Origin of the sequence: Thioalkalivibrio sp. AKL17 (assembly GCF_000377885.1) — a bacterium.
GTDB classification, from domain to species: domain Bacteria; phylum Pseudomonadota; class Gammaproteobacteria; order Ectothiorhodospirales; family Ectothiorhodospiraceae; genus Thioalkalivibrio; species Thioalkalivibrio halophilus.
Map to the genome: position 1 here is coordinate 168,560 of NZ_KB898767.1, position 56,293 is coordinate 224,852.

A 56,293-nucleotide genomic window follows, 5' to 3' on the forward strand; every position below is an offset into this window, starting at 1 on the left:
GCCCGGCCGGCAGCCCGAGGACAGAACAAGCCCGCCCCTCTGCGAAGGGGCGGGCTTGTTTGCGTGCGCATGTCGTGCGCGTGTCGCTACAGCAGGACCATGTTATCGCGGTGCACGAGCTCCGGCTCGAACTGATAACCCAGCTCCGCCTCGATCTGATCGGCGCGCAGACCGCGGATGCGCTCCACCTCGGCCGCCGAGTAGTTGACCAGTCCACGCGCAACACCGGAGCCATCCGGGGCCACGCAGGTCACCACCTCGCCGCGGCGGAATTCCCCCTCGACCCGCGCCACGCCCACCGCCAGCAGGCTGCGACCGGATTCGCGCAGCACCCGCGCGGCACCCTCGTCGAGATGCAGCACACCGCGCGAATGCAGCTGGTCGGCGATCCAGCGCTTGCGCGCGGCCAGCGGCTCGCGGTCCGGCTGCAGCCAGGTCCCCACGTCTTCGCCGGCCAGGACCCGCGCCATCACGCGCTCCTCGCGCCCCGAGGCGATCACGGTATGAGTACCGGAACGCGCGGCACGCTCCGCGGCGTACAGCTTGGTGGCCATGCCGCCGCGTCCCAGCCGCCCGAACTCCGGAGCCACGAACTGCTGCAGCGTCACGTCGGAGGCGCGGCCTTCGGCGATCCGCCGGGCCTGCGGGTCACGCCGCGGATCGGCGTCGAACAGGCCCTCCTGATCGGTCAGGATCAGCAACAGATCGGCCACCACCAGGTTGGCGACCAGCGCCGCCAGGGTGTCGTTGTCGCCCAGCCGGATCTCCTCGTAGGCCACGGTGTCGTTCTCGTTGACCACCGGGATGGTGCCGAGGGTCAGCAAGGCCTGCATGGTCGAACGCGCATTCAGGTAGCGCTCGCGGTCGGCCAGGTCGTCATGCGTCAGCAGGACCTGGGCGGCGTGCAGCCCGTGCGCCGCGAATTCCTGCTCGTAGGCCTGCACCAGCCCCATCTGACCGACCGCGGCCGAGGCCTGCAGCTGATGCAGCTGGTGCGGCCGCTCGGTCATGCCCAGGCGATACATGCCTTCGGCCACCGCCCCGCTGGACACCAGGATCACCTCCAGCCCCTGCTCCCGCAGTTCGGCCATCTGCCGGGCCCAGGCCTGCAGGGCCGGGCGGTCGAGGCCGGTGCCATCGGCGGTAATCAGCGCGCTGCCGATCTTCACCACCACGCGCCGCGCCTGCGGCAGGGCGCGGCTCATGCTTCGCCCTCCGGCTCGCCCTCCGCCGGGTCGAGACGCCGGCGCTCGACTTCGCGCATCACGGCCTGCAGCAGACCGTCCACGCCGTCGCCGGTGGCGGCGGAGATGCGGTACTGCGGCACGTCGCCGCCGGGCGCCGCCTGCATGCGCTCGCCCAGCGCGTCCAGCGCCTCCGCGTCCAGCAGCTCGCACTTGTTGAGCACCAGCCAGCGCGGGCGCGCCGCCAGTTCTTCGCTGTGCCGCTGCAGCTCGGTGAGCGCGGTCTGCATGTCGGTGACCGGGTCCGCTTCGGGGTCCGGCGGGGCCACGTCCACCAGGTGCAGCAGCAGCTCGGTGCGCCCCAGGTGCTTGAGGAAGCGGGTGCCCAGCCCGGCACCCTCGGCCGCGCCCTCGATCAGCCCGGGTATATCGGCCATCACGAAGCTCTGCTCGGGCCCCACGCTGACCACGCCCAGTTGCGGATAAAGCGTGGTGAACGGGTAGTCGGCCACCCGCGGACGCGCGGCCGACGCGCGCGACAGCAGGGTCGATTTGCCGGCATTCGGCAGCCCCAGCAGCCCCACGTCGGCCAGCACCCGCAGTTCCAGCTGCAGGCGACGCTGCTCGCCCGGCGTGCCCGGCTTGCTCTGGCGCGGGGCCTGGTTGGTGGAGCTCTTGTAGCGGGTGTTGCCGAGCCCGTGATAGCCGCCCTGGGCGACCAGCAGACGCTGGCCGTCCGCGGTGATGTCGCCCAGCAGCTCGTCGGTTTCCGCGTCACGCACCACGGTGCCCACCGGCACCGCGATCTCGAGGTCTTCGCCGGACGCGCCGGTGCGGTTCTGACCCATGCCGTTTTTCCCGCGCGGGGCGTCGAAACGCTTCTGGTAGCGGAAGTCGGCCAGGGTGTTCAGGCGCTCGGTCCCGACCAGCCACACCGAACCTCCGTCCCCGCCGTCGCCGCCATCCGGCCCGCCGAAGGGGATGTACTTCTCGCGGCGGAAGCTCACGCAGCCATTACCGCCATCGCCGGCCCTGACCACGATGTTCGCCTCGTCGATGAACTGCATCCTTCGCCTCCGGAGGGGATAGAAACAAAAAAAGCCCCGCAGAACGGGGCTTTACGGCGATCCGCGTAGCGGTCAGCCGGATTACTGCTGCGGCTGGACCGTCACGAAACGGCGGTTGAAACGACCGCCCTTCTTGAACACGACCTCGCCATCCACCTTGGCGAACAGCGTGTGGTCCTTGCCGCAACCCACGTTCTCGCCGGGATGATACTGCGTACCGCGCTGACGCACGAGGATGTTGCCGGCGCTCACGATCTGGCCGCCAAACCGCTTGACGCCAAGGCGTTTACTCTCGGAATCGCGCCCGTTCTTGGAACTGCCGCCTGCCTTCTTGTGTGCCATGTTCTCGTTCTCCCGAGTACTGTCGTGCCGCAGCTCAGCCGGCGATGCCGGTGATGCGCACGGTGGTGTAGTGCTGCCGGTGGCCCGCCTGCTTCATGCTGTGCTTGCGGCGCCGGAATTTGATGATGCGGACCTTGTCGCCGCGGCCGTGGTCCTCGACTTTGGCGGTGACCTTGCCGCCATCGACCACCGGGGCCCCGACGCGGACATCGTCACCCGCACCCACCATCAGCACCTGGTCGAAATCGACCTCGGAACCGACTTCGGCGTCGAGCTTTTCGATGCGGATCACGTCACCTTCGGCGACGCGGTACTGTTTACCACCTGTTGCGATGATCGCGTACATTTCCCTGGGACTCCGTTGCGATGACCTGTATGGACCAGGTGCTGATGACTGGTCTCGCGAAAGGGCGGCAATGCTAGCAGCACCCCCGCCGGGGGTCAACGTTTCGGCCACCCGTATTGCTTGACACCCCGCCACCCCCTTTCTAGCATGCCGGGCTCTTCATTTGCTGGAGGCGGCGCGCGCGTGCGGGCCTGCCGAAACCGACCCCACCCTCACCGGCCTGCCGAACCGCATGTCCATAGACGCCATCCGAGAGCTCGCTGCCGACGACATGCAGGCAGTCGACGCCTGCATCCGCGACCGGCTCAGCTCCCCCGTGGTGCTGATCAACCAGCTCGGACACTACATCATCCACAGTGGCGGCAAGCGACTGCGGCCGTTGCTGGCGACCCTGTCGGCCCGGGCCTGCGGTTACGAGGGCGACAAGCACGTCACCCTGGCGGCGCTGGTGGAGTTCATCCACACCGCGACCCTGCTGCACGACGACGTGGTGGATGCCTCGGAAATGCGCCGCGGCAACGAGACCGCGAACCACATCTTCGGCAACGAGGCCGCCGTGCTGGTGGGTGACTTCCTCTACACCCGCGCCTTCGAGATGATGGTCGAGATCGACTCGATGCGGGTGATGGAGATCCTGTCGCGCGCGACCAACGTCATCGCGGAAGGCGAAGTGATGCAGCTGATGAACTGCCACGACGCGGATGTCGACGAGGCGCGCTACATGGACGTGATCCAGTCGAAGACCGCCAAGCTGTTCGAGGCGGCCTGCCAGATCGGCGGCATCCTCGCGCAGCGCGACGCCGCCGACGAGGCCGCGCTGGCGCGCTACGGCATGCACCTGGGCACCGCGTTCCAGCTGATCGACGATGTGCTCGACTATTCGGCCGACCCCGAGGTGACCGGCAAGCAGCTGGGCGACGACCTCGCCGAGGGCAAGCCGACCCTGCCGCTGATCCACGTGCTGCGCGAGGGCAGCGACGCCGAAAAGGCCGTGGTGCGCCGGGCAATCGAACAGGGCGGGCGCGAGGAAACCGACGCGGTGATCGCGGCGATGCACTCCACCGGCGCGCTGGAGTACGCCCGGGCGCGGGCGGAGGCCGAAACCGACGCGGCGATCGACGCCATCGCCGGGCTGCCGGACACCCCCCACCGCCGCGCCCTGGCGGACATCGCCCGCTTCGCCGTGGGCCGCGATCACTGACACCGCGTTCGCCCGGGGCATGGACAACCCCGAACAAACACGGCACAATATCGAGCTCAGCGTCGGAGTGTAGCTCAGCTTGGTAGAGCACTGCCTTCGGGAGGCAGGGGTCGAAGGTTCGAATCCTTTCACTCCGACCATTTCCCGATTTCTCCGGTCGGGCGGTGCATCCGGCACCGCCCGGTCCTTCCTTCGGCGGATGCCTGCATGAGCGTTTCTTCCCGGCCCGCACGTGGCACGCTGTACATCGTTTCCGCACCTTCGGGTGCCGGCAAGACCAGTCTGGTCGGCGCATTGCTGGACAGCGTCGAGGACGTCGAGGTCTCGGTCTCGCACACCACGCGTCAGCCGCGCCCGGGCGAGGTCGACGGCATCGACTACCATTTCGTTTCGGCGGAGACCTTCCTCGGCATGATCGAGGACGGCAAGCTGCTGGAACACGCCAAGGTGTTCGACAACTTCTACGGCACCGCACTGGCCAGCGTGAACGAACGCCTGGACGCCGGTTTCGACGTGATCCTGGAGATCGACTGGCAGGGTGCCCGGCAGGTCCGCGCCGCGGTGCCGGACTGCCGCTCGGTCTTCATCCTGCCGCCTTCGCGCACCGAACTGGAACGTCGGCTGCGCGGCCGTGGTCAGGATAGTGAGGAGGTGATCGAACGCCGCCTGCGTGATGCCGAGTCGGACTGCACGCATTACCGCGAATACGACTACACCGTGGTCAACGCGGAGTTTGATCAGGCTCTGCGGGATCTCGCCAGCATCTTCCGCTCCAACCGGCTGCGCACGGTGGAGCAGGAGATCCGCTCTGCGGACACCCTGAACAACCTGCTGGCCGGTGCCCGGGCATCGGCCTGACATACGCAACAGACGCAACAGCCGGAGCAAGACCATGGCCCGCATAACCGTCGAGGACTGCCTCGAAAAAGTCGACAACCGCTTCGAGCTGGTGATGATGGCCGCCCGTCGCGCGCGTCACATCGCCCACGGCAAGGAACCCCGAGTGCCCGAGAACAACGACAAGCCAACGGTCATCGCCCTGCGCGAGATCGCAGCGGGCGTGGTTGGGGCCGAGGTGTTCGACGAGCACGACGAGCGTCCGCAGAACCAGATGCTGGATTTCTCCACGATCCGGCACCTGGAACAGCTCGAAGCCGACGAACGGTAGGTGGAGCCCTTGGCCGCTGGGCTTTCAGCGCCCGGGGCCGTCTCCTCGGCTTCCTCGGGCTCCGCGCGTTTCCTGATCAGCGACCTGTGCGCTGAGCTGGAGGCGTACCTGGAGCCCGAGCAGGTCGAGGAGATCTATCGCGCGTATCTGTTCGGCGCCGAGGCCCACGAGGGCCAGACGCGCAAGACCGGCGAGCCGTACATCTACCACCCCCTGGCCGTGGCCCGCACCATGGCCGAGATGCGCATGGACCACCGCGCGATCTGCGCGGCCATCCTCCACGACGTGATGGAGGACACCCCCACCAGCAAGGACCGCATCCACGCCGAGTTCGGCGAGGAAGTCGCAGAGCTGGTCGACGGGGTCTCCAAGCTGACCCACCTGCAGTTCCAGTCCAAGGCCGAGGCGCAGGCGGAGAACTTCCGCAAGATGATGCTGGCGATCACCCGCGACATTCGGGTGATCCTGGTCAAGCTGGCCGACCGCCTGCACAACATGCGCACCCTGGGCGTGATGCGCCCGGACAAGAAGCGCCGCATCGCCAACGAGACCCTGGAGATCTACGCCCCCATCGCGCAGCGCCTGGGGATGAACGCCATGCGCCGCGAGCTGGAACACCTCGGCTTTGTCGCCAGGCATCCCTGGCGGTCCGCGGTCCTGGAACGCGCGATGCAGGACGCCCGCGGCAACCGCCGCGAGCCGATGCGCAACATCGAGCAGGCGATCTGCTCGCGCATGGAGGCCGCGGGCATCGAGGGCCGGATCTCCGGACGCGAGAAATCGCTGTACAGCATCTACCGCAAGATGCGCTCGAAGCGGCACACCTTCGAAGATGTGTTCGACGTGTTCGCGATCCGCATCGTGGTCGACGACATGGACACCTGCTACCGCTCGCTGGGGGTGGTCCACAACCTGTACAAGCCGGTGCCGGGGCGCTTCAAGGACTACATCGCGATCCCCAAGTCCAACGGCTACCAGTCACTGCACACCGTGCTGTTCGGCCCGCAGGGCATCCCGATCGAGGTGCAGATCCGCACCACCGAGATGGATCGTGTCGCGGAAAGCGGCATCGCCGCCCACTGGCAGTACAAGTCGGGGGGCGAGCTGGCGCAGACGGCGCAGAGCCGCGCACGCGAATGGCTCAAGGATGTCCTCGAAATCCAGAACAGCGTGGGCAATTCGATCGAGTTCCTGGAAAACGTGAAGGTCGACCTGTTCCCCGACGAGGTCTACACCTTCACCCCGGGTGGCGACATCCTGGTCCTGCCGCGCAACGCCACGCCCATCGACTTCGCCTATGCCGTGCACTCGGACGTCGGCAACCGCTGCGTGGCCGCCAAGATCGACCGCCAGCTGGCGCCGCTCTCCAGCCGGCTGCAAAGCGGCCAGACGGTGGAGATCGTCACCGCGCAGGGTGCCCGGCCCAACCCCGCCTGGCTGTCGTTCGTGGTCACCGGCAAGGCCCGCACCGGCATCCGCCACTGCCTGAAATCCATGCAGAAGGACGAGGCGCGGGCCCTTGGCCGCCGCCTGCTGGAAAAATCCCTGGCGGCACTGGATTCCAGCCTCGCGCGGATCTCCCCGGCACAGCTGGACCAGCTCCTGGACAACATGAAACTCACCGAGCTGGATGATCTGCTGGCCGAGATCGGTCTGGGGAATCGCATGGCCTCGCTGGTGGCACGCCAGCTGGTGGGCCTGGACGGCGAGGCGGCCGAGATCGAGGGCGAGACCGACGGCCACGAGACCGCATCCCTGGCGATCCGCGGGACCGAGGGCATGGTCCTGAACTATGGCCGCTGCTGCTATCCCATCCCGGGTGATCCAATCATCGGTCAGCTGAGCGCCGGGCGCGGCCTGGTGGTCCATCGCGAGAACTGCCGCAACCTGCACGAGGGCCGCGAACGCCCGGATCGCAGGATCGACCTCGAGTGGTCGCACGAACCGGGCCTGCAGTTCACCGCTGCGGTGCGCACGCGTACTGCCAACCGCCGCGGCGCGCTGGCCGAGATGGCTGCCTGCATCGCCGACCAGGGCTCCAACATCGAGCACATCTCGTTCAACGAGCAGGACGGCCACTCCACCGCCATGACCTTCCAGCTGACAGTGCGCGACCGCCAGCACCTGGCGCAGATCATGCGCGGCCTGCGGCGCCTGCCGGACGTGCTGCGGATCTCGCGCCCGCGCGGCTGACGCGGTATGGTTCCCGGCGCTGAATAACCAGGAGGTTCCATGTCCCGCGAAGTAATCCAGACCGACGCCGCCCCGGCCGCCATCGGCCCCTACTCCCAGGCGGTGCGCACCGGCGACACCCTGTACCTCTCCGGCCAGATCCCGCTGGACCCGGCCACCATGGACCTGGTGGACGGCGGCATCGAGGCGCAGATCCGCCGGGTGTTCGACAACCTGGCGGCGGTGCTGGATGCCGCCGGCGCGCGCCTGGGCGATATCGCCAAGCTCAACATCTACCTCGTCGACCTGACCCATTTCCCGCTGGTCAACGAGCTGATGAGCGAATACTTCAGCGAGCCTTATCCGGCGCGCGCGGCGATCGGCGTGGCCGCCCTGCCCAAGGGGGCACAGGTGGAGATGGACGCCATCGCCTGGTGTCCGCGGGGCTGAGGCCCCGCGCCCCGGAGCACTGCAGATGGACCTGCAGGCCCCGCTGACCGAACTCACCGGCGTGGGTCCGCGCCAGGCCGAACGCCTGGCGCGGCTGGGCCTGCACGTCTGCGGGGATCTGCTGTTCCACCTGCCGCTGCGCTTCGAGGACCGCACCCGCATCACCCCGCTGGACCGCCTGCGCCCGGGCCGCGCCGCCCTGTTCGAGGGCGTGGTCGAGCGCAGCGAGGTCGTGATCCGCCGTCGGCGCATGCTGGTGGTGACCCTGGGGGACGGTCAGGGCGTCATTACCCTGCGCTTCTTTCATTTCGGCAACGCGCAGCAGAAACGCCTGGCGAGCGGTACCCGGGTCCGCGCCTTCGGTGAACCGCGCGGCGTGCCCGGGGCGCTGGAATGCGTGCACCCGGAGACCGAGATCGTCGATCCGGACGCCCCGCCGGCGCTGGAACAGCGCCTGACCCCGGTCTACCCGGTCACCGAGGGTGTGTCCCAGCCGCTGCTGCGCAAGCTGGTGCGCCAGGCCCTGCCCGGCATCCGGCAGCTGCCCGACCTGTTGCCGGAACTGGAGCGTGACGGCCTGCCGCCGCTGCAGCAGGCCGTGCAGGACCTCCACCAGCCGCCACCCGACGCGCAGACCGCGACGCTCGAGCCTGGCATCGACGGACGCTCGGCCGCGCAGACCCGGCTTGCGCTGGAGGAACTGGTCGCGCACCAGCTCGCCCGCCTGCAGCATGCCCGGACCGAACCCGACGAACACGCCCCGGCGCTGGATCCGCCCGGCGATCTGTGGGAACGCCTGCATGCCGGACTGCCGTTCCCGCTGACCGGGGCCCAGCAGCGCGTGATCGGCGAGATCCGCGCGGATCTCGCCCGCCAGCAGCCGATGAACCGCCTGCTGCAGGGCGACGTGGGCTCGGGCAAGACCCTGGTGGCGGTGGCTGCGGCGCTGGCCGCGGTGGAGGCCGGCTACCAGGTCGCGTTCATGGCCCCCACCGAACTGCTGGCACGCCAGCACGCCCGCAACCTGGCGGCCTGGCTGGAGCCCATGGGCATCCCCATCGCCTGGCTGGGCGGGCGCCAGGCACGCGGGGAGCGCGGCCAGCTGCTGAACGAACTGGCCAGCGGCGACCGCCCGGTCGCGGTGGGCACCCACGCCCTGTTCCAGGAAGACGTGCGCTTCCACCGCCTGGGCCTGGCGGTGGTGGACGAGCAGCACCGCTTCGGCGTGCATCAGCGCATGGCGCTGCGCGAGAAGGGCAACGGGGGCACCCCGCACCAGCTGATCATGACTGCCACGCCCATCCCTCGCACCCTGGCGATGACCCTGTATGCCGGGCTGGAGACCTCGATCATCGACGAGCGCCCGCCCGGGCGCACGCCGGTGCGCACCGCGCTGATCAGCCACGAGCGCCGCGACGAGGTGATCGAGCGCATCCGCGTGGCCTGCGGCGACGGCACCCAGGCCTACTGGGTGTGTCCGCTGGTGGAAGACTCGGAGCAGCTGGAGGCCGAATCCGCCGAGGCCACCCGCGAGCGCCTGGCCGAGGCCCTGCCGGGGCTGCGCATCGGGCTGGCCCACGGCCGCATGAAGGGCAGCGAGCGCGATCAGGTGATGGAGGGGTTCCGGCGCGGCGAGATCGACCTGCTGGTGGCGACCACGGTGATCGAGGTCGGCGTGGACGTGCCCAACGCCAGCCTGATGGTCATCGAGAACGCCGAACGCATGGGCCTGTCGCAGCTGCACCAGCTGCGCGGACGGGTTGGGCGCGGCAATGCCGCCAGCGCCTGCGTGCTGCTGTATCGCCCGCCGCTGGGCGAGACCGCACGCGAACGACTGGAGGCGATGCGCCGCACCGACGACGGTTTCGAGATTGCCGAGGTGGACCTGAAGCTGCGCGGCCCGGGGGAACTGCTGGGCACGCGCCAGACCGGCGACCGCAGCTTCCGCGTGGCCGACTGGTCACGCGATCAGGACCTACTGCCACGCGCCACCCGGATCGCCGAGGGCCTGCTGCAGGACCCGCCGCGCGGCGGCGCGCTGATCGATCGCTGGCTGGGGGATGCGACCCGCTACGGCCAGGTCGGCTGACGGCCGCTACCGATCGCCGCGCAGGTGGTCCTTCAGCCGCTGCAGCTCGTCTTCCGACCAGCCTTCGGGATCCGTCACGTGGCGCCAGGCGTAGACATAGTGTTCCGGGGCATACACATGGCCGTAGCCCACCGGGGCATCATCCGCGGCGGCCACGTCGATCGCCAGCTGCAGCATGGTCACCACCGGGTACCATTGCAGCTTGTCGGTCACGTCCGGGCCGCGCGGTTCTTCCATCCATTCCGGCTGGCGGTAGAAGGCCTCGGGCTCGAAGAAGGTGACGGGGTCGCTGGCGTACTGCAGGTACACGATGCGCATGCTCCCCCATTCGGCACCGGGGATCTCCAGGTGCGGATCCTGGTTGGTGAACCGCACGATGGAACTGTCGCGGAAACGCGGCAGCCAGGCCGGTGAATCCGCCTCCCGCTGCGCGGTGATCTCGCGCCAGGCCTCGGAGCGGAACGGCGGGCCGCTCCACAGGGCGCCGGAGAACGGATCGCCGACGATGTCGTAGAGATCCGCCGCGCGTTCGGAGTTCAGTGCCCCCAGACTGAGCCCGTAGAGATACAGCTCGGGGCGTTCGTCGACCGGCAGCTCACGCCAGTGGCCATAGACTTCGCCGAAGACCGCCTGCGCGGTCTCCAGCCCGTAGGACGACTCCGACATCAGCGACAGCCAGCTCGGCAGGTAGGAGTACTGCACCGCCACCGAGGCCACGTCGCCCCGATGCAGGTACTCCACCGCCTGCATCGCATCGCGATCCACCCAGCCGCGCCCGGTAGGGGTCGCCAGCACCAGCACCGAGCGGTCGAAGGCATCGGTACGCTTGAGCTCGTCCAGGGCCAGGCGGGCGCGTTCCTCGATGGTCTCCGCGGCGTTCAGCCCCACGTATACCCGCAACGGGGCCGGCGTGGGCTCGCCGAAGAACTCGCTCATCTGTTCGGTGTCGGGCGTGAAGCCGACGTAGCGCCGGCCGTGCTGCCCCAGCTCCTCCCAGCGGATGAGCGATTCCTCGCTGCCGGAGAGCTGCGAGTCACCGGGATGCTCCACGTCCGCTTCCATGCGCACGTCGAACTGGCGGAAAGTGTTGTCGGCGGTGCGCAGGCCGTATTCCAGCAGCACCCCGTCGATCACCGCCCAGAACAGTGCCAGCGCTACGATCACGCCGGTCACGTTCGCCAGCCGCCGCGGGATGAAGCGGCGCAGGCGCACGGCAACGAATCGGAAACTGAGCAGGAACAGCCGCCCCACCGCCAGCGCCGCCGCGAACACCGCAAGACCGATCACGCCCGTACGGAACGGATGGGCGCTGTCCACCGGGTCCATCTCCATCAGCTCGCGGATCGAGTTCTGCCACTGGGCGGCCTGCATCAGGAACCCGACGGCGATCACCGCACACAGCGCCGCGGCCACGATCACCATGATCCGGTGCACCCGTTCGCCCGCCTCCGGCAGCTCGAGGTAAGCCCACAGCCAGTGCAGGAAGACCCCGAGCAGATAGCCCGCCGACAGGGAGATCCCGGACAGGATGCCCTGCATCTCCCAGGTCCGCGGGATCAGGCTGGGCGACAGCGAGGCGGCGAAGAACAGCGTGCCCAGCAGCAGCCCGGGCACCGACAGCGAGGCGGCCAGGCGCCGCGCCCAGCCCGGCGCCAGCCAGCGGGACAACGGGATGCGGGCGGTCAGACGGGCCACGGAATCAGGGAACGACATGACGCGTCAGCGACGGGCATACACCGGGGGATGTCCCGGCGGCGGTGGGTGGAAGCGCTTGTAGGCCCAGTTGTACTGCTCCGGGCAGCGCCTTACCAGGTCCTCGACGATGCGGTTGACCGCCGCGGCGGCACGCACGAAATCGGGGTCGCGGACCTCGGGGCCGGCCTCGATCTCGTGGTAGCGGAAGCCGCGCCCGCGCGGCAGGCGCTCGGCGAACAGGAACACCACAGGGTCGTCGCGCCCGCGCAGCAGGCGCGGCAGCAGGGTCATGGTCAGGGCCCGGCGGCCGAAAAACGGCGCGTGCACGCCCGACGCCCCCTTCGGGCTCTGGTCGGGCAGCACGCCGATGATCTCGCCGGCATCGCGCGCCTTCTGCAGGATACGCAGCCCGGAGCGGTCGGCCGGCGCCAGCTTCGCCCCGGTGGCGGAACGGGCCTCGCGCACCCACCGGTCGATCTCGGGGGTCGGAAGCGGGCTGTACAGCGAGGCCATCGGCCCGTGCATGGCCGCGTGCAGGCCGGCGAATTCCCAGGAGCCCAGATGCGGCGTGGCCAGGAACAGCGCACGGCCGGGCTCTCGGCTCTGCAGCCGGGCGTAGCACGGCGGCGCCTCCGCCAGCCCCGCCAGGCGCTCGGGCCCGGCCCGCCACAGCCAGGGCGACTCGGTCAGCGAGCGCGCCATGGCCTGCAGCGAACGGCGTGCGGTGCGCCGGTGCCAGGCCGCGTCCTTGTCCGGAAAGCACAGCGCCAGGTTGATGCGCGTGAGCCGTGCGGAGCGCGTGGGCAGCAGCCACACCAGGGTACCCAGAACACCGCCCAGGGCGTGGTTGACCCGCAGCGGCAGGCGCCCCAGCACCCGCAGGATCACCCCGATCAGGCGGTCGCGCAGCTGCCGTCGCTCAGCCATCGGCCGTTTCCCCGGATGCCACCGGATCCACGGCCCGCGAAGCATCGGCGGCATCGGGTGCATCATCCGGCCCCGGGATCCCCCCCTCGGTCATCAGTGGCCGCAGGGTGGTGCGCAGGTTGCGAAACAGTTCGGCAAACTCGCCCTCCTCGCGTGCCAGCAGGGCCTTCATGTGCTCGCGCCGGGTGGGCATGGAGAAGCAGGCCGGGCAGTTGTCGAGGATGACCGGCAGTCCGGCCGCCTCGGCAAAGTCGCGGGTCTGGCGCTCGCGCACGTAGACCAGCGGCCGGATCACGCGCAGGTCGCCGGCATCGATGCGGTAATGGGCCTTCATGGTGCGCAGCTGACCGCCATGGAACGCGCTCATCAGGAAGCTCTCGGCGAGGTCGTCCAGGTGCTGCCCCAGCGCCAGCACGTTGTAACCGTGCTCGCGCGCGGTGCGGTACATCAGGCCGCGTTTCATGCGCGAGCAGAACGAGCAGAAGGAGTCGTTGTCCATGTGCTCGCCGGCCAGCTCGGCGATCGGCTCGGAGACGAAGTGGTACGGGATCCCGTAGCCACCGAGGTAGTCCTGCAGGCGCTCCGGGTCGAAGCCGTCGATCTCCGGGTCGATGGTCACCGCGCCCACCTCGAAATGCACCGGCGCGCGACGCGCCAGCTCGTGCAGCAGCCACAGCAGGGTCAGCGAGTCCTTGCCACCGGACAGGCCGACCAGCACGCGGTCGCCGTCGCGGATCATGTCGAACTCACGGATCGCCTGGCCGGCCAGACGACGGATGGAGCGGGGAACGGACGGTGTTTCCATGCCCGCAACATAGGGACGGGGCGCGGAAGGCGCAAGCCCCGACGCCGGCCGCGAGGGGATGCACCGGGGCGGTGCGATTGCCCGTGAGCGCGCGGGCTCCTGCACCAGCTCGATTCACCCGCGCGCTCCGTTATCGGGCACCCGGCCGTCATGAGCGGGACCGGTCGCCGTGGCATCGGGCTTGCATGCGCACCGGGACGGACACCGCGCGGAACTTCGACATGTACGACCGCAAGACCCTGACCCTCGCCGGCGAGCTCAAGCGTGCCCTGCGCAGCGAGTTCCCGGCGGCGGGTCGCCTCTCGTTCGCCGATCCGGATTTCATGGAGATTCTGCTGGACTATGCCGGCCGCAGCCGCTCGAGCATGGTGCAGGCTGCGGCGATGACCCTGCGGGGGCATCTGAACGCCCCGGCGGCGTCCCCGCGCCCCGCGGCCGATGCGGACGCCGACACCACGCAGGAAGAAGCGTCGGCCGCAGAGCCGGGGGAGACACCGGACGCCCCGGGTGCGACCGATGCCGCCGAACCCGAAAAGAAGAAGGGTCGCCGGGTCTATCGCGGAAGGGTGATCGACGACGACTGACAGCCGCGCCGTTTTTGGCCAGACTTGGGGCTGGTGTTACTCGAGGCCCGCCATGGACGCATTCTACCCCCCGACCGAACCCCATACCACCGGCACCCTGGAGGTCGGCGACGGCCACCGCCTGTATTACGAGGAATGCGGCAACCCGGAGGGCATCCCGGCGGTGTTCCTGCACGGCGGCCCCGGCTCCGGCTGCGAACCGTGGCACCGGCGGTTCTTTGATCCGGCGCGCTATCGCATCGTGCTGTTCGACCAGCGCGGCTGCGGGCGTTCCACCCCGCACGCCAGCCTGGAGGCCAACACCACCTGGCACGCGGTGGCCGACATCGAACGTCTGCGCGAGGAACTGGGGATCGAGCGCTGGGTGGTGTTCGGCGGCTCCTGGGGCTCCACCCTGGGGCTGGCCTATGCGCAGACGCACCCCGGCCGGGTGCTGGGCCTGGTGCTGCGCGGCATCTTCCTGTGCCGGCCGCGCGACATCCAGTGGTTCTACCAGTCGGGGGCCGACCGCCTGTTCCCCGAGGCCTGGGCGGCCTATCGCGATCACATCCCCACGGAGGAACGCGACGACCTGGTGGCGGCCTATCATCGGCGCCTGACCGACCCGGACCCGGCGGTGCGCGAGGCGGCCGCGCAGGCGTGGTCGGCCTGGGAGGGGCATGCCTCCTGCCTGATCCCCAACGACGACGTGATCGACCACTTCGAGGACCCCGAGGTGGCCCTGAGCCTGGCACGCATCGAGTGCCACTACTTCAGCCACGACACCTTCCTGGAGCCGGACCAGCTGCTGCGCGATGCCGGATGCCTGCGCGATATCCCGGGCTTCATCGTCCACGGGCGCTACGACGTGGTGTGCCCGGTGGAGCAGGCAGTGGCGCTCGCCGAGGCCTGGCCCGAGGCGGATCTGCAGATCATCCCGGACGCCGGGCACTCGGCCGCCGAACCGGGGATCGCGCGGGCGCTGGTCGCCGCCACCGATCGCCTGACCCACCTGGCGGGCGGGCTGGAACCGGGCAGCGGCAGGGCGCGGGCATGATCAGCCTGATCCAGCGGGTCAGCCGGGCGCGGGTGGAGGTCGCCGGGGAGATCACCGGCGAGATCGGCACCGGGCTGCTGGCGCTGGTGGGGGTGGAACCGGACGACGACGAATCGGCGGTCGAGCGCATGCTCGACCGCCTGCTGGGCTATCGCGTGTTCCCGGACGAGGAAGGGCGCATGAACCGCTCGCTGGGGGAGACCGGCGGCGGGCTGCTGCTGGTGCCGCAGTTCACCCTGGCGGCGGATACCGGCAAGGGCATGCGCCCCAGCTTTACCACGGCCGCCCCGCCGGAACGCGGCGAGGCCCTGTTCCACCACCTGCTGCAGCGGGCGCAGCGGCGCCACGAACCGGTCGCGACCGGGCGGTTCGGCGCCGACATGCAGGTGAGCCTGACCAACGACGGGCCGGTCACCTTCTGGCTGCAGGCGCGGCCCCGGGGCTGAACCGCGCTCGGACTCAGACGTCCAGCACCAGGCGCGCCGGGTCCTCGATGGCCTCCTTGATCGCCACCAGGAACTGCACCGCGTCGGCGCCGTCGACCAGGCGGTGGTCGTAGGACAGCGCGACGTACATCATCGGCCGGATCACCACCTCGCCGTCCACCGCCACCGGGCGTTCCTTGATCGCGTGCATGCCAAGGATGGCGCTCTGTGGCGGATTGACGATGGGCGTGGAGAACAGCGAGCCGAACACCCCGCCGTTGGTGATGGTGAAGGTGCCGCCGCGCAGCTCGTCGATATCCAGCTTGCCGTTGCCGGCGCGCTCGGCGAAGTCGCGGATGCGGCGTTCGATGTCGGCAATGGAGGCGTTGCCGGTATCGCGCAGCACCGGAACCACCAGCCCGCGCGGGGACGACACCGCGATGCCGATATCGGTGTAGTGGTGGTAGACGATCTCTTCGCCGTCGAGGGCGGCATTGATCACCGGGAAGCGCTGCAGGGCCCGGGTCGCGGCCGCCACGAACAGCCCCATGAAGCCGAGCTTGATGCCGTGGGTCTGCTCGAAGGTATCCTTGTAGCGCCCGCGCAGGGCCATGGCCTGCGACATGTCGATCTCGTTGAAGGTGGTCAGCATCGCGGTGGACTGCTTGGCCTCCAGCAGGCGTTCGGCGATGCGCGCCCGAAGCCGGCTCATGGGCACCCGCTCGGTGCCGCGCTCGCCGGCCGCACGCGGGCCACCGGCGGGCGGTTCCGCGCCAGCGGCAGCCCGCGCGCTGTCGCGTCCGGCGTCGCCGGCCTCCGGGCGACGGGGCGCGTCATCACCCTGGCCTCCGGCTCCGGAACCGGCCGCCGCCTGTTGCGCGCGTTCCACGTCCTCACGCTGGATACGGCCATCGGGCCCGGTGCCGCGCACCTGATCCTCGCGCAGGCCGGCCTCCTGCAGCAGGCGGCGTACCGCCGGGCTCGGCGGGGGCGGCGAGCCGGCATCCGCGGCCGGTTCGGGCTCGGGGCCTTCGTCCGCTTCGTCGGCCTCGGCCGAGGCGGGGTCGGGTTCGGGCTCGACGTGCTCCCCGGCTGCCGGGGCCTCGTCGGCGGGCTGTGCCGGGGCCGGGCCCAGATGGCCGAGGACGTCATCGGCGTGCACGGTGTCGCCTTCGGCCACGGCCAGGTCGACCAGCGTTCCGTCGGCGGGGGCGTTGACCTCCAGCACGACCTTGTCGGTCTCCAGCTCGGCGATCAGTTCGTCGCGGCGTACGGCATCGCCCGGCTTCCTGTGCAGGGCGACCACGGTGGCATCGGCCACGGATTCGGGGAGTTGCGGAACCTGGATCGGGGTCTGCTCGGCGGACATCGGGCTTCCTTGTTCGGCGGTTTTGCGGGTCGGACTCAGGGTGTCGGGTGCGGGAGATCCCGGGTACTCAGCGGCCCGAAGGCGCGCTCCAGCAGCTCCTCGTGCTGGGAACGATGGACCTCGGGATAGCCCACCGCGGGGGCCGCCGCCGGCGGGCGCGCAACCGCGTGCAGGGCATGACCGCGCTCGGCCAGCAGCGGGGCCAGGCGCGGATACACGAAGCCGAGATACCCCTGGTTTTCCGGCTCGTCCTGGATCCAGACGAATTCCTCGGCCTGCGGATAACGCTCCAGTACCTCGCGCATGCGGTCGCAGGGGAACGGGTAGCACTGCTCCAGGCGCACCACGGCGACATCCTCGCGTTCGTCAGTCTGGCGGGTGGAGACCAGATCGTAGTGGATGCGACCGCTGGTCAGCAGGACCCGACGGACCTGCTGCGGATCGGTCACCTCCGGGTCGTCCAGCACGGTCTCGAACCGTCCTTCGGCGAGGTCCTCCAGCGAGGACACGGCCTGGCGGTGCCGCAGCAGGCTCTTGGGGGTCATGACCACCAGCGGCTTGCGGTAGGGGCGCACCATCTGCCGGCGCAGCAGATGGAAGATCTGCGCCGGCGTGGTCGGCACGCAGACCTGCATGTTCTCCTGCGCCGCCAGCTGCAGGAAGCGCTCGGGCCGCGCGGAGGAATGCTCCGGTCCCTGGCCCTCGTAGCCGTGCGGCAGGAACAGGGTCAGGCCACACAGCCGCCCCCATTTCTGCTCGCCGGAGGAGATGAACTGGTCGATCACCACCTGAGCGCCGTTGACGAAGTCGCCGAACTGCGCCTCCCAGATCACCAGCGCCTCGGGGGCCGCGGTGGCATAACCGTATTCGAACGCGAGCACGGCCTCCTCGGACAGCAGCGAGTCGATGACCAGGAAGCGCGGATGGTCCGGGTCCAGGCGGCGCAGCGGGACGTAGGTGTCGCCGGTGTTGCGTTCGTGCAGCACGCTGTGACGATGGAAAAAGGTCCCGCGCCCGGAGTCCTGTCCGGACAGGCGCACGCGATAGCCGTCCTGGATCAGGCTGCCGTAGGCCAGGGTCTCCGCAGCACCCCAGTCCAGCGGCTGTTCGCCGCGCGCCATCTGGCGCCTCGCCTCGAGGATCTTGTGCACCCGCGGATGCGGCTCGAAGCCCTCCGGCGGGGTCGACAGGTGTTCCAGCGCGGTCGCCAGACGCTCGCGGTCGACGCCGGTATCGACCGGCTGATCCCAGGGCTGATGCAGGTACGGGCCCCAGTTGGTGCCGCCCGCGCGGGTCTCGCGGGTGCGATCGCGCAGCAGCGAGTCGGCCACCGCCTCGCCGGCATCCAGCCGGTCGCGGTAGGCGTCGAGGATCTGCTCCTGCTGCTGCGCGTCGGTCAGGCCTTCCTCGATCAGCTGACGGGCATAGCGCTCGCGGGTAGTCGGCAGGTCGCGGATGCGGTGGTACATGCGCGGCTGGGTCGCGGCGGGTTCGTCGGCCTCGTTGTGCCCCTGACGGCGATAGCAGACCAGGTCGATAACCACGTCCTTGCCGAACCGCATGCGGTAATCCAGTGCGATCTGGGTGACGAAGACCACCGCCTCGGGATCGTCGCCGTTCACGTGCAGGATGGGCGCATTCACCATCTTGGCGACATCGGTCGCGTAATGCGTCGAACGCGCATCCTTCAGCGTGCTGGTGGTGAACCCGATCTGGTTGTTCACGACCACGTGCACGGTGCCCTTGGTGGAGAACCCGCGGGTCTGCGACATGTTGAGGGTCTCCATCACCACGCCCTGCCCGGCGAAGGCCGCATCGCCGTGGATCACCACCGGCATCACCCGGTTGCCCTGCCGGTCGCCCAGGCGCACCTGGCGCGCGCGCACCGAACCCTCGACCACCGGCGTCACGATCTCCAGATGCGAGGGGTTGAAGGCCAGCGCCAGATGCACCGCCCCGCCGGGGGTCTCCACGTCGGAGGAGAACCCCATGTGGTACTTGACGTCACCGGTACCCCGATCGTCGCGCGGGCGCCCTTCGAACTCGTCGGCGAGCTCGCCCGGCGATTTGCCCAGCAGGTTCACCAGCACGTTGAGACGGCCACGATGCGCCATGCCCAGCACGAGCTCGGTCAGGCCGCGGGCGCCACCGCGCTGGACCAGGGCATTGAGCAGCGGGATCAGGCTCTCCGCGCCCTCCAGCGAGAAACGCTTCTGGCCCACGTAGCGCTTGTGCAGGTAGCGCTCCAGGCCCTCGGCGGCGGTGAGGCGCTCGAGGATCGCCAGGCGCGTGTCGTCGCCGAAGCCGAAGCGCCCGTGCGCCGATTCCAGGCGCTCCTGCAGCCAGCGCTTCTCGTCGGTGGCCGTGATGTGCATGTATTCCGCGCCGATGCTGGCGCAGTAGGTCTCGCGCAGGACCTGTTCGATGGTGTCCAGCGGTGCCGGACCGTCGAGGAACAGCGAGCCGGGGTCGAAGGTCATGTCCGGGCCCACGCCTTCCAGCCCGTGGTATTCGCGGCTCAGCTCGCGCGGCGCCACCGGGGCCTCGCGCTCCAGCGGGTCCAGACGCGCGCCGAAATGCCCGAGGTAACGATAGGCGTTGATGAACTGCAGCACGCGGATCTGCAGGCGCTCGTGCTCGAGGTCGGGGCGGTCGGTATGCCGGCGGCGCTCCTCGCCCCGCGCCGGCGCACGCGCCTGCGGTGCCGCATCCTCCAGGGCCCGGAAATAGTCGGCCCAGGCCGCCGGGACCGAAGACGGATCCTCGCGGAAACGCTCCAGCAGCGTCTCGGCAAACGCCAGATTGTCCGGGTGGGGGTCCTGTCCGGAAACCGGTTGATCCAGCCGATGGCGGGATGACATGTCGTTCATGGTGGTCCTGTGACGTCGGGCGTGCGCGCGAAGTTCTGCAGACCTCGACTGTACCGCGTTTGCTACCATGCGCGCATGGACGTTTCTCCCCTTCTTGAAGGCCTCAATCCGGCGCAGCGCGAGGCCGTGGCCGCGCCGTCGCAACCCGTTCTGGTGCTGGCCGGTGCCGGCTCCGGCAAGACCCGCGTGCTGGTCCACCGCATCGCGTGGCTGATCGGCGTGGAAGGCATCGCCCCGCACGGACTGCTGGCGGTGACCTTCACCAACAAGGCCGCCAGCGAGATGCGCGGGCGCATCGAGGAACTGCTGGACTATCCGGCCAGCGGGCTGTGGGTGGGGACCTTCCACGGTCTGGCCCACCGCCTGCTGCGTCAGCACTGGCAGGAGGCCGGACTGCCGCAGAGCTTCCAGATCCTGGATTCCGACGACCAGCTGCGCATGGTCAAGCGCGTGCTGCGCGGGCTGGAGCTGGAGGAGTCCCACTGGCCGCCGAAACAGGCGCAGGGCTACATCAACGCGCGCAAGGACGAGGGTTCCCGCCCGGAACACCTGCCGGACACCGGCGATCCGATCGCACGGCAGTGGGTGCGTATCTACACCGCGTATCAGCAGGCCTGCGAACGCGCCGGGGTGGTGGATTTCGCCGAGCTGCTGCTGCGCTCGCTGGAACTGCTGCGCGACAACCCGGGGCTGCTGGAGCATTACCGCACGCGCTTTCGCCACGTGCTGGTGGACGAGTTCCAGGACACCAACGACATCCAGTACGCCTGGCTGCGGCTGATCGCCGGCGGCAGCCCGGTGTTCGCGGTGGGCGACGACGACCAGTCGATCTACGGCTGGCGCGGGGCGAAGATCGAGAACATCCAGCACTTCCAGAAGGACTACCCCGGCACCCAGGTGGTGCGGCTGGAACAGAACTACCGCTCCACCGCCAGCATCCTCAACGCCGCCAACGCGCTGATCCGCCACAACAGCGGCCGTCTGGGCAAGGAGCTGTGGACCGAGGACCTCGAGGGCGCGCCGGTGCGGCTGTACACCGCGCTGAACGAGCAGGAGGAGGCGCGCTTCATCGCCGAGACCATCGCCCGGCACATCGAGGACGGCGGCCAGCACCGCGAATGTGCGGTGCTGTACCGTTCCAACGCGCAGTCGCGCGTGCTGGAAGAGACCTTCATCGCGCGGCGCCTGCCGTACCGGGTGTACGGCGGGCTGCGCTTCTTCGAGCGCCAGGAGATCCGCGACGCGCTGGCCTATCTGCGCCTGGCCGGGAACAGCGACGACGACCCGGCCTTCCTGCGCGCGGTCAACCAGCCGCCGCGCGGGATTGGCGAGAAGACCCTGGACGACCTGCGCGCGGTGGCCGCGGAACAGGACATCTCGTTGCTGCGCGCGGCGCAGCGCGCGGTGCAGGCGAACGCCCTGCCCGGACGCGCACGCAACGCAGTGGCGGGTTTCCTGCAGCTGGTCGAACAGATCCGCGAAGCCCTGACCGGGCGGCCGCTGGGGGAACAGGTGGAACAGGCCATCGCCCTGTCCGGGCTGCGCGAGCACTACGCGAAGGAGAAGGGCGAACGCGGCGAGGCCCGTCTGGAGAACCTCGACGAGCTGGTGGGTGCGGCGCGGGCCTTCGACATGGAGGAGATCCGCGACGAGGAAACCACCGGCGACCGCCTGACCGACTTCCTGTCACACGCCGCGCTGGAGTCGGGCGAGGGGTCGGCGGACCCCGACGAGGACGCGATCCAGATGATGACCCTGCACTCGGCCAAGGGCCTGGAGTTCCCCCTGGTGTTCCTGACCGGGCTGGAGGACGGACTGTTTCCCAACGCCCGCTCGGTGGACGAGCCCGGGCGCCTGGAGGAAGAGCGCCGCCTGGCCTACGTGGGCATGACCCGCGCGGAGCGCCAGCTGTACCTGACCCACGCCGAAACCCGCCGGCTGTACGGCCGCGAGGCCTCCAACCCGGCCTCGCGCTTTCTCAACGAGATCCCGGAAGACATGCTCGAGGTGCTGCGCCCGCAGTCCTCGCCGTTCGGCGCCGGACGCTTTGCCGCCGCGCGCCAGCGGACCAGCGGCATGGACGCACGCGCGGAATCGGCCCGCGAGGAGGGCCTGGCGATCGGCACCCGGGTGCACCACGCGCGCTTCGGCGAGGGGCTGGTCACGGCCTTCGAGGGCTCGGGGTCCTCGGCCCGGGTACAGGTCAACTTCGCCGACGCCGGCGCCAAGTGGCTGGTGGTCGGCTTCGCCAAACTGGACGTGCTGGCCTGACCCGGCTCAGACGCCGTATTCGGCGCGGTAGGCGCGCAGGGCATCCAGGTGTTCCGGCGCGCGGCCGGTCTGCTCCAGCAGGGTGACCAGGTCGGTCAGCCGCGCCACGCGCACCACCTGCATGCCCAGATCACTCTCCACCTCCTGGATGGCCGAGCGGTCGCCCGCACCGCGCTCCTCGCGGTCCAGGGCGATGGCCACCCCCACCGGCGCGGCGCCGGCGGCGCGGATGATGTCCACCGATTCGCGGATGGCGGTGCCGGCGGTGATCACGTCGTCCACGATCAGCACACGACCCTCCAGCGGGGCGCCCACGATGTTGCCGCCCTCGCCGTGGTCCTTGGCCTCCTTGCGGTTGAAGGCCCAGGGGCGGTCCATGTCGTGGTCGCGGTACAGGGCTTCGGCCACGGCCGCCGCCAGCGGGATGCCCTTGTAGGCCGGGCCGAAGATCAGGTCGAAGTCGATCCCGGAATCCACGATCGCCTGCGCATAGAACTCGCCCAGACGGGCCAGGTCGGAGCCGCGGTTGAACAGCCCGGCGTTGAAGAAATAGGGGCTGGTACGGCCCGATTTCAGCGTAAACTCGCCGAACCGCAGGACGTCGCGCTGCAGGGCGTATTCGAGGAAGGCGTGGGCGGTCATGACGGCTCCGTGGTCGATTGCGAGGGGAAACGGCCCCTATTCTGACACAGCGTCCGGGCGGGTCTTTTCGCCGGCCGCGCGCGCGGGTATCGTTGCGCGCCATGCGCATAATGTCCATGAACGCCAACGGCATCCGTGCCGCCGCCCGCAAGGGCTTCTTCGACTGGCTGCCCGCCACCGAAGCCGACGTGGTCTGCATCCAGGAGACCAAGGCCCAGATCCACCAGATCCAGGGCGAGCCCTTCCATCCGCCCGGTTATCACAGCGCCTACGTGGACGCGGTGAAACCCGGCTACAGCGGTGTGGCCATGTACAGCCGGATGCAGCCGGACGAGATCATCACCCGGCTGGGCTTCGAGGAGGCGGACAACGAGGGGCGCTACGTGGAGATGCGCTTCGGCAACCTGTCGGTGGTGTCGCTGTACCTGCCGTCCGGCTCCTCGGGCGACCACCGTCAGGATTCGAAATGGCGCTTTCTCGATTTCTTCCGCCCGTGGCTGGCGGAGCGCATGCAGGACGGACGCGAATGGGTGATCTGCGGCGACTGGAACATCGCGCACAAGGAAATCGACCTGACCAACTACCGTTCCAACCGCAAGAACTCGGGCTTTCTGCCCGAGGAACGGGCGTGGCTGGACCACCTGTTCGACGAGATCGGCATGGTGGATGTGTTCCGCCGGCTGGACGACCGCCCCGGGCAGTACACCTGGTGGTCCAACCGCGGTCAGGCCTGGGCGAAGAACGTGGGCTGGCGCATCGACTACCAGATCGCCACGCCGGGCATCGCCGCCACCGCGCGCGACCCGTTCATCTATACCGAGCAGCGCTTCTCCGATCACGCGCCGTTCTGGATCGATTATGACTACGCGCCCTGACAGCCGCACCGGGCTCCCGGTCCGGCACATGCCCCGTCGATGAGCGCCGCCGACGACGCGCAGGCCGCACCCCGTCGTGACTGGCGCGCGGCACTGGCGGTGTACCGCCACCCGCGCGTCATCGGCATGCTGTTCCTCGGCTTTGCCGCCGGCCTGCCGCTGCTGCTCACCGGTGGCACCTTCACCGCCTGGCTGCGCGACCTCGGGGTGGAGCTGTCGTCCATCGGCTTTCTCAGCTGGGTGGGCATGGCCTACAGCATCAAGGTGCTGTGGGCGCCGATCGTGGATCGCATGCCGCTGCCGCTGCTGACGCGGCTGTTCGGCCGGCGCCGCGCGTGGATGCTGCTGGCGCAGGCCCTGATCATCATCTCGCTCACGGGCATCGCGCTCACCGACCCCACCGAGCAGCTGTGGCTGGTCGCGGTGTGGGCGGTGATCACGGCGTTCGCGGCGGCGACCCAGGACATCGCCATCGATGCCTACCGCATCGAGGCGGTGAGCAAGGAACGCCAGGGGGCGATGGCCGCAGCCTACGTGACCGGCTACCGCGTGGCCCTGCTGACCGCCGGGGCCGGGGCACTGCACATCGCCGCGGTGGGGACCTGGGGCCTGGCCTACGGCACCATGGCCGCACTCATGCTGGTGGGCGTGATCTGCACCCTGATCGTGCGCGAGCCCGAGGTGGCCGAGCGCGACCGCAGGACCGCGCAGATCGAGCAGCGCGTGCTCGACTACATCAACAACACCTCGGACACCGGCTACTGGCGCGCCTTCAAGGCCTGGTTCATCGGCGCCTTCGTCTGCCCGTTCGTGGAGTTCTGGAAGCGCTTCGGCAAGATCGCCCTGCTGCTCATCGCGTTCATCGCGATCTTCCGCATCAGCGACATCTTCATGGGGGTGATGGCCAACCCGTTCTACCTGGACATCGGCTTCAGCAAGGATCAGATCGCCAATATCGCCGCGGCCTTCGGCCTGGCGATGACCCTGGGCGGGGCCGCCGTGGGCGGGCTGCTGGTCGCACGCTTCGGCATCATGCGCATGCTGATCGCCACCGCGCTGCTGGCGCCGATCACCAACCTGACCTTCTCCTGGCTGGCCCTGCTGGGGCCGGAGCTCTACGGGCTGGTGTTCGCCATCATGGCCGACAACATCACCGGCGGCATGGCGATCTCGGTGTTCATCGCCTACCTCTCCAGTCTCACCAACAGCGCCTACACCGCCACCCAGTACGCCCTGTTCAGCTCCTTGATGACCCTGCCGGGGCAGTTCCTCGCCGGTTTCACCGGGGTGATGGCCGAGTTCATGGGCTGGTTCTGGTTCTTCGTCAGTTCGGCCGCGATCGGCATCCCCGCGGTCCTGCTGGCACTGTGGATCGCGCGCGTCGCCAACCCCGACCGCTTACCCCAGCCCGGGCGCGAAGAGGCCCCCGCCGAACGGACCGACTGACCCCGTGGGAGCGGGATCGCACCCGATGCGGGCAGCGGCCTTGCCCCCGCGCACCAAACCCGGTTGTATACGGAGTAACGGGGAGAGAAACGGGGACGGCGAAGGAATGCGCTTCTTTGAATACCAGGACCGGGCACGCCGGCGGCTGGCGCTGCTGCTGGGCCTGTTCGTGCTGGTGGTGGTGCTGATGGTGGCACTGCTCAACATCCTGCTGCTGTATACCCTGGTCGAGCCCTGGCAGGAGCTCCGGCGGCTCATGCCCACCGCCGAAATGCTCGCGGAGCACCGTGGCTTTCTGCTGTGGACCACCGGACTGGCGATCGCGGTCATCGCCGGGGCCAGCCTGTGGCGCCTGTACCAGCTGCGGCGTGCCGGCGGCGGGCGCGGCATCGCCCGCGAGATGGGCGGCGATCCGGTGGATGCCGAGCCCGAGGACCCGAAGAACCGGCGGCTGCGCAACATCGTCGAGGAGATGGCGATCGCCGCCGGGCTGCCGGTGCCGGCGATCTTCGTGCTGGAACGCGAGCTGGGCATCAACGCCTTCGCCGCCGGCTTCACCCCGCATGACGCGGCCATCGCGGTAACGCGCGGGGCGATCGAGAGCCTCAACCGCCAGGAACTGAAAGCGGTGGTCGCCCACGAGTTCGGCCATATCCGTGCCGGCGACATGCGCCTGAACACGCAGCTGGTCGGCATCCTGTTCGGCATCGAGATGATCGCGCTGCTGGGCCTGGGCATGCTGCCCGGACGGCGCGCGCGCAGCGACCCGGGAGAGATGCGGGGGCCGGTGTGGTTCAACTTCGCGCTGGTGACCGCCGGTGGGATCGGCCTGATCGGCGGGCGCCTGATCCGCGCAGCCATCGCGCGCGAACAGGAGTACCGCGCGGATGCCCACGCGGTGCAGTTCACCCGCAATGGGGACGGCATGGCCGGCGCCCTGCGCAAGGTAGCCGCGCGCTACGCCGGGCTCAACGCCAGCCCGACGATGGTCGGACACATGCTGTTCGCCAACGGCGCCATTGACCAGCTGCTCGATACCCATCCGCCGCTGGAGAAACGCCTGGAGCGGCTGGGCCAGCCACTCGACGAGGAGGGTCTGGAACGCCTGGGCCGCGAGGCCACCGACCGGGTGCGCCGTGCGGTGACCGAACGCGAACGCCGGCGCCGCGAGCAGGAGGCTGCCGCCGAGCAGCAGCGGGAAGAGGAGGAGAACGGGCCGCTGGGCGAGGCCTTCGGGGCCGTGCCCGGCTCGCTGGCCGCCGCCCTGCTGGCCGCACTGCCGGGCGAGCTGGCACGTTCCGCTCGCAATCCGCACTGGGTCGCGGATCTGGTGCTCTACCTGATCCTGCATCCGGATCCGGAGATCCGCGAACAGCAGCTCCGCATGATCCTGGAGACCCGCGGCCCGGAGAGCGAAGAACGCGTGCGCCAGCTCCGTGCGATGGTCCCCGAACCCGCGGCCGAACACCGTCTTCCGCTGACCGAGATGGCTTTCCCTGCGCTGGCTCGGCTGAGCCGCGACGAACAACGGACCCTGGCCGGACTCGTGGAACGCCTGATCCATGCCGACGGCCGCCTGTCCGCCACCGAGTACGCCCTCGGCCGCATGCTGATCGAACACCTCGACCGGCGTCACGGGCACGGGGGCGAAAGGACGCACGGGCGCAAGGATCCCGCCGAGAAGAACGCCCGGCATCGCGAAAACGCGGCACGCTACCTGCTGGCGACCCTCGCGCTGCACGGCCACCCCGACGACCTCGAGGCGGCCGAGGCCGCGCTGATCGCCGGCCTGGGCCGCTTCACCGGCAGCCTGCCGTTCAGCGCCCCCATCCCCGAGGAACTGCGTCAGGCCAGCCAGTCCGCGGCCTGGGCACGCATCCTCGACCGCGCGCTGGAGCGCCTGGCGCGCATGCCGCGCCACGACCGCCAGCGGCTGCTGCAGGCCATGGACCACACCGTGCAGCAACGCGGCGACCCCACCGCGGAACAGCGCGAACTCGTGCGGATGATGGCCGCCTCGCTGCACCTGAACGTGCCGCTGCCGGATGCCGGCGAACTGTTCGACGCCGGCCACTGAAGGGGCTTCGGGGCACACTGCGCCACCGGCCCTGCCTCCAACGAAAGAAGGCCCGCATCTCGCGATGCGGGCCTTCCCGTTACAGCCGCTTGCTGAAACTCGCGCGATGCGCGATCAGAAGCTGTAGTGCATGCCGACCATGAAGACCTTGTTGGAGCCGTCTTCGGGGAACGGGATCGGATCCGTGCCTGTATCACGCGCACGCTCGGCCGGAATCGCACCGGTCGGCTCTTCCTCGTAATAGTACTCGGCGAAGAACTTCAGGGCATCGTTGACGTTGAAGTCGTAACCCAGATGCACGACATCTTCGCCGTAGTTGTCGACGTTGGCAAGCATGCCCTTGAAGGTATGCTGACCCCAGTCGTAGGCGGCGTACACGTTGGCGGCGATGTCTCCGTCATCACCGAATACGTCCTCATCCTGATCGCTGTCGATGTATTCGACCTTGGCGGACAGCGACAGGTCACCCATGCTGTGCATCGCGGAGAAGCCCCAGATACGGGTGTTCTGGGCGCCATCGACGTCGTCAACGCCCAGCGAGAGCGTGGTGTCCTGGAACGAGTAGGAACCGGTCAGCTGGTAACGGTCGTCCGGAGAACCGGAGCTGTCGGCATATCCCGAGTTGGCGCTGTAGGCCGCCCCGAAGGAGAAGCCGTTGAAGTCGGGGGAGTAGTACATCACGCTGTCGCTTTCGCGGAACGTGGTATAGGTCGCGAAGCCCGACTGGAAGGAGCTGAACATGTCGACCGGGAACGCGATCGCGTTGTAGTAGGGCATCCAGTCGCGGCCGTAGGCAAACGTGCCGGCCACATCGGACTCGAGGCCGATCTTGCCGATGCGAATGTCTTCATCGGCCGTATTGAACGGATCCTGCACCTTGCCATTGGCCAGATCCAGCGGCATCTCCAGCTGGGCGAAGGCGTTCAGGCCTTCGTTGAGCGGCAGGCTGCCGGTGAAGCCCACGCGCGAGTAGGCATCGCGGAAACCGTCGTAGCTATCTTCTTCAGCCGGGTCGGCAGCTTCATACTGAAGCCGCAGGGAGCCGTAGAAATCCCAGTCGATCGGACCGGCGCCTTCTTCCTGGGCCATGGCCATGCCGGGAGCGGCCAGGGTCGCGGCCACGGCCGCGGCAAGCATCTTCCTGTTCATCATCTTCCTGTCCTCGCGCTCAATTGAAACTTTTCGGGATGTCCGGAACCGGCTCCGCCGTCCGGTCGGTGTGCGGCTCTTGCAACAGCTGCGCGCGGAACATCGCGGACGATCCATTCCACTGCACACCAGTGTGGTTATATAAACGAAGTCTAATTCGTTGTAAAGGGCCCACATGCACGTACGTGGTGCGTCTGTTGTGCACAACAGACAGGAAGACCGGCTGCGGGTACCGAAGTACCGCCGAACGCACGGCGGCATGGTGCGGTCGCACCGGGTAGAGGCCACCGGGCCGTGTTTTGGTGGCACGGTTTGCGCCGGAGGTATTTTTGCGCAAAAATAATGTTCGTTGACCATCACCGCCGAGAACCGCATGTCATCCGCCAGCGCCGCCACCCAAACGTCCGCAGCCCCGTCCGGGGGCGAGGACCCCGCACGCTCGGTCATCCGCCAGCTGCGGGTGATCATCCGGGCGCTGCAGGGGCATTCGCGCGCGGTGGAGCGGGCCTGCGGGATCAGCGCCTCGCAGCTGTGGGCGCTGTGGGAGCTCCAGCGCACGCCGGGCCTGAACGTGAGCGACCTGTCGCGGCGGCTGTCGGTGCATGCCTCCACCACCTCCAACCTGCTGGACAAGCTGGAGCAGCAGGGCCTGGTCGAACGTCGCCGCCCGGAGCGCGACCAGCGCATCGTGCGTCTGTACGTGACCGAGACCGGACAGGAACTGCTGGAACGCGCCCCGGCCGCCCCCCAGGGCGAACTGAACCGGGCGCTGGAATCCATGCCGCCGGACGAACTGGCCGATCTGGACCAGAACCTGGCGATGCTGGTGGAAACCATGCAGTCCACCGAGCAGCGCGCCGGCCTCAAGCCGTTCGAGGGTGGAGCCTGAGCGGGATGCTCCGCCTCGCCGCCAGCTTCGGCCGCCTTCCGGTGCTGGCGCTGGCGCTCGTCCTGCTGGCCGCCCCGGCCCTGGCCGAACCCCGCTTCGACGATCCCCCCGAGCACTCCGCCGATGGCGGGTTCACCCTGCACTGGGAGGCGCCCGGGGCGGTGGTGCTGGAACGCGCCAGCGGCCCCGATTTCGACGATGCCGGCGTGATCTACGAAGGCGGCGACACCAGCCGCGTGATCAGCGGCCTGCCGGACGGTGAATACCGTTTCCGGCTGCGCGCGGCCGACGCCGACGAGGATGCCTGGAGCGACCGCATCACGGTCGTGGTCGAGCATCACGGCCTGGCGCGCGCCTTTGGTTTCTTCGCTGTCGGCGGCGCGGTGTTCCTGGTGCTGATCGTCGTGCTGCTGCGGGGCCGCCCGCGCGGCTGACCCCCATGCCCCGGGCCGTTGGCCCGGCCAACCGGAGACCTTCATGCCCGATTTCGCCATCAACATGCAGCGCCTGCAGCAGGACATTAACGACCTCGCGCAGATCGGCCGCGACGCCGACCGCGGCCTGCACCGCCGCGCGTTCTCCGACGGCGATCGGGCCGGTCGCGAGTGGTTCCGCCACCGCCTGGAGGCCGCAGGGCTGGACGTGTGGCAGGACGGGGCCGCCAACCTGCACGGCCGTCTGCAGTACGACGGCCGGCGCCCGGTGGTGGCGATGGGCTCGCACCTCGACACGGTGCCCGGCGGCGGTCCGCTGGACGGCGCGCTGGGCGTGCTGATCGGGCTGGAGGTGCTGCGCACCACGCAGGAGCAGGGCATCGAGCTGCAGTACCCGCTGGAGGTGATCGACTTCACCGACGAGGAGGGCCGCTTCGGCGGGATGTTCGGCTCCCAGGCGATGGCCGGCAAGCTGACCCCGGAGAGCATCAGCCATGCGCGCGACCTGGAGGGCGTGAGCCTGGTGGACGCGATGGCGGCCTGGGGCCTGAACGCCGACGACGCGCTGGCCGCGCGGCGCGATCCGAACACCCTGCACGCCTTCATCGAGACCCACATCGAACAGGGGCCGGTGCTGGACCGGCGCGGCCTGAGCGTGGGGGTGGTGGAGGCCATCACCGGGCTGTTCAAGTGGGAGGTGCGCCTGAAGGGCCAGCCCAACCATGCGGGCACCACGCCCATGGACATGCGCGCGGACGCGTTCCAGGGCCTGGCCGAGTTCGGCGGCGAGATCGACCGTCTGCTGGAGGAACACGGCAGCCCCAACTCGCGCGCAACCATCGGCCGCGTCGAACTGTCCCCGGGGGCACCGAACACCGTGCCCGGCATGGCGACCTTTTCGTTCGAGGTGCGGGACACCGACGAGAAGGTCCTGACCGCCCTGGCGCATGCGGCTCGGCGCACGCTCTCCAGCCTGGCCCGGCGGCGCGACCTGATGTTCGAGTTCGACGTGCTCTCGGAGATCGATCCGGTGCGCTGCGACACCGGGATCGTGCAGACCATCGAGGGCCAGGCCGAACGCATGGGACTGGAGTACATCACCATGCCCAGCGGCGCGGCGCACGACACCCAGAGCATGAGTGCGATCACCCGCACCGGGATGATCTTCGTGCCCAGCCTGCAGGGGCGTTCCCATTCGGCCGCGGAATGGACAAACTGGGAGGATATCGAGACCGGCGCCAACCTGGCCCTGCACAGTGCCCTGGCACTGGCGGCCCCGCAGTAGCGCCACCCCAACCGACCAAGGAGCCCGCGGCATGGCCGACGACAACGTTTCCCGCCTGACCGACTACGACTCCCTGGATCCGCTGCGCGAGCAGTACCAGGAGAGCCTGATCAGCAAGCCGGTACTGCGGCGCGAGCTGCGCGAGCACCATGTCGCCCTGCTGTGCATCGACCTGCAGTACCTCGACGCCGCGCGCGGCCACGGGGTCTTCGCGGATTCGGCCGAATCCGGCATCCCCCTGGAGGCCCAGGAATACTACTTCCACCGCCTGGAGGAGACCGTCCTGCCCAACGTGCGCCGGCTGCAGGATGCCTTCCGTGCCGAGGAGATGGAGGTCATCCACACCCGCATCCGCTCGCTGACCCGCGACGGGCGCGACCGCAGCCCGGGCCACAAGCGTCTCGGGCTGCACGCGGCCCCCGACAGCAAGGATGCCGAATTCGTCGACGAGGTCGCACCAAAGGGCGACGAAATCGTCCTCGACAAGACCGCGAGCGGCGTGTTCAACTCGACCAATCTGCACTACATCCTGCGGAACCTGGAGATCTCCTCCCTGTTCATCGTTGGCGTGTACAGCAACGAATGCGTCTCCACCGCGGTGCGCGACGCCTGTGACCTGGGTTTCTACGTGACGCTCATCGAGGACTGCTGTGCGACGGTGACCCCCGAGATGCAACGGGCGACCATCACCACCATCAAGGACCGCTACGCCCGCGTCATGACCACGGACGAGGCGATCCGCGAGATCACGAGGGTGCAGGAGGCGTCGTGACCGCCCTCGAGGATCCCATCCTCCCGACTTCCGTCGCCTGGGGGCTGCTGGCGGCCTTCAGCGTCCTGTGGGTCGCGCTGGGCGCCTGGCTGGGACGCCGCAACTACACCGCCGCCGACCACATGCTGGCCGGGCGCAACGTGGGGCTGGCCCTGGCCAGCGCCACCGCGATGGCCACCTGGGTCACCGCCAACACCACCATGACCGCCCCGCAGCTCGCGCTGGAGCTGGGTGTGTGGGGCATGCTGGGCTACTCGCTGGGGGCGCTGGGCCTGATCCTGTTCGCCCCCATGGCCCGCCGGATCCGCGAGCTGATGCCGCACGGCTTTACCTCCGGGGACTTCATCCGCCTGCGCTACGGGACCTTCACCTGGCGGGTATTCCTCGGCGTCTCCCTGATCTACGCGTTCGGCTGGCTGATCTCCATGGCGATGGCCGGCGGGGTGCTGATCAACGCCCTGGCCGGGATCGACTACCGCGTGGGCATGACCGTGATCCTGACGGTGTGCGTGATCTACACCCTGCTGGGCGGGCTGCGCGCGGTGATCGGCACCGACTTCATCCAGACCGTGATCATCATCGGCGGCGCCGCGTTCCTCGCCTGGATGACCATCGACCGGGTGGGCTTCGAGGCGATCCATTTCGACCTGATGGAAGAGCGCCCGGAACTGCTGAGCCTGCTGTTCCCGGCCGCGATCATGTTCCTGTTCAACAACCTGCTGTTCGGCGTGGGCGAGATCTTCCATTCCAACGTGTGGTGGTCGCGCGCCTTCGCCTTCGGCCGCAACGTGGGCTTCCGCGCCTACCTGCTGGGCGGGCTGCTGTGGCTGCCGATCCCAATCGTGGCCGGCTTCGTGGCGCTGGCCACCCCGGCGCTGGGCATCAACGTGCCGGCGGCGGACATGGTCGGCCCGCTGGTGGCCGCCGAGGTGCTCGGCCTGACCGGGGCGATCGTGGTGTTCATCGTGGTGTTCGCCGCGCTGGCCTCCAGCCTCGACTCGCTGCTGGCCGCCACTTCCGACCTGGTCACCCGCGACATCTACCGCGGGCACATCCATCCGCGCGCCTCGCAACAGACTCAGCTGCGGGCGACGAAGGTGATCGTGGTGCTGCTGGGGCTGCTGACCTGGCTGGCCGCCAGCTATCGCGGCGAGGTGCCGGTGGTGGGGTCGCTTGCGGAGCTGCTGTATTTCACCGGGGCCTTCGTGGCCAGCGCGATCTGGCCCATCGTGGCCGGGCTGTACTGGCGCCGCGCCAACCCGCAGGCGGCGGCCTGGGCGATGCTGCTGGGCTCCGGGCTGGGCCTGGCCAGTTACTTCATGATCGGCTGGTACGTGGCCGCACTGGTGGGTGCGGCGGTCTCGCTGGTGGTGATGGTCGCCGGTACCTGGCTGTTCCCGCGGCCCTTCGACTGGGACCGGCTGGCGCACGATGACCGCGACGCCTCACCCGGCCGTGGCAACCCGGAGGTGGCCACATGACGATCCCGGTAACCGCACTGGCGACCATCGTGATCATCGCGACCACGGTCGCGACCCTGACCCCGATCCTGCTGATTGCCCTGTTCATCCGCGACTGGAAGAGAGGATGCCTCTGGTGAATCCCCATGACCCGCTGAACACCCTCAAGCCGCGGGACGGTGCCGCCGGCACCGACCGGCCGCGCGCCCTGCTCGAGGCAGTGGAGGAAAATCCCGACCCACTGCTGAAGCTGGCCGCCTCGCACGTGGTATCCAGCCGCCAGTTCACCCGCGAGGAGCTGCTGCAGCTGTTCCGCCTGGCCGCGCAGTACGAGACGACCCCGGCGCTGATGCATCTGCCGCTGGCCGGCAAGATCCTGATCAGCGCCTTCTACGAGCCGTCCACCCGCACCCGGCTGTCATTCGAGAGCGCCTGGCACCGGCTCGGCGGATCGGTGATGTCGATCACCGATCCGAAGAGCACCGGCATCGCCAAGGGGGAGTCGCTGGCCGACATCGCGGAGATGTTCAACAACTACGGCGACGTCCTGGTACTGCGCTCCTCCGAGGGCGAGGCCGTGCACAACATGCTGGAGAACCTGCGCATCCCGCTGGTCAACGCCGGCAACGGGATCGACGAGCACCCCACCCAGGCGCTGGCGGATGTCTACACCCTGGCCAAGTGGCGCCCGGAGCTGTTCCTGCCCGACTGCCCGCCGGAAAAGCACGTGAAGGTGGGGATCGTGGGCGTACCCTCGCGCATGCGCACGGTACGCAGCCTGCTGAGCATGCTGAGCCTGTTCCCCGAGGCGATCGACGAGATCGTGGTGATCTCGCGCGAGGAGGAAAACTTCGACCCCGAGCAGCGCGAGCTGCTGGAGGGCGCGGGCCTGAAGCTGCGCGTGGTGAACGACCTGGACCCGGTGCTGCCGGAGCTGGACGTCGTCTACATCAACGCCATCGCCTGGGTCGGCGACACCTTCGAGTCCATGGGCGAGGGCCTGAACCTGAACCGCCAGTCGCCGCTGAAGGAGGGTGCGATCATCATGCATCCGCTGGCGCGCGGCGCGGAGCTGTCGACCGATCTCGACGACACCCCGCACAACTGGTACTTCGCCCAGGCGCGCGGGGCGGTGTTCGTGCGCATGGCCCTGCTGACCACGGTGGTGCGCCGGATCAGCGCGGTGATGGACACCCCGGAAGGCTGACACACCACTTTTTCACTAGAACCGCGAGCGGCGTGGCGCGCCGGAGTGTCCCGGGCCGCGCCCCGGTCGCCCCGAACGGATAACCAAGGAGACATGCCATGTGTGGCATTGCCGGAATCTTCCACGCCGACCCGAACCGTCAGGTCGACCCGCAAACCCTGGTCAACATGGCCGCGATCCAGTACCACCGCGGCCCCGACGGCTTTGGCTACAAGACCCAGGATGATCGCGGTGTGGGCTTCAGCCACGCGCGGCTGTCGATCATCGACCTCGACGAGAACCGCGGCCGCCAGCCGTTCACCATGAGCAACGGCGAGATCATGACCACGGTCAACGGCGAGCTGTACGACTACAAGCGCATCCGTACCGATCTGACCTCGCGCGGGGTGAAGTTCCGCACCAAGAGCGACTCCGAGATGGTGATGCACCTGTACCAGCGCGAGGGGCTGGAGGATGCGCTGCAATACTTCCGCGGCGAGTTCGCGATCTCGCTGTATGACCGCAAGCACGACCGCCTGGTGCTGGCACGCGACCGCTTCGGCATCAAGCCGCTGTACTTCACCGAGACGGCCGGCGGCAGCTTCGTGTTCGGCTCAGAGCTGAAGGTCCTGTTCGCCAACCCCGACGTGCAGCGCCGCTTCTCCGACGACGGCCTGTACCACCAGCTGATGCAGACCATGGTCCCCGGCACCACGGCCTTCGAGGGCGTCCACCAGGTCAAGCCCGGCCACGTCGTCATCGTCGAGCGCGCCCACGGCAAGCTGAAGATCCGCCAGGAGAAGTACTGGGACATGGACTTCCCGCTGGCCTCGGAACGCCCGCCGGAGAGCGAGACCGACGAGGAATACTGGATCGAAGGGGTACGCGAACAGCTGATGGAGGCCACCCAGCTCCGTCTGGAGGCCGACGTGCCGGTCGCCTGTTACCTCTCCGGGGGCATCGACTCCTGCATCACCCTGGGCCTGGCCTCGGCGAGTCAGCAGGCACCGGTGAAGGCCTTCACCATCGGCTTCGACAACGACGACTACGACGAGACCGCCATCGCCCGCGAGATGGCCGAGAGCGTGGGCGCCGACCAGGACATCATGTCGCTGGACGCCGACCACCTGTACGACAACTTCGAGGAGGCGCTCTGGCACGCCGAGCGCACCATCTACAACACCCTGGCGGTGGCCAAGCTGCTGATGAGCCGGCACGTGAACCACGCCGGCTACAAGGTGGTGGTGACCGGCGAGGGCTCGGACGAGCTGTTCGGCGGCTACCCGGCGTTTCGCCGCGACATGTTCATGCACGGGCTGGACACCCTGCCGGAGGCCGACCGTGCCGCCTGGCAGCAGATGCTCAACGAGTCCAACGAGCTGGTCTCCGGGGCGATGCTGGCCGAGGACGAGGTCTCCGACCCCGACTTCAACCGCATGATGGGCTTTACCCCGTCCTGCCTGCAGCCCTGGCTGGCGGCCGCCGAGCACGTACCCGGTCTGCTACATCCGAAGCGGCGCAAGCGCATGAAGGACTACAAGCCGGGCAAGGCCATCGCCGACGCCCTGGACGACGACATGCTGGAAGGCCGCCATCCGCTGGACAAGGCCCAGTATGTGTGGATCAAGACCATGCTGGAGGGCCAGATCCTCACCTGGGGCGGCGACCGCATGGACATGGCCAACTCCATGGAGGCGCGCCCGCCGTTCCTCGACCACCACCTGGCCGAGTTCGCCGCGCAGCTGCCGCCGACCATGCGCATCAAGGGCCGCAACGAGAAATACGTGCTGCGCGAGTCGATGAAGGGGCTGCTGCCCAAGGTGCTGTACGAGCGCGAGAAATTCCCGTTCATGGCACCGCCGGCCCACACCGATCCCACCAAGTGGGCAGCGATGAAGGCGCTGGCGGATCGCTACCTGTCGGAGGACAAGGTCGCGGAGGCCGGGCTGCTGGACCCCGAAGGCGTGCGCCAGGTGTTCGAGATCCACGAGTCGGAGGAGACCCCGGCGGCGACCCAGGTGCAGCTGGACGCGGTGATCAACCACATGATCGGCGTGCAAGTGCTGCACGAGCAGTTCGTGGCCACCGACATCCCGGCGCTGGCGGCGCAGAAGGCCCGCGAATTCGGCTGGAGCGCCTGACTTCGGGCCTTCGGGCCCGGAAAACAGCGGAAACGGTCCGTGTCAGGCGGCACCGCTTCCCGGACGGCGCACGAGCTGACGCAGGCGGCCATGGGCTAAGTCCAGGCCGCCACCGCACTGCGGTAGAACCCGGGGTCGGTGGTGGTCGCACCCTGCAGGGTGCACACGCGGGCGGCGAATTCGAGGGCACGGTGCAGGGTGCCTTCCCAGCCCCAGCCGCGGCGCAGGCCCAGGATGGCGACGCTGGCGAAGGCGTCGCCGGCACCTACCGCGTCCTGCATGCCCTCTACCGCCGGGGCGCGGGCGCGCACGGGCTGGCCGGCGCGCGGATGGATCTCGGCGCCGTCGGCGCCCAGGGTGACGATCAGCGCGGACTGGATGTCGCAGGCCTGGAGGCAGCGTTCGGCGCGCTCCGCCACCGGGGTGTCCGGGAACAGCGTGGCCAGCTCGTCGGCGTTCAGCTTGACCACATCGGCACCCCGGAGCAGGTCGCGCACGTCCTGCGGGTCGTACCAGGGCTCGCGCAGGTTGGCGTCGACGAAGCGGCGTTCGCAGCGCCGGCGCAGGGCCGCCAGCAGCTCGCGGTTGCCGCTGCGCAGGGCCAGCGTACCGTGATAAAGCAGCGGGATGCGGGCGGGCACCGCGGGGTCAACCGTGGCGGGCAGGTCGTCATAGGCCTGGTCGGGCAGGATGTGATAGGCGGGCTCGCTGTCCTCCACCGTCACCTGCACGGCGCCGGTGGGGGCCTGCGGATGCGTATACAGTGCGTCTTCCGCCAGGCCGACCTCGCGCATGGCCTCGCGCACGCGCGCCCCGGCGGTGTCGTTTCCCACACCACCGACGAACAGCACGGGTTCCCCCAGCTGGTGCAGGTTCCAGGCGACGTTGAACGGGGCTCCGCCCAGGACTTCAGGGCCATCCGGAAACCGGTCGAACAGGACTTCGCCAAAGATCACGTCGGGTGCATCCGGCATTCTGGAACCCTCCCGTTACGCGGGCGCGACCGCGACAATGCGGTCGCGCCCCTGGCGTTTCGCGGCCAGCAGCGCTTTGTCCGCCAGTTCGAAGGCGGCCCCCTCCGGCGCATCCGGTCGCATCTCGGTGATACCGCCGGAGATGGTGACGTTCAGACGCTTCTTGCCGGCCCTCACCGCGATCGATGCTACCTCCTGGCGCAGGCGGTCGGCGAGGTCCCGGGCGATGTCGAGCGGCTGGTGGACGACCATCACGAATTCCTCGCCGCCATATCGGGCGACGAAGTCGGGCTCGCTGACGCCTTCGACCAGCACCTCGGCGACGGCCTTGAGGATGCGGTCACCGGAGGTGTGCCCGTATTCGTCGTTGACGTGCTTGAAATGGTCGATGTCCCAGACGATCACGGACGCCGGTCCCCCGTCGGCGGGGAATCCGGCCATGCGCTGGTCGAAGGCGTGCCGGTTGAGAAGCCCGGTCAGCTTGTCACGGTTGGCCTCGTCCCGAGCCTCGGACAGACTGTCCCGCAGCCCGGCGACCTGGCGTTCCAGCTCCTGGGCGCGCGTGCGCAGGGCGCGGTTACGCTCCAGGGCGGACAGCAACTCCGCCTCGCGGGTGTCACGGAAATCCTTGACCCGGTCGGCGACCCGATCGAGCCCCTGCACCACTTCGCGTCGCATGGTGTCGATATTGGTGATGTCGATCACGCGCCCCTTGATGCTGCTCACATCCCCGGAGATGTTGTTGTGGAGTTCGCGGATGGACGCGCGCGTACGTTCGGAGTGATCGTGGTCGGCGGACAGGGCCGAGTCGACGTCATCCAGCCGCGTGCGGATCTCGCCCATCACCTCGGTCAGCTGTTCGCGCTCCGCCAGCGCCTGGCCGCAATTCTCTTCCAGCGCCGAGAAGACCCGCGTGAGGCTTCGCCGCACGAGATCCGCATCCCCCCGGTCCGCGGCCTGCCGGACCTTCGCGAGATCGTCGGCGAGGAAGGGGAACCCCTCCAGTCCGGACTGCAGCGCGGTCAGAAGACCGCCTTCCATCGCATCGCGCTGATCATGCTGGCGGATGGTATCCGCCAGGCGCGCACTCATGCGATCCAGACACTGGGTATCGTCCGGGTCCTCCTCGATGGTCCGCGTCAGGTCATGAACGGCCCCCTCGAGGTCGGGCTCGCGGGCCGACAGTACGGCCAGGGCGCGCAGGGCCACGCGCCGGAGCGAACGCATGCGTTCGCGCTCGGCGTGGAGCGAGGTTTCGAGCTCGATGACGGTCTTGCGAAGGTCATTGTCGGCCATGGGTCTCCCCCTTATGGGCGCCCATTACAGCCGATGGAACGGCCGAACGCCACCGCCGTGTGTCCGGATTGCGGCGCAGGGCACCTCAGGCCGGGGCCGCTGGCGCTTCCAGGCGTTCCGCGGCGGGGAGCCGGATCTCGACACCCACGGGCAGATGATCCGACAGCGCGACATTGTAGACCCGCATGTCGGAGACATGCAGATCGGGGGTCAGAAGGATGTGGTCGAACACCCGCTGCGGATCCCAGGCGGGATAGGTGGCCTGACAGGCCATCGGCTCCATCAGCCCGGTGCGCGCCACCAGTCGGCGGATCTCCGGGCTGTCCTGCTGACAGTTGAGGTCCCCCATGACCACCGCGTGGCGCTGGTCCGCGATCCGTTCCGCCACGTAGTCGAGCTGCTGGCGACGGGCGCGCCGGCTGAGGGCCAGGTGTACCAGGAACAGCACCAGTTCTTCACCGTTGCCCATTGCGTACCGGGCCTCCACGGCGCCGCGCCCGGGCAGTGGACCGGGCAGGCTGTGCATCTCCACATGCACCGGTTCCACGCGTGAAAACAGGGCCAGGGAATGTTTGGCGATCTGACCGAGATCCCGGTTGATACGCGTATAGGCATGAGGAAAGTCGGCGCGGTCCGACAGCCAGCTGGACAGATCGACGAAGCGCGAGCGCAGACTGCCGCCATCCAGCTCCTGCACGCCGACGATGTCGAAGTCGCGGATGAAGCGGGCCACGCGCTCCAGGTTGGTCATGCGCCCGCCGTAGGGCAGCACGTGCTTCCAGCTGTTGGTGACGTAATGATGCAGACGCGAGGAATGGATGCCCACCTGGGCATTGAAACTCAGCAGGCGCAGTCGCTGGCCCGCAGCCTCCGGCTGCCAGACCAGGCCGCGGGCGGGTTCGTCGGTTACGGCGGACGAGCCGTTCTCCGTCATGGTGTCATCCTTCCTTCCCGTCATCCCTCACGGGACTCCTGTCAGAAGGGACAGACGAGATCCCCCAGGCGTTCCGTGAGTTTCAGGTTTTCGGAATAGTCTACCGGACAGTCGATGACGGTCACGCCTGGCCGGGACAGCGCGGAACGCAGGGCCTGCTCCAGGCTGTCGCCGGGCTCGATGCGCACCCCTTCGGCCCCGAACGAGCGGGCGAGGGCAACGAAATCGGGGTTGCCGAAATCCACCGAGGCCTTGCGCCCGTATTCCCGCACCTGTTTCCACTCGATCAGGCCGTACGCGCTGTCGTTCCACACCAGCACAACGAAACTCTGACCCAGGCGCACCGCGGTCTCCAGCTCCTGCAGGTTCATCAGGAAACCCGCATCGCCGGTGACCGCCACCACCTGGCGCTCCGGATCCAGGGCGGCCGCAGCCACGGCCCCCGGAAGGGCGATGCCCATGCTTGCGAACCCGTTGGAGATCAGACAGGTATTGGGCATCTCACAGCGGAACATGCGCGCCATCCACAGCTTGTGGGCGCCCACGTCGGTGATCACTACGGCATCCAGGGCGGCGGCGGTGCGGAGATCCCAGATGATCTTCTGCGGCTTCATCGGCACCCCGGTGTCGTCGCGGTGCTCGTTCATGTCGTCGATCAACGACTGCCGCAGGGGCCGCAGCACGGTCTCCTCGCGTGGCGTGACCCGCTCGGCCAGATCATGCAGGCAGGTTTCGAGATCGCCGATCACCTCGGCCTGGATGTCGTAGTGGCCGTCGATCTCCGCCGGGGAGGCATCCACGTGGATCAGGGTGCAGTCGCCCTCCGGGTGCCACAGGGATGGCGGGTATTCGACCAGGTCGTAGCCGATACAAAGGACCACGTCGGCCTTGTCGAAGCCGAAGTGGACATAGTCGCGACTCTGCAGGCCCACGCTGCCCAGCGCCAGCGGGTGGCGAAACGGCAGCACCCCCTTGGCCATGAAGGTGTTGGCCACCGGGATGTTCAGGGTCCCCGCGAAGTGCGCCAGGGCCTCGCTGGCCCCGGAACGGATCACGCCGTTGCCGGCAAGGATCAGGGGATGGCGGGCATTCTCCAGCAGCCGGGCGGCAGCCGCCAGGGACACCTCGGCCGGCACCGCCGGTGCCCCGGTATGGACCGGAAGCGGGGCCACCGGACAGGGCTGGGAAGCCACGTTTTCCGGCAGCTCGATGAAACTGGCCCCCGGCTTGCCGCCCTCGGCCCACTTGAAGGCCTTGCGCAGGACCTCGGGCAGGATCTCGGGCTCCACCACGCTGGAGGCGTATTTGGTCACGGGACCGAACAGCCCCTTGAGGTCCAGGACCTGGTGGGATTCCTTGTGCAACCGGTGGGTGCTGGCCTGGCCGGCGATGGCCACCAGCGGCGCGTGGTCCATGTTGGCATCCGCCACGCCGGTGATCAGGTTGGTCGCGCCCGGCCCCAGGGTCGCCATGCAGACCCCGGCCCGGCCGGACAGGCGGCCGTGGACATCGGCCATGAAGGCCGCGCCCTGCTCGTGGCGGGTCGTGACGAACTCGATCGGTGAGTCCTCGAGGGCATCGAGGACCGCCATGTTTTCCTCGCCGGGCAGGCCGAAGACCCGTTCGACCCCTTCCTGCTCCAGACACTGTACCAGGCGCCGTGCGGTGGTCGGCGACGGATCGGACATGCGTTCCCTCGAGGGTCGGGCCGGGGCGCTCAGCCCCGGGCCTCCGCGATCAGGTGATCGACGATCTCCAGCATCTGCTCGTGACTGGTGGTCATGCTGGCCGAAACCACGGATTCGCCGTTGACCACCATCGACGGCACGCCTTCCAGACGGTACTCGCGCACGCGCTCGGCGGAACGGCCGACCTTGCGCGCCACATCTTCCGAACGCATCGCCTCGCGGAAGGCGTCGGCATCCTGATCCATCTGGTTGACGAACCGCAGGATCGCGCTCTCCGAGCGCATCTCGCGCCCCTGTTCGTGAATGGCGTCGTAGAAGGGCTGATGGATGGCATCCACGATGCCCAGTTGCTCCGCCGCGTAGTAGACCCGCGCGTGCAGGGCCCAGACATCGTTCAGCGGGGCCGGCATGTACTTGAATTCGATGTCATCGGACAGTTCGGCTTTCCACTCCTGTACCAGCGGCTCAAACGAGTAGCAGTGCGGGCAGCCGTACCAGAAGGCCTCGACCACCTTGATGCGGCCTTCTTCGAGACCGTAATCGACGGGCGAGTCCAGGCGCATGAAGTTGCGCCCCTCGGCGAAGTCGGCCAGCAGGCGGCCGGACGCCAGCAGGGCGCCCGTACCGGCCAGGGTTCCGAGAAACTGACGTCGCTTCATCACAGTTCTCCGTAGGAATGAAGACCGGACAGGAACATGTTCACGCCCAGGAAGGTGAAGGTGGTCACGAACAGACCGATGATCGCCCACCAGGCCATGCCCGGACCGCGCCAGCCCTTGGTGAAGCGCATGTGCAGCCAGGCCGCGTAGGTCAGCCAAAGGATCAGGCTCCAGGTCTCTTTCGGGTCCCAGGTCCAGTAGCCGCCCCAGGCCTCGGCCGCCCACATGGCGCCCAGCACGGTGGCGATGGTGAAGAACGCGAAGCCGATGGCGATCGCCTTGTACATTACCCCGTCCAGCGCATCCTTGCTCGGGATGCGGGCCAGCACACGGGAGTCCGGACGGGTGCGTTCCATGCGGTGGCGCACCAGATAGGCCACGCCCAGCATCGCCGCGATCGCGAATCCGCCGTAACCGACGAAGTTGGTCGGCACGTGGATCTTCATCCACCAGCTGTCCAGCGCCGGAACCAGCGGTTCGACCATGTGGGCGTCACGATCGAACATGTACCACAGCAGGAAGGTGGTGGAGGCCGCGACCACCAGCATCACGAAGGCGCCCATGCCGCGCTGACCCGTGCGCTGTTCGTAGTACAGGTACATCAGCGCGATCATGGCGACCATCAGCACGAACACCTCGTAAAGGTTGGCGACCGGGATGTAACCCCAGCTCGGATCGTGCAGATAGATCTCGCGCCAGCGCACCATCAGGGCCATCAGGCCCGCGCCCGCCGCGATCCAGGCGAACGCGGCACCGGCCTTGTACGGGAAGTCGGAGCGCGAGAACAGCCCAACCACGTAGGCCACGGTGGACAGGTAGACCATCACGCTCATCCACATCACCCCGGCCTGGCCGGATCCGATGTAGTTGAGCCAGAACACGCTCTCGCCGCGCGCCAGGTCATCCCCGTACAACCAGACCCCGAACAGCGAAAGCACCGCGACAATCACGGAGAACAGCTGCCAGGGTCGCCAGAACCAGCCCAGCCAGGCGCTCATGCCGGCCGCGAGGATCAGGCCCCCGGTGTCGTAGCGGTCCATCATGTGGCCGTACATGGCATAGGCCGTGACCGCCACCGCCAGGACCAGGGCCATGTAGGCCCAGTCCCGCAGAAGCAGCTGCCGGAAGAATCCGGGCCGTTCGAAATCCAGGGCCTCGTGGGGTACAGACATGGGGCGCTCTCCTCCGACTGCGTGCGACTTAGTCGTTCTTGTTGGTTGCAGAATCCGGCGATTCATCGTCGCCAACGTTCTTCTGCTCGATGATCCACCGTTTAAGATGCGCGAAGCGCTTCTCGAATTCCACCCGGTGGCGGTTGCTGGTGCCCGCCATCACCACGTGGGTGCCGCTGCCGTCCGCGTTCGGACGGGCCACGATCCACAGACGCTGATAGGACACGTAGAACATCAGGAAGATCCCGATGATCAGCATCAGGCTGCCGGTGTACACCGTGCTTTCGCCCGGCGCCTTCGCGATCTGCAGGCCCGAGGCCTCGCGATGGTCGAAGTCATCCAGGCGGAAGAAATAGGGCGAACCGTAGAAGTTGAGGGCATTGATCGCCGAGACGGCGTCTTCCAGCCAGCGCTGTTCCTCCTCGGTGATCGCCACCACGCCTTCTTCCTCCAGGACCTCCATGTACAGGCCCTGGAGCCCGGAGTTCAGGACCTGGAACAGCAGGCCGCCGAGCTGCTCGCGCTGGCCTTCGGGGATCCGCTGCTCGATCTCGGCATCCACCGCGGGGTAACCGCCTTCGGCGAAGGTCTGCATGAGCATGCTGACGGTGCGCGCGATCGCCTGGCGCCCTTCTTCTCCGCCCATCATGTCCTCCGAACCCCGCGCGGCCTGCTGCGCGACGGCCATGCGGACCTCGTCATCGTGAAGCATGGTCAGATACGTGCGGAAACGATCCAGGGAGTCATCCGCGTCCGCCGGGATGAACAGGTAGGAAAATTCCTCGGCCGGACTCTCGCGGACACCGCTGAGGAAATATTTCGCCCCTTCCTGCGGGATCGGATTCTGGTAGTTGCGGTAATAAAGCCCCGCGCCGGTGCGGTCCACCAGGCGGAAATCCACGCGCGGACCGAGGAACACGTTTTCTTCCTCGCCCTCCTCGTTGAGCAGGCGCTGGGTGTTCACCAGGGAAAAGTCGATGAACTCGATCGTCAGCTCCTCCCCTCCCGGGGCCGGAATATCCATCTCGTCAAAGATCCGGCCCGGGAAATCCACCCCGCGCAGGGCGCCTGCGCCGAGCGGGATCGCCTCCATTTCGAGACGCGTACCGCCGTCGGCAAAACTGGACTGGTAGATCGCATAGCCATCGTAGATCAGCGGGTCGTTGACGCTGATGGTGGCGCGGTAGGGTTCGTCGCGTTCCGGATCATGGATGACCAGATCGCTCTCGTAGGACTGTTCCGCGCCGGTGGAGAAGCGCTGGATCCGGAACTCCTCCAGCTCGACCCGGAACGGCAGATCCTGCACCAGATACCCCTCGCGCACCGGCAGGAAGACCACGTTGGCCGAGGCCCCTTCGGGGATCTCCACGCTGCCGCGGAACGACGGGTTGCTCACCGGGACGCGCGAGATCTCGGGCACCTGCGATTCGGGGATGGAGCGGGTCTCGATCTCGACGTTGCCCATCCACTCGTTGACCTTGAGCAGGAACTGGCCGTCGAGCAGCGCGCCCACGCAGATCACCACGATCCCCACGTGCGTCAGCATGTAGCCGAGGCGGTTCCAGCGCCCCTTCATCGCGGCGACCACCGTCTCGCCGTCTCGCGTCTTTTCGCGCGCCCGGAAACCCTGGGCCTTCAGCACCCGGCGGGCATGGGCGAGGAAATCCTCCTGCGACTGCCCCAGATCCCCGGTGGAGCTGGCCGGGAAGGAACGCAGGGACTTTTCCTTCACCTGCAGGTTGTAGCGGCGCAGGTCCTTGAGGATGCCCGGCGTCTGGCGGTAGACACAGAAGGCAGTCGAAACCACCAGGAAGGTCACCACCAGCAGGAACCAGGTCGCCGAATAGACCTGGTAGAGCCCCATCCCGGCGAAGATCTCGTGCCAGAAGGGTCCGAACTGGATCAGGTATTCGGTGTACGGCTCGTTCTGCACCAGCACGGTGCCGATCACCGAGGCGATGGCCAGGGCCACCAGCAGGGTGATCGCGAGGTTCATCGACCCCAGGAATTCGACGATGATCCGGCTGCGGCGCGGGGTCCGGGCCTGACGGCGAGACGAGGACTCGGAGCCCGTCCGGTTGCTGCGTTCGGAGGCCCCTGAGGGCTGATGGGATTCTGCCATGTTCAAACCTGCGTTAATCGCCCCGAATGTGTCGGGACGCGGTCGGAAATTCAATTTCCACGACATTCCGCACGGACGCTGGGTTCCGGCGCTGCGTGGAGGGCGCGGGAACAGACGCCCCGCCTTCCGACTTCATTCCGGTGTCCGGGTTCCCCCGGCATTCTCCGGGCCCCGAAACGACGAGGGGGCGGCCAAAGCCGCCCCCTCGTGATCCGGACGGACCCGGCGCACCCGGGCCGTACGTACCGTGCTCAGTTCGGCTGCAGGCCGGCCATGTACTGGGCCACGGCTTCCATGTCTTCATCCGACATGTTGCCGACGATGCCGCGCATCATCTGGCCGTTGTCGTTGCGACGTTCGCCGTCACGGAACTGCTGGAGCTGGTCCAGGCTGTAGGTCGCGTGCTGACCGGCGACCTTGGGGAACATGGCCTCCGGATTGCCCTGGCCCTGGGCGCCGTGGCAGGCGATGCAGGCGGCCACGCCTTCCGACGGGATGCCACCGCGATAGATCTGCTCGCCGCGGGCGACCACGTCCTCGTCGGCGGTCTCGGTGGTGATGCTCTGCTCGGCGTAATAGGCCGCCAGGTCCTTCATGTCCTGCTCGCTGAGGTCGGCGACCTCTCCGGCCATCAGGTTATCGTGGCGGAGTTCGCCTTCCTGGAAGTCGCGCAGCTGCTTGGCCGTGTACTTCGGGTGCTGCCCGGCCAGCTTGGGCCACTCGGGATTGGTGCTGTTGCCGTCGGCCTGGTGGCAGGCGGCGCAGGACTGCGAGAGTTCCTGACCGCGCTGGGGATCGCCCGCCTGGGCCGCCGAAAGCGGGAGCATCAGGGAGACGGACAGGGCAGCAAAGAGAGCGGAAAGCTTGTGGTTCATGGTGGAGAATCTCCTGCTTGTATATGCGTGCCGGGCCTCGACCCGTTCCTTGTGCCCCGTGTAGAAGGGCGATCAAAATCTGGGGCGCAGTTTATAGCACAACGCCAGGGAACCCACAAAAGTTTCCCACTGTCCCGCTCAGCTCAGGATGATTTCGATCATGCAACCTCGTTTTCGTGAAACCGCCTTTTCCCGGGGTGTCTCCCGCCTCGACCAGCTCCCCGCGGACCAGGGGATCGAGATCGCCTTCGCCGGGCGCTCCAACGCCGGCAAGTCCAGCGCCCTCAACGGCCTGTGCGGGCGCAAGGCCCTGGCCCGGGTCGGACGCACGCCGGGCCGCACCCAGGAAATCAACATCTTCACCCTGCCGCCGGCGGAGGAATGGCGCCTGATCGACCTGCCCGGCTACGGCTACGCGAAGGTCTCCGCGAAACAGCGCGAACACTGGGACCGGCTGCTGGGCGGGTATCTGCGCCGGCGCCAGTGCCTGGCGGGGCTGGTGCTGATCATGGACATCCGCCGCCCGCTGACCGACCTGGACTGGCAGATGCTCGAATGGACCGGCGCGAACCGACGGCTGCACTGCGTACTGACCAAGGCCGACAAGATCTCGCGACAGGAAGCCGAACGCCAGCTGCACGCCACCCACGCACGTCTGGAAGAGGCCGGCATCGAGGCTTCGCTGCAGACCTTCTCCGCGCTGAAGAACCAGGGCGTCGACGACCTGCGCGGGCTCCTTGCGGAGTGGCTGGAGGAAGAAACCGCCGGGGAAGACGGGGACGGAGGGGCCGAACAGGGCCCATAAAAAAGTGCCCCGATCCCGGGGAGGAGGATCGGGGCACCAGCGACCTCGACAGGGGGAGGCGAGGTCTTCCCGCTCAGGGAGAGAAGCGGGGAGCGCCGGGCCATGGCGCTCACCTTTTATGACGCATCACCGGCAGTGAAGTTCCCGGCCGTTCCTGTTCCGGACGGAAACTCGTCACAACCCGCGAAGCCGTGCGAAACCGCGGGGCTCACTCGCGTTCCGCGCGGGCCTGCAGGGTCGCCACCAGTTCATCCGCCGAAGTCCCGTGCGGATGGATTTCCAGCAGATCGCCCTCCGGCCCCACCAGGTAGGTGGACGAGCTGTGATCGATCACGTAGCCCATCGCGGACTGGCTGTCGGTCTTCTCGTAGAACACCCCGTACTGCTCCACCGCCGGCTCCAGCGCGTCGTGCGGGCCAGTGGCCGCCTGGATCCGGGGATGGAAATGGTCGGTGTACTCCGCCAGGTGCTCGCGGTCGTCACGCTCGGGATCCACGCTGACGAACACCGCGCTGACGCGGTCCTCCAGCGACTCGGGGAGCTGCTCCAGCGCCATCCGGATCCATCCGAGACTGACCGGGCAGGCATCCGGGCAGGAGGTGTAGCCGAAATAGAGCCACACATACTGTCCCTCCAGATCGCGCAGATCGAAGGCCTCCCCCTCGGTGGAGACCGGCAGCTGGAACGGGCCGCCGGTCACCCGGTCGGCCACCGGGATGTCTTCGTGAGTGGCGGCCTCGCCCGCGGGGGGCTGCCCGGGCACCAGCCACACATACAGCAGCAGCGCGCCCGCGGCGACGGCGGCCAGGGCCCACAGGAGGGTGGTCAGGGGAAGTCGGGACATCGCGCGCAATCCTCGGTGGAAGCCAGTACGTCAGTGATCGCGGGCGGTGACGAAGCGATACTGTACCCGCGCGGCGTCACCATCGCCTTCCGGAAGTACCGTCGCCGCCCAGGTCATCGCCTCGGTGGTGCAGATCGGCAGGGTGGTGGTGCCAGCGTATTCACCCGGGCCCACGCGTTCCAGGCGCGGGCGCTGGAAGCCCATGTACATCTCCACCCCGGCAAAATCCAGCTCGACCCACTCGGGATCGCGCCCGTCGTGCCCGACATGGTGCAGATGCAGCTCCAGCTCCCGCAGCATGGGGACCGGGCGCGGGGTGATCTCGAGGGTCATCTGGCCACCCTCGGGGTGTTGTGCGGCACAGGCCCCTTCATTGAGATCGCAGATCTCCGGGGTCACCACCACGACAGCATCGCTGCCGCCACCGCCGGCCAGGTAGCGGTCCGCCGCCACCCAGCCGGCCGCCAGCAACAGGCCCGCGACCAGCCACGGGGCCACGCGGTTGAACCCGCGGGCCAGTGATTCGAGATCCGCCATGCTCAGCCTCCGGCTCCGACAGGGGCCTCAGTGGGCATCGTCCCAGTTATCTCCGACGCCGATGTCCACCAGTAGCTCGACATCCAGCTCGGCCGCCCCGCCCATCGCGGCGCGGGCCCGTTCGCCCAGGGCCTCCACTGCATCGTCGGCAACCTCGAACACCAGTTCGTCGTGCACCTGCATGATCATGCGGGCATCGAGCCCGTTGCCGTCCAGGTCCTGCGCCATGCGCACCATCGCACGCTTGATGATGTCGGCCGCGGTGCCCTGCATCGGGGCATTGATCGCCACCCGTTCGGCCTGCTGCCGGCGGGCCCCGTTGCGGCTGTTGATCTCGGGCAGGTACAGCCGGCGCCCGAACAGGGTTTCCACGTAGCCCTGCTCGCGCCCGCGTTCGCGCGCCCGCTCCATGTAGTCGTGCACGCCGGGGTAGCGGTGGAAATAGCGGTCGATGTACTCCCGCGCCTCGGCCTGCTCGATCCCCAGGTTGCGCGCCAGCCCCCAGGCCGACATGCCGTAGATCAGGCCGAAGTTGATAGCCTTGGCCGCGCGCCGCTGCTCGCTGCTGACTGCCTCCGGATCAGCGCCAAAGACCTCGGCCGCGGTAGCGCGATGGATGTCCAGCCCGTCGGCGAAGGCCTGCAGCAACCCGGCGTCCTGCGACAGGTGGGCCATGATCCGCAGCTCGATCTGCGAATAGTCGGCCGCCAGCAGGCGGTACCCCGGCTCGGCAATGAACGCCCGGCGGATGCGCCGACCGGCCTCGGTGCGCACCGGAATGTTCTGCAGGTTGGGCTCGGAGGACGACAGGCGCCCGGTCGCGGCGCCGGCCTGGTGATACGAGGTATGCACCCGCCCGGTCTCCGGGTGGATACGCCGCGGCAGGGTCTCGGTATAGGTACTGCGCAGCTTGGACAGGCCGCGGTGCTCAAGGATCAGCCGCGGCAGGGCGTAGTCGTCCGCCATCTGCTCCAGCACGTCCTCGGCGGTGGAGGGCTGGCCCTTGGGCGTGCGCCGCAGCACCGGCAGGCCCAGGCGCTCGAACAGGATCTCCTGAATCTGCTTGGGCGAGCCGAGATTGAACTCGGTACCGGCCTCGTCGAAGGCCTCGCGCTCGATGCGCTCCATCTCGCTCAGCAGCTCCTGGCTCTGCTCGCCGAGCAGGTCCGGGTCGACCTTCACGCCGGCGCGCTCGATGTCCGCGAGCACCGGCACCAGCGGCATCTCGATCTCGCGGTAGACGAAGGCCGGGCCCTCGGCCTCGTTCAGGCGCGGCCGGAACAGGGCGTCCAGACGCAGGCAGATGTCCGCGTCCTCGCCGGCATAATCGGTGGCGATGCCGACGTCCACCTCGGCGAACGGGATCTGTTTCGCCCCCTTGCCGGCCACGTCTTCGTATTTCGTGGTGCGGTGATCCAGATGGCGCTCGGCCAGGGAATCCAGGTCGTGCCGGTTGGCGCCGGCGTCGAGGCAGAACGACTGCAGCATGGTGTCATCGACGATGCCGCGCAGCACGATGCCATGGTTGCCCAGCACGTTGCGGTCGTACTTGAGGTTGTGGCCGAGCTTGCCGTGTTCGGCCGATTCCAGCCACGGCCGCAGGCGCTCCAGGGTCGCCTCGCGCGGGAGCTGCGGATCGGCATCCGGACCGCTGTGGGCCAGCGGCAGGTAGTACGCGGTACCCGCCTCGAACGCGAAGGACATGCCGATCAGCTCGGCCCGCATTGCCTCCAGGCTGCTGGTCTCGGTGTCAAACGCGACCCGCGCGGCGCCCTGCAGGCGTTCCAGCAACTCCGTGAATGCCGCCTCGTCCCGCACGGTGTGATATTGCGCCGCCGGCCCCGGATCGGCATCACCGCCGTTACCGGAGGCAGCGTCGCCGGCGTCGCCGCCTTCAAGCTCCGCCCGCCAGCGGGAGAACCCGTGGTGGCGCACCCGCTCCAGCAGCTGCTGCGAATCGGGCTCGCGCAGCTCGAGGTCGTCGGGGCCCAGCGGGAGATCGACATCCCGGCGCACGGTGATCAGCTCGCGCGAGGTCGGCAGGCGATCGGCCGCGGCGCGCAGATTCTCGCCGATCTTGCCGCCGATCTCGTCGGCCCGCTCGAGGATGGTGTCGAGGTCGCCGTACTTCGCGATCCATTTGGCCGCGGTCTTGGGCCCGACCTTCTCGACCCCCGGGATGTTGTCCACGCTGTCGCCCATCAGCGCGAGGTAGTCGACGATCTGCCCCGGCTCCACACCGAACTTCTCGCGCACCCCGGCGTGATCCAGCACCGTCCCGCTCATGGTGTTGACCAGGGTCACGTGGCCATCCACCAGCTGCGCCAGGTCCTTGTCGCCGGTGGAGATGACCACCTCCTGCCCGGAGGCCGCGGCACGGTCGGCCAGGGTGGCGATCACGTCATCCGCCTCCACCCCTTCCACGCACAGCAGCGGGAAGCCCATCAGCTGCACCAGCTCGTGCAGCGGCTCGATCTGCGCCGCCAGCTCCTCCGGCATCGGCGGCCGGGTGGCCTTGTATTCAGGGTAGATCTCGTCGCGGAAGGTGGGCCCCTTCGCGTCGAACACCACCCCCATGCGCTCGGGGGCATAGTCCGCGCGCAGCTTGCGCAGCATGTTGGCCACGCCGTAGAGCGCCCCGGTGGGGTGGCCGTCGGGGGCGGTCAGCGGGGGCAGGGCGTGGTAGGCCCGGAACAGGTAGGAGGAACCGTCGACCAGGACGAGCGGGGCTTGCGACATCATGCGGATCCGGCTGGGCTTGCGAGGGAAGCATTCTAGCAGGCTGCGGGGCCCGGCCCGAGCAACGCCGGCGCGATTTGTACGCCCGTCGGGCCACGGTTAGTCTAGGCGCCCCAGAGTGCAAAGAATGCGCCCCGATGAACGATCAAGATCGAGCGGAACACCCCGGGCTGCGGCCCATCGACGATTCCTCGCTGACCCGCGAGAGCTGGAAGATCTTCCAGATCATGGCGGAGTTCGTGGAGGGCTTCGAACGCCTGGCGCACATCAAGCCCTCGGTCAGCGTGTTCGGGTCGGCACGCATCCCGTCGGACCACCCGGATTATCTGCTCGCGGAGCAGATCTCGCGCCAGCTGTCGGACGCGGGTTTCGCGGTCGTCAGTGGCGGCGGGCCGGGCATCATGGAGGCGGCCAACAAGGGGGCGTTTGCCGGTCACTCGCCCAGCATCGGGCTCAACATCCAGCTGCCGCACGAACAGCACGCCAACCCGTACCAGGACATCGGGCTGGGGTTCCGGCACTTCTTTTCGCGCAAGGTGATGTTCGTCAAGTACGCCTCCGCCTACGTGGTGCTGCCGGGCGGCTTCGGCACGCTGGACGAGCTGGCCGAGATCCTGACCCTGGTGCAGACCGGCAAGACCCGCCGCATCCCGGTGGTGCTGGTGGGCAGCAAGTTCTGGGAAGGCCTGCTGCAGTGGTTCGAGGACGCGCTGGTCACCCATGGCACCATCGATGCCGAGGACCTCAATCTATACTCGGTGGTGGACACCCCCGAGGAGGTCGTGGACGTGATCTTCGAGTACTACGAGGCCCGCAGCTTCGAGCCCTCGGCGGAAGAGAAACAACGACTGATGGAGCTCTGATGATGACGAGCACCCGCGCCACGGCGCTGGCCGCTGCCCTGCTGGGCCTTTTTCTCGCCGCCGGGCCGCTGGCGGCCCAGGACTTCGAGGACGCCCCGCCACCGCCCGACATGCCCGACGAGGCCGCCCCGCCTCCGGTACTGGACGAGCGCGCCCGCCAGCTGCAGGAGCTGGAGGAAGCCGACGTCATCATCATGGAGCGCGACGGCGAGACCCGGCGCGAATACCGCGTGGACGGCGACCTGGTGATCGTTGAGGTCAACCCCGCCGCCGGACCCACCTACTACCTGGTGGATGTCACCGGGGAAGGCGACCTGCGGCGCCGTGACGACCTTTCCCCCGATTTCACCCCGCCCCGCTGGAGGATCCTGGAATGGTAAGCACGCAGTCGACCGTGGAACTGCCGGCCGCGGGTGCCGCGGCGCTGGAAGCAGCCTTTGCCGCTGCCCGGGCGGCCGGCGCTCCGCTGGGGCTGCCGGCCGATGGCGATGCCCCGCAGCTTGACGGGGATCGCGCGCACTGGACCCTGGAGCGCGGCAACGCCGCGGAGCCCGGGGCGATCGCCAGTGGTCCCGGCACGCCGGAGGCGCTGGGCCGCCTCGCGGCCCGCTGGCAGGCCTGGCATCCGGCGGAGGCCCTGCCGCAGGACGGCGTCTGGCGCCGCGGCGTGCTGCAGCAGCAGCTGCGCGAACGCACCGAAGACCTGAGCTCAACCCTGGACGAACAGGCGCGCGAACAACTGAACCGGGAGCTGCATCATCAGGGGCTGTACCGGTTCGAGGACCTGCCGGTGGCCGGCAGCTTCTGGCACTCGGTCAGGCGGCACGGCGAGCACACCGGACTGGCGGATCTGACGATCCCGCCGGCCCCCGTGCCGGCGTTCTGGCAGCTGGCGCGCATCGCACTTGCGGTGAGCGTGAACGAGGCGGGCGAACTGGACCGCGAACGTTACCGGGCCCTGCTGGGCGGCTATCACCAGGAGCGCCCGCTGAGCGCGATCGAACGCGGCGCCGCCCCGACCCTGCTGCGCATGGCCGCGCTCGACGACTGGCTGGAACGCATCGAGGCCGGCCGCGCACCCGCGGGCCCCGATCCGCGCCTGGCCGGCCTGCAGGACGCCGGCACCCGGGTGCAGTCGGTATGGGTAAGGCCCGCCGCCTGATGACCCCGCGGGCCTCCCTCGCGGGGCTTTTGGCCCTGGCCATCGCCGGGGCGCCGGGCATCGGCGTTCTGGCCTCCACCGAGGTCCACCGCTGGGTGGATGAAGACGGTGTGGTGCATTTCTCCGACGAGGCGCCGGGCGACGGGCGCAGCGAACGCATCGAGGTTCAGGAGCCGATGGGCGCCGTCCCCCTGGAGAATGCCCGCGAGATCCTCGAACGTCCGATCCGGCGGCCGGGAGAAGACCCGACGGACGACGATCCGGAGGAAGACGCGGCCGCGGACGAAGAGGCCGACGAAGAAGACGAATATTCGATCGAGGACGTCCCGGTGCCCGTGGAACTGGTGGATTTCTGAACCGCCCGCGAACGTCGCACCACAATAATGCACGGAATGCCCTATAATGGGGCAATGACTGCACCTTATCGGCGCATGCCCGCGCAATGCCCCCGGACGAAGCGCCCCGGCGCCCCCCCGTGACCATGCTGGCGCGCTTCATGCTTAAAGCCGGATGATGAGTCCGCATACGCCCCGTCCGTCCCCTCCGCTGCCCACCCCTCCGTGGTGGGACGACCTGTCCACGGCCGTCATGGTCACCGACGGAGAACTGCGGCTGCAGGCCATGAACGGTTCCGCCGAGGTCCTTCTGGGACTCAGCCGCGAACGCATCCTCGGGCACCCGCTCGGCCACTGGCTGCATCTGGACCGCAACCTGTCCACACGCCTGCGCAGCGCGCTGGTCCAGGACCAGCCGATCACCCTGCGGGCGCGCCAGATGGAACCCCTGCGCGCGGAGAGCTTCCTCGCCGATGTGATCATCACCCCGCTGCAGGGCGAGGGCGACGAACCCGGGCGGCTGCTGTTCGAGCTCAGCGCCATCGACCGCCACGAACGGATCTCGCGCGAGGAGCAGCTACAGAAGCAGCAGGCCATCTCGCGCGCAGTCACGCGCGGGCTGGCGCACGAGATCAAGAACCCGCTGGGCGGCCTGCGCGGTGCCGCGCAGCTGCTGGCCGGGGAACTGGATGATCCCGACCTGCGCGAATACACACGCATCATCATCCACGAGGCCGACCGCCTGCGTGCCCTGGTGGACCGCATGCTGGGCCCCAACAACATGCCGCAACGGACATCGGTCAACCTGCACGAGATCCTCGAGCACGTGCGCGGCCTGATCAGTGTGCAGCTGCCGCTGGGCGTGAAGATCCGCGGCGACTACGACCCGTCGATCCCGGAGATCAAAGCGGATCGCGACATGCTGGTACAGGCGCTGCTCAATCTGGTGCAGAACGCGCTGCAGGCTCTGGGTGACGAGGGCGAGATCGTGCTGAGCTCGCGCATCCTGCGCCAGTACACCGTTTCCGGCAAACGGCACCGGCTGGTGGCGCGCCTGAGCGTGCGCGACAATGGCCCCGGAATCCCCGAGGAGGTCCGCGAACGGATCTTCTTTCCCATGATCACTGGTCGCGCCAGTGGCACCGGCCTGGGGCTGCCGATCGCGCAGAGCCTGGTGCAGCTGCATGACGGCCTGATCGAATGCCATTCACGGCCCGGCTCCACGCGCTTCGACATCCTCCTGCCCGTGGCCGGACCGCCCGCCAGCGAGAGCCCCGACGCATGACTCCGACGGTCTGGATCATCGACGACGACGATTCCATCCGCTGGGTGCTGGAACGCGCCCTGAGCCGATCCGATATCGCGGTGCGCGGGTTCGAGTCCGCCGACGCGGCATGGGCGGCCCTGGAGACGGAAGACACCCCGGACACCATCGTCGCCGACATTCGCATGCCGGGGCTCAACGGGCTCGATTTCCTGGCGCGCATGCAGAGCCGGGGTGACGCGCCGCCGGTGATCATCATGACCGCATTCTCCGATCTGGAGAGCGCGGTGGGCGCCTACCAGACCGGGGCGTTCGAATACCTGCCCAAGCCGTTCGACGTGGACGAGGCGGTGGCCCTGGTTCAGCGTGCCCTGGAGGCTCGCCGTGACAGCCTGGCGGCCGCAACGCCCGACGAGGGCAGCGCCGAGGAAACCCCGATCATCGGCGAGGCGCCGGCGATGCAGGAGATGTTCCGCGCCATCGGCCGCCTGTCACGCTCCAACATCACGGTGCTGATCAACGGCGAATCGGGCACCGGCAAGGAGCTGGTCGCACGCGCGCTGCATCAGCACAGTCCGCGGGCGGGGCAGCCGCTGATCGCCCTGAACACCGCGGCCATCCCCAAGGACCTGCTCGAGAGCGAGCTGTTCGGCCACGAGCGGGGGGCCTTTACCGGCGCCAGCCAGACCCGCAAGGGCCGCTTCGAGCAGGCCGACGGCGGGACCCTGTTCCTCGACGAGATCGGCGACATGCCGTTCGACCTGCAGACCCGCCTGCTGCGGGTGCTGGCCGACGGGACCTTCTACCGGGTGGGCGGGCATACCCCCATCCATACCGACGTGCGCATCATCGCCGCGACCCACCAGGACCTCGAGGAGCGAGTGCGCGCGGGTCAGTTCCGCGAGGACCTGTTCCACCGCCTCAACGTGATCCGCATCCATGTGCCGTCGCTGCGCGAGCGGCCGGAAGACATCCCGCTGCTGGTGAATCATTTCATGAGCGAGGTCGCCACCGAGCTGGGCGTGGAGCCCAAGGTGATGCGCCCCGAGGTGGTCGCGGAGATGCAGCGCCTGCCATGGCCGGGCAATGTGCGCCAGCTGGAAAACACCTGTCGCTGGCTGACGGTGATGGCCTCCGGACGCGAGGTGCACCTGGACGACCTGCCGGCGGAACTGCGCCGCGATGACGCGCCCCGGTCCACGGATACGCCGCAACCGGGACCGGCCCGGACCGTGCCGGTCGAACCCCGGGAGTGGACCGATGAACTGGCGCGCGTGGCCCGCGAGCACTGGGAACGTGGCGACCGGGACGTGCTGGGAAGCCTGCAGCCGGCGATGGAACGCACGCTGATCCGCGAGGCGCTGCGGGCCTCGGGCGGACACCGCCAGCAGGCCGCGGCCCTGCTGGGCTGGGGCCGCAACACGCTGACGCGCAAGATCCAGGAGCTGGGTATGAACGAGGAGCGACCGTAACCGGCGGGCCCGGCCGCTGCCGGCGCGTCAGGCGCCGCAGCCGGAGAACCCCTCGTTCAGCTGCAGCCGCCCGGTCAGCTCGCTCACGTGGCCGATCCCGTGGCGGTCCATGTAGTCGTTGATGCCCGCGAGGATCTTTGGCAGGCACAGCGGATCGTAGAACAGACCGGTGCCCACGCCCACGGTGCTGGCCCC

Annotated in this window: 51 protein-coding genes and 1 tRNA gene (1 of these 52 only partly in view); 29 read left to right on the forward strand and 23 right to left on the reverse strand. The window is 68.5% G+C overall.

Annotation, left to right across the window (positions count from 1 at the left end; all coding sequences use genetic code 11):
- Positions 1-86 precede the first annotated feature (86 nt).
- The 4 genes from proB to rplU form a co-directional block, all read right to left on the reverse strand.
- On the reverse strand, positions 87-1,205 hold the full coding sequence (gene proB / locus D577_RS0109110; RefSeq protein WP_018947182.1) for a glutamate 5-kinase: 1,119 nt from the start codon (positions 1,203-1,205) through the stop codon (positions 87-89).
- The gene (gene cgtA, locus D577_RS0109115; protein ID WP_018947183.1) at positions 1,202-2,251 is read right to left on the reverse strand and encodes an Obg family GTPase CgtA; all 1,050 of its coding nucleotides are present in this window, start codon (positions 2,249-2,251) and stop codon (positions 1,202-1,204) included. The genes proB and cgtA overlap by 4 nt, the downstream gene beginning before the upstream one ends.
- Before the next feature lie 81 nt (positions 2,252-2,332).
- A complete protein-coding gene (rpmA, locus tag D577_RS0109120; RefSeq protein ID WP_018947184.1) occupies positions 2,333-2,593 on the reverse strand; it encodes a 50S ribosomal protein L27 in 261 nt (86 codons plus the stop codon).
- A gap of 34 nt (positions 2,594-2,627) precedes the next feature.
- A complete protein-coding gene (rplU, locus tag D577_RS0109125) occupies positions 2,628-2,939 on the reverse strand; it encodes a 50S ribosomal protein L21 (protein ID WP_018936343.1) in 312 nt (103 codons plus the stop codon).
- Between the two features lie 232 nt (positions 2,940-3,171).
- Between rplU and ispB the strand changes: the two genes are divergently transcribed.
- The 7 genes from ispB (at position 3,172) to recG (ending at position 10,019) form a co-directional block, all read left to right on the forward strand.
- Positions 3,172-4,140 (forward strand): octaprenyl diphosphate synthase, encoded by a 969-nt coding sequence (ispB, locus tag D577_RS0109130; protein WP_026288993.1) that lies wholly within the window; start codon positions 3,172-3,174, stop codon positions 4,138-4,140.
- A gap of 63 nt (positions 4,141-4,203) precedes the next feature.
- Positions 4,204-4,280: transfer RNA gene (locus D577_RS0109140), tRNA-Pro, on the forward strand.
- A 67-nt stretch (positions 4,281-4,347) separates the two neighbouring features.
- Positions 4,348-4,998 carry a guanylate kinase gene (gene gmk, locus D577_RS0109145; RefSeq protein WP_018947186.1) on the forward strand — a complete coding sequence of 217 codons (651 nt, stop codon included), beginning with the start codon at positions 4,348-4,350 and terminating at the stop codon, positions 4,996-4,998.
- 34 nt (positions 4,999-5,032) lie between these two features.
- Positions 5,033-5,308, forward strand: a complete 276-nt coding sequence (gene rpoZ / locus D577_RS0109150; protein ID WP_018947187.1) for a DNA-directed RNA polymerase subunit omega — start codon at positions 5,033-5,035, stop codon at positions 5,306-5,308.
- A 9-nt stretch (positions 5,309-5,317) separates the two neighbouring features.
- Positions 5,318-7,501, forward strand: coding sequence for a bifunctional GTP diphosphokinase/guanosine-3',5'-bis pyrophosphate 3'-pyrophosphohydrolase (gene spoT, locus D577_RS0109155; protein WP_026288994.1), 2,184 nt, complete (start codon positions 5,318-5,320; stop codon positions 7,499-7,501).
- A 39-nt stretch (positions 7,502-7,540) separates the two neighbouring features.
- On the forward strand, positions 7,541-7,930 hold the full coding sequence (locus tag D577_RS0109160) for a RidA family protein (RefSeq protein WP_018947189.1): 390 nt from the start codon (positions 7,541-7,543) through the stop codon (positions 7,928-7,930).
- A gap of 25 nt (positions 7,931-7,955) precedes the next feature.
- Positions 7,956-10,019: an ATP-dependent DNA helicase RecG gene (gene recG, locus D577_RS0109165; RefSeq protein WP_018947190.1), complete on the forward strand. Its 2,064-nt coding sequence runs from the start codon at positions 7,956-7,958 to the stop codon at positions 10,017-10,019.
- Between the two features lie 6 nt (positions 10,020-10,025).
- Here the strand turns inward: recG and D577_RS0109170 are convergent, their stop codons facing one another.
- From D577_RS0109170 to D577_RS0109180, 3 genes are read right to left on the reverse strand one after another with little or no spacing between them, the layout of a single operon-like run.
- Entirely contained in the window at positions 10,026-11,732 is a 1,707-nt protein-coding gene (locus D577_RS0109170; protein ID WP_018947191.1) for an alpha/beta-hydrolase family protein, read from the reverse strand.
- Positions 11,733-11,738: 6 nt separating this feature from the next.
- Positions 11,739-12,641 (reverse strand): lysophospholipid acyltransferase family protein, encoded by a 903-nt coding sequence (locus D577_RS0109175; RefSeq protein ID WP_018947192.1) that lies wholly within the window; start codon positions 12,639-12,641, stop codon positions 11,739-11,741.
- Positions 12,634-13,446 carry a tRNA 2-thiocytidine(32) synthetase TtcA gene (locus D577_RS0109180; protein ID WP_018947193.1) on the reverse strand — a complete coding sequence of 271 codons (813 nt, stop codon included), beginning with the start codon at positions 13,444-13,446 and terminating at the stop codon, positions 12,634-12,636. The genes D577_RS0109175 and D577_RS0109180 overlap by 8 nt, the downstream gene beginning before the upstream one ends.
- Before the next feature lie 221 nt (positions 13,447-13,667).
- Between D577_RS0109180 and D577_RS0109185 the strand changes: the two genes are divergently transcribed.
- The 3 genes from D577_RS0109185 to dtd are packed head-to-tail and all read left to right on the forward strand — an operon-like array spanning position 13,668 to position 15,512.
- On the forward strand, positions 13,668-14,030 hold the full coding sequence (locus tag D577_RS0109185; RefSeq protein ID WP_038036230.1) for a hypothetical protein: 363 nt from the start codon (positions 13,668-13,670) through the stop codon (positions 14,028-14,030).
- A 52-nt stretch (positions 14,031-14,082) separates the two neighbouring features.
- On the forward strand, positions 14,083-15,066 hold the full coding sequence (gene pip / locus D577_RS0109190) for a prolyl aminopeptidase (RefSeq protein ID WP_018947195.1): 984 nt from the start codon (positions 14,083-14,085) through the stop codon (positions 15,064-15,066).
- Positions 15,063-15,512: a D-aminoacyl-tRNA deacylase gene (gene dtd / locus D577_RS0109195; RefSeq protein WP_018947196.1), complete on the forward strand. Its 450-nt coding sequence runs from the start codon at positions 15,063-15,065 to the stop codon at positions 15,510-15,512. The genes pip and dtd overlap by 4 nt, the downstream gene beginning before the upstream one ends.
- A gap of 13 nt (positions 15,513-15,525) precedes the next feature.
- Here dtd and odhB read toward each other — a convergent pair whose 3' ends face one another.
- Complete coding sequence (gene odhB / locus D577_RS0109200; RefSeq protein ID WP_018947197.1) at positions 15,526-16,860, reverse strand: 2-oxoglutarate dehydrogenase complex dihydrolipoyllysine-residue succinyltransferase; 1,335 nt, start codon at positions 16,858-16,860, stop codon at positions 15,526-15,528.
- A gap of 35 nt (positions 16,861-16,895) precedes the next feature.
- Complete coding sequence (locus D577_RS0109205; RefSeq protein ID WP_018947198.1) at positions 16,896-19,730, reverse strand: 2-oxoglutarate dehydrogenase E1 component; 2,835 nt, start codon at positions 19,728-19,730, stop codon at positions 16,896-16,898.
- Between the two features lie 75 nt (positions 19,731-19,805).
- Between D577_RS0109205 and uvrD the strand changes: the two genes are divergently transcribed.
- On the forward strand, positions 19,806-22,001 hold the full coding sequence (gene uvrD / locus D577_RS0109210; protein WP_018947199.1) for a DNA helicase II: 2,196 nt from the start codon (positions 19,806-19,808) through the stop codon (positions 21,999-22,001).
- A 6-nt stretch (positions 22,002-22,007) separates the two neighbouring features.
- On the opposite strand, the gene pyrE is transcribed toward uvrD, so the two are convergent.
- The gene (gene pyrE, locus D577_RS0109215) at positions 22,008-22,643 is read right to left on the reverse strand and encodes an orotate phosphoribosyltransferase (RefSeq protein WP_018947200.1); all 636 of its coding nucleotides are present in this window, start codon (positions 22,641-22,643) and stop codon (positions 22,008-22,010) included.
- A 101-nt stretch (positions 22,644-22,744) separates the two neighbouring features.
- On the opposite strand from pyrE, the gene D577_RS0109220 reads away from it, so the two are divergent.
- From D577_RS0109220 to D577_RS0109230, 3 genes are all read left to right on the forward strand, one after another.
- The gene (locus tag D577_RS0109220; RefSeq protein WP_256377178.1) at positions 22,745-23,518 is read left to right on the forward strand and encodes an exodeoxyribonuclease III; all 774 of its coding nucleotides are present in this window, start codon (positions 22,745-22,747) and stop codon (positions 23,516-23,518) included.
- Positions 23,519-23,557: 39 nt separating this feature from the next.
- Positions 23,558-24,964: an AmpG family muropeptide MFS transporter gene (locus D577_RS0109225; protein ID WP_018947202.1), complete on the forward strand. Its 1,407-nt coding sequence runs from the start codon at positions 23,558-23,560 to the stop codon at positions 24,962-24,964.
- Between the two features lie 106 nt (positions 24,965-25,070).
- A complete protein-coding gene (locus D577_RS0109230) occupies positions 25,071-27,041 on the forward strand; it encodes a M48 family metalloprotease (RefSeq protein WP_018947203.1) in 1,971 nt (656 codons plus the stop codon).
- 114 nt (positions 27,042-27,155) lie between these two features.
- On the opposite strand, the gene D577_RS0109235 is transcribed toward D577_RS0109230, so the two are convergent.
- Positions 27,156-28,193 carry a porin gene (locus D577_RS0109235; protein ID WP_018947204.1) on the reverse strand — a complete coding sequence of 346 codons (1,038 nt, stop codon included), beginning with the start codon at positions 28,191-28,193 and terminating at the stop codon, positions 27,156-27,158.
- Positions 28,194-28,563: 370 nt separating this feature from the next.
- Between D577_RS0109235 and D577_RS0109245 the strand changes: the two genes are divergently transcribed.
- The 8 genes from D577_RS0109245 to asnB all read left to right on the forward strand — a co-directional run bounded on the left by D577_RS0109245 (position 28,564) and on the right by asnB (position 36,357).
- A complete protein-coding gene (locus D577_RS0109245; protein ID WP_024328678.1) occupies positions 28,564-29,079 on the forward strand; it encodes a MarR family winged helix-turn-helix transcriptional regulator in 516 nt (171 codons plus the stop codon).
- A gap of 5 nt (positions 29,080-29,084) precedes the next feature.
- Positions 29,085-29,513 (forward strand): hypothetical protein, encoded by a 429-nt coding sequence (locus D577_RS0109250; protein WP_018947206.1) that lies wholly within the window; start codon positions 29,085-29,087, stop codon positions 29,511-29,513.
- A 43-nt stretch (positions 29,514-29,556) separates the two neighbouring features.
- Positions 29,557-30,798, forward strand: coding sequence for a Zn-dependent hydrolase (locus tag D577_RS0109255; RefSeq protein ID WP_018947207.1), 1,242 nt, complete (start codon positions 29,557-29,559; stop codon positions 30,796-30,798).
- A 31-nt stretch (positions 30,799-30,829) separates the two neighbouring features.
- Entirely contained in the window at positions 30,830-31,570 is a 741-nt protein-coding gene (locus D577_RS0109260; RefSeq protein ID WP_018947208.1) for a cysteine hydrolase family protein, read from the forward strand.
- Positions 31,567-33,051 carry a sodium:solute symporter family protein gene (locus D577_RS0109265; RefSeq protein ID WP_018947209.1) on the forward strand — a complete coding sequence of 495 codons (1,485 nt, stop codon included), beginning with the start codon at positions 31,567-31,569 and terminating at the stop codon, positions 33,049-33,051. Before D577_RS0109260 ends, D577_RS0109265 begins: the two co-directional genes overlap by 4 nt.
- Complete coding sequence (locus D577_RS14505; protein WP_018868948.1) at positions 33,048-33,170, forward strand: hypothetical protein; 123 nt, start codon at positions 33,048-33,050, stop codon at positions 33,168-33,170. Before D577_RS0109265 ends, D577_RS14505 begins: the two co-directional genes overlap by 4 nt.
- Positions 33,158-34,237 carry an aspartate carbamoyltransferase gene (locus D577_RS0109275; RefSeq protein WP_018947210.1) on the forward strand — a complete coding sequence of 360 codons (1,080 nt, stop codon included), beginning with the start codon at positions 33,158-33,160 and terminating at the stop codon, positions 34,235-34,237. Before D577_RS14505 ends, D577_RS0109275 begins: the two co-directional genes overlap by 13 nt.
- A gap of 98 nt (positions 34,238-34,335) precedes the next feature.
- Positions 34,336-36,357, forward strand: a complete 2,022-nt coding sequence (gene asnB / locus D577_RS0109280; protein ID WP_018947211.1) for an asparagine synthase (glutamine-hydrolyzing) — start codon at positions 34,336-34,338, stop codon at positions 36,355-36,357.
- A gap of 95 nt (positions 36,358-36,452) precedes the next feature.
- On the opposite strand, the gene D577_RS0109285 is transcribed toward asnB, so the two are convergent.
- The 8 genes from D577_RS0109285 to D577_RS0109320 form a co-directional block, all read right to left on the reverse strand.
- On the reverse strand, positions 36,453-37,331 hold the full coding sequence (locus D577_RS0109285; RefSeq protein ID WP_018947212.1) for a PfkB family carbohydrate kinase: 879 nt from the start codon (positions 37,329-37,331) through the stop codon (positions 36,453-36,455).
- A 15-nt stretch (positions 37,332-37,346) separates the two neighbouring features.
- Positions 37,347-38,627 carry a GGDEF domain-containing protein gene (locus D577_RS0109290; RefSeq protein ID WP_018947213.1) on the reverse strand — a complete coding sequence of 427 codons (1,281 nt, stop codon included), beginning with the start codon at positions 38,625-38,627 and terminating at the stop codon, positions 37,347-37,349.
- Positions 38,628-38,712: 85 nt separating this feature from the next.
- Positions 38,713-39,561: an endonuclease/exonuclease/phosphatase family protein gene (locus D577_RS0109295; protein ID WP_018947214.1), complete on the reverse strand. Its 849-nt coding sequence runs from the start codon at positions 39,559-39,561 to the stop codon at positions 38,713-38,715.
- A gap of 41 nt (positions 39,562-39,602) precedes the next feature.
- Entirely contained in the window at positions 39,603-41,249 is a 1,647-nt protein-coding gene (locus tag D577_RS0109300; protein ID WP_018947215.1) for an acetolactate synthase large subunit, read from the reverse strand.
- A gap of 29 nt (positions 41,250-41,278) precedes the next feature.
- Positions 41,279-41,908, reverse strand: a complete 630-nt coding sequence (locus D577_RS0109305; protein WP_018947216.1) for a thiol:disulfide interchange protein DsbA/DsbL — start codon at positions 41,906-41,908, stop codon at positions 41,279-41,281.
- Entirely contained in the window at positions 41,908-43,080 is a 1,173-nt protein-coding gene (ccsB, locus tag D577_RS0109310; RefSeq protein WP_018947217.1) for a c-type cytochrome biogenesis protein CcsB, read from the reverse strand. Before ccsB ends, D577_RS0109305 begins: the two co-directional genes overlap by 1 nt.
- Before the next feature lie 28 nt (positions 43,081-43,108).
- Positions 43,109-45,202: a cytochrome c biogenesis protein ResB gene (locus D577_RS0109315; protein ID WP_026288995.1), complete on the reverse strand. Its 2,094-nt coding sequence runs from the start codon at positions 45,200-45,202 to the stop codon at positions 43,109-43,111.
- Between the two features lie 251 nt (positions 45,203-45,453).
- Positions 45,454-46,077 carry a cytochrome c gene (locus tag D577_RS0109320; protein WP_018947219.1) on the reverse strand — a complete coding sequence of 208 codons (624 nt, stop codon included), beginning with the start codon at positions 46,075-46,077 and terminating at the stop codon, positions 45,454-45,456.
- Positions 46,078-46,237: 160 nt separating this feature from the next.
- Between D577_RS0109320 and yihA the strand changes: the two genes are divergently transcribed.
- On the forward strand, positions 46,238-46,882 hold the full coding sequence (yihA, locus tag D577_RS0109325; RefSeq protein WP_018947220.1) for a ribosome biogenesis GTP-binding protein YihA/YsxC: 645 nt from the start codon (positions 46,238-46,240) through the stop codon (positions 46,880-46,882).
- Positions 46,883-47,090: 208 nt separating this feature from the next.
- On the opposite strand, the gene D577_RS0109330 is transcribed toward yihA, so the two are convergent.
- The 3 genes from D577_RS0109330 to polA are packed head-to-tail and all read right to left on the reverse strand — an operon-like array spanning position 47,091 to position 51,002.
- A complete protein-coding gene (locus D577_RS0109330) occupies positions 47,091-47,726 on the reverse strand; it encodes an SCO family protein (protein ID WP_018947221.1) in 636 nt (211 codons plus the stop codon).
- A 30-nt stretch (positions 47,727-47,756) separates the two neighbouring features.
- Positions 47,757-48,263, reverse strand: a complete 507-nt coding sequence (locus tag D577_RS0109335) for a hypothetical protein (protein ID WP_018947222.1) — start codon at positions 48,261-48,263, stop codon at positions 47,757-47,759.
- Between the two features lie 27 nt (positions 48,264-48,290).
- Positions 48,291-51,002 (reverse strand): DNA polymerase I, encoded by a 2,712-nt coding sequence (gene polA, locus D577_RS0109340; RefSeq protein WP_018947223.1) that lies wholly within the window; start codon positions 51,000-51,002, stop codon positions 48,291-48,293.
- 137 nt (positions 51,003-51,139) lie between these two features.
- Here polA and D577_RS0109345 point away from each other — a divergent pair, with 137 nt between their 5' ends.
- From D577_RS0109345 to ntrC, 6 genes are all read left to right on the forward strand, one after another.
- Positions 51,140-51,865 (forward strand): TIGR00730 family Rossman fold protein, encoded by a 726-nt coding sequence (locus D577_RS0109345; RefSeq protein WP_018947224.1) that lies wholly within the window; start codon positions 51,140-51,142, stop codon positions 51,863-51,865.
- Positions 51,865-52,245: a DUF2782 domain-containing protein gene (locus D577_RS0109350; RefSeq protein WP_018947225.1), complete on the forward strand. Its 381-nt coding sequence runs from the start codon at positions 51,865-51,867 to the stop codon at positions 52,243-52,245. Before D577_RS0109345 ends, D577_RS0109350 begins: the two co-directional genes overlap by 1 nt.
- On the forward strand, positions 52,239-53,027 hold the full coding sequence (locus D577_RS0109355) for a hypothetical protein (protein WP_018947226.1): 789 nt from the start codon (positions 52,239-52,241) through the stop codon (positions 53,025-53,027). The genes D577_RS0109350 and D577_RS0109355 overlap by 7 nt, the downstream gene beginning before the upstream one ends.
- A complete protein-coding gene (locus D577_RS0109360) occupies positions 53,006-53,383 on the forward strand; it encodes a DUF4124 domain-containing protein (RefSeq protein WP_018947227.1) in 378 nt (125 codons plus the stop codon). Before D577_RS0109355 ends, D577_RS0109360 begins: the two co-directional genes overlap by 22 nt.
- A 157-nt stretch (positions 53,384-53,540) precedes the next feature.
- Positions 53,541-54,647 carry a nitrogen regulation protein NR(II) gene (gene glnL / locus D577_RS0109365; protein WP_024328660.1) on the forward strand — a complete coding sequence of 369 codons (1,107 nt, stop codon included), beginning with the start codon at positions 53,541-53,543 and terminating at the stop codon, positions 54,645-54,647.
- The gene (gene ntrC / locus D577_RS0109370; RefSeq protein WP_018947229.1) at positions 54,644-56,098 is read left to right on the forward strand and encodes a nitrogen regulation protein NR(I); all 1,455 of its coding nucleotides are present in this window, start codon (positions 54,644-54,646) and stop codon (positions 56,096-56,098) included. Before glnL ends, ntrC begins: the two co-directional genes overlap by 4 nt.
- Positions 56,099-56,125: 27 nt before the next feature.
- Here the strand turns inward: ntrC and D577_RS0109375 are convergent, their stop codons facing one another.
- Positions 56,126-56,293, reverse strand: partial view of a dihydroorotate dehydrogenase gene (locus D577_RS0109375; protein ID WP_018947230.1) — the final stretch only. The gene runs 801 nt beyond the window's last position; the window shows 168 of its 969 coding nt (coding positions 802-969); its start codon lies beyond the right edge, outside the window; the stop codon is at positions 56,126-56,128.

Coding starts and splice junctions, on each gene's coding strand:
- pyrE (WP_018947200.1), bottom strand. CDS start 22,643: ATGACCGCCCACGCCTTCCTCGAATACGCCCTGCAGCGCGACGTCCTG.
- D577_RS0109345 (WP_018947224.1), top strand. CDS start 51,140: ATGAACGATCAAGATCGAGCGGAACACCCCGGGCTGCGGCCCATCGAC.
- D577_RS0109230 (WP_018947203.1), top strand. CDS start 25,071: ATGCGCTTCTTTGAATACCAGGACCGGGCACGCCGGCGGCTGGCGCTG.
- polA (WP_018947223.1), bottom strand. CDS start 51,002: ATGTCGCAAGCCCCGCTCGTCCTGGTCGACGGTTCCTCCTACCTGTTC.
- D577_RS0109205 (WP_018947198.1), bottom strand. CDS start 19,730: ATGAACGACATGTCATCCCGCCATCGGCTGGATCAACCGGTTTCCGGA.
- D577_RS0109175 (WP_018947192.1), bottom strand. CDS start 12,641: ATGGCTGAGCGACGGCAGCTGCGCGACCGCCTGATCGGGGTGATCCTG.
- rplU (WP_018936343.1), bottom strand. CDS start 2,939: ATGTACGCGATCATCGCAACAGGTGGTAAACAGTACCGCGTCGCCGAA.
- glnL (WP_024328660.1), top strand. CDS start 53,541: ATGAGTCCGCATACGCCCCGTCCGTCCCCTCCGCTGCCCACCCCTCCG.
- D577_RS0109290 (WP_018947213.1), bottom strand. CDS start 38,627: ATGGCCGACAATGACCTTCGCAAGACCGTCATCGAGCTCGAAACCTCG.
- D577_RS0109295 (WP_018947214.1), bottom strand. CDS start 39,561: ATGACGGAGAACGGCTCGTCCGCCGTAACCGACGAACCCGCCCGCGGC.
- D577_RS0109180 (WP_018947193.1), bottom strand. CDS start 13,446: ATGGAAACACCGTCCGTTCCCCGCTCCATCCGTCGTCTGGCCGGCCAG.
- D577_RS14505 (WP_018868948.1), top strand. CDS start 33,048: ATGACGATCCCGGTAACCGCACTGGCGACCATCGTGATCATCGCGACC.
- D577_RS0109275 (WP_018947210.1), top strand. CDS start 33,158: ATGCCTCTGGTGAATCCCCATGACCCGCTGAACACCCTCAAGCCGCGG.
- D577_RS0109320 (WP_018947219.1), bottom strand. CDS start 46,077: ATGAACCACAAGCTTTCCGCTCTCTTTGCTGCCCTGTCCGTCTCCCTG.
- pip (WP_018947195.1), top strand. CDS start 14,083: ATGGACGCATTCTACCCCCCGACCGAACCCCATACCACCGGCACCCTG.
- D577_RS0109170 (WP_018947191.1), bottom strand. CDS start 11,732: ATGTCGTTCCCTGATTCCGTGGCCCGTCTGACCGCCCGCATCCCGTTG.
- D577_RS0109335 (WP_018947222.1), bottom strand. CDS start 48,263: ATGGCGGATCTCGAATCACTGGCCCGCGGGTTCAACCGCGTGGCCCCG.
- uvrD (WP_018947199.1), top strand. CDS start 19,806: ATGGACGTTTCTCCCCTTCTTGAAGGCCTCAATCCGGCGCAGCGCGAG.
- D577_RS0109220 (WP_256377178.1), top strand. CDS start 22,745: ATGCGCATAATGTCCATGAACGCCAACGGCATCCGTGCCGCCGCCCGC.
- yihA (WP_018947220.1), top strand. CDS start 46,238: ATGCAACCTCGTTTTCGTGAAACCGCCTTTTCCCGGGGTGTCTCCCGC.
- D577_RS0109260 (WP_018947208.1), top strand. CDS start 30,830: ATGGCCGACGACAACGTTTCCCGCCTGACCGACTACGACTCCCTGGAT.
- rpoZ (WP_018947187.1), top strand. CDS start 5,033: ATGGCCCGCATAACCGTCGAGGACTGCCTCGAAAAAGTCGACAACCGC.
- dtd (WP_018947196.1), top strand. CDS start 15,063: ATGATCAGCCTGATCCAGCGGGTCAGCCGGGCGCGGGTGGAGGTCGCC.
- D577_RS0109305 (WP_018947216.1), bottom strand. CDS start 41,908: ATGAAGCGACGTCAGTTTCTCGGAACCCTGGCCGGTACGGGCGCCCTG.
- D577_RS0109250 (WP_018947206.1), top strand. CDS start 29,085: ATGCTCCGCCTCGCCGCCAGCTTCGGCCGCCTTCCGGTGCTGGCGCTG.
- D577_RS0109350 (WP_018947225.1), top strand. CDS start 51,865: ATGATGACGAGCACCCGCGCCACGGCGCTGGCCGCTGCCCTGCTGGGC.
- D577_RS0109235 (WP_018947204.1), bottom strand. CDS start 28,193: ATGATGAACAGGAAGATGCTTGCCGCGGCCGTGGCCGCGACCCTGGCC.
- D577_RS0109285 (WP_018947212.1), bottom strand. CDS start 37,331: ATGCCGGATGCACCCGACGTGATCTTTGGCGAAGTCCTGTTCGACCGG.
- ccsB (WP_018947217.1), bottom strand. CDS start 43,080: ATGTCTGTACCCCACGAGGCCCTGGATTTCGAACGGCCCGGATTCTTC.
- D577_RS0109225 (WP_018947202.1), top strand. CDS start 23,558: ATGAGCGCCGCCGACGACGCGCAGGCCGCACCCCGTCGTGACTGGCGC.
- D577_RS0109315 (WP_026288995.1), bottom strand. CDS start 45,202: ATGGCAGAATCCCATCAGCCCTCAGGGGCCTCCGAACGCAGCAACCGG.
- asnB (WP_018947211.1), top strand. CDS start 34,336: ATGTGTGGCATTGCCGGAATCTTCCACGCCGACCCGAACCGTCAGGTC.
- odhB (WP_018947197.1), bottom strand. CDS start 16,860: ATGTCCGCCGAGCAGACCCCGATCCAGGTTCCGCAACTCCCCGAATCC.
- rpmA (WP_018947184.1), bottom strand. CDS start 2,593: ATGGCACACAAGAAGGCAGGCGGCAGTTCCAAGAACGGGCGCGATTCC.
- proB (WP_018947182.1), bottom strand. CDS start 1,205: ATGAGCCGCGCCCTGCCGCAGGCGCGGCGCGTGGTGGTGAAGATCGGC.
- recG (WP_018947190.1), top strand. CDS start 7,956: ATGGACCTGCAGGCCCCGCTGACCGAACTCACCGGCGTGGGTCCGCGC.
- D577_RS0109185 (WP_038036230.1), top strand. CDS start 13,668: ATGTACGACCGCAAGACCCTGACCCTCGCCGGCGAGCTCAAGCGTGCC.
- D577_RS0109355 (WP_018947226.1), top strand. CDS start 52,239: ATGGTAAGCACGCAGTCGACCGTGGAACTGCCGGCCGCGGGTGCCGCG.
- D577_RS0109300 (WP_018947215.1), bottom strand. CDS start 41,249: ATGTCCGATCCGTCGCCGACCACCGCACGGCGCCTGGTACAGTGTCTG.
- D577_RS0109160 (WP_018947189.1), top strand. CDS start 7,541: ATGTCCCGCGAAGTAATCCAGACCGACGCCGCCCCGGCCGCCATCGGC.
- D577_RS0109245 (WP_024328678.1), top strand. CDS start 28,564: ATGTCATCCGCCAGCGCCGCCACCCAAACGTCCGCAGCCCCGTCCGGG.
- ntrC (WP_018947229.1), top strand. CDS start 54,644: ATGACTCCGACGGTCTGGATCATCGACGACGACGATTCCATCCGCTGG.
- gmk (WP_018947186.1), top strand. CDS start 4,348: ATGAGCGTTTCTTCCCGGCCCGCACGTGGCACGCTGTACATCGTTTCC.
- D577_RS0109360 (WP_018947227.1), top strand. CDS start 53,006: ATGGGTAAGGCCCGCCGCCTGATGACCCCGCGGGCCTCCCTCGCGGGG.
- cgtA (WP_018947183.1), bottom strand. CDS start 2,251: ATGCAGTTCATCGACGAGGCGAACATCGTGGTCAGGGCCGGCGATGGC.
- ispB (WP_026288993.1), top strand. CDS start 3,172: ATGTCCATAGACGCCATCCGAGAGCTCGCTGCCGACGACATGCAGGCA.
- D577_RS0109330 (WP_018947221.1), bottom strand. CDS start 47,726: ATGTCCCGACTTCCCCTGACCACCCTCCTGTGGGCCCTGGCCGCCGTC.
- D577_RS0109255 (WP_018947207.1), top strand. CDS start 29,557: ATGCCCGATTTCGCCATCAACATGCAGCGCCTGCAGCAGGACATTAAC.